Annotated in this window: 45 protein-coding genes and 4 tRNA genes (1 of these 49 running past the window's edge); 18 read left to right on the forward strand and 31 right to left on the reverse strand. The window is 40.2% G+C overall.

Going from position 1 to position 57671, the window contains the following annotated elements:
- From ABJF57_RS00005 to ABJF57_RS00080, 16 genes are all read right to left on the reverse strand, one after another.
- On the reverse strand, window positions 1-2810 hold a 2810-nt coding region (locus ABJF57_RS00005), incomplete at its 3' end, for a hypothetical protein (protein WP_462235698.1).
- 3 nt (window positions 2811-2813) lie between these two features.
- Window positions 2814-6023, reverse strand: coding sequence for a hypothetical protein (locus ABJF57_RS00010; protein WP_462235696.1), 3210 nt, complete (start codon window positions 6021-6023; stop codon window positions 2814-2816).
- Window positions 6024-6449: 426 nt separating this feature from the next.
- The gene (locus ABJF57_RS00015; RefSeq protein WP_462235695.1) at window positions 6450-6782 is read right to left on the reverse strand and encodes a DUF3467 domain-containing protein; all 333 of its coding nucleotides are present in this window, start codon (window positions 6780-6782) and stop codon (window positions 6450-6452) included.
- 1 nt (window position 6783) lies between these two features.
- Entirely contained in the window at window positions 6784-11094 is a 4311-nt protein-coding gene (gene rpoC / locus ABJF57_RS00020; RefSeq protein ID WP_462235693.1) for a DNA-directed RNA polymerase subunit beta', read from the reverse strand.
- A 55-nt stretch (window positions 11095-11149) separates the two neighbouring features.
- Window positions 11150-15019, reverse strand: a complete 3870-nt coding sequence (gene rpoB / locus ABJF57_RS00025) for a DNA-directed RNA polymerase subunit beta (protein ID WP_462235692.1) — start codon at window positions 15017-15019, stop codon at window positions 11150-11152.
- 132 nt (window positions 15020-15151) lie between these two features.
- Window positions 15152-15532, reverse strand: coding sequence for a 50S ribosomal protein L7/L12 (rplL, locus tag ABJF57_RS00030; RefSeq protein ID WP_348283884.1), 381 nt, complete (start codon window positions 15530-15532; stop codon window positions 15152-15154).
- A gap of 31 nt (window positions 15533-15563) precedes the next feature.
- Window positions 15564-16094, reverse strand: a complete 531-nt coding sequence (rplJ, locus tag ABJF57_RS00035) for a 50S ribosomal protein L10 (RefSeq protein WP_462235689.1) — start codon at window positions 16092-16094, stop codon at window positions 15564-15566.
- Window positions 16095-16099: 5 nt separating this feature from the next.
- Window positions 16100-16798 (reverse strand): 50S ribosomal protein L1, encoded by a 699-nt coding sequence (gene rplA / locus ABJF57_RS00040; RefSeq protein WP_462235687.1) that lies wholly within the window; start codon window positions 16796-16798, stop codon window positions 16100-16102.
- Window positions 16799-16807: 9 nt separating this feature from the next.
- Window positions 16808-17251, reverse strand: a complete 444-nt coding sequence (gene rplK / locus ABJF57_RS00045) for a 50S ribosomal protein L11 (protein WP_462235685.1) — start codon at window positions 17249-17251, stop codon at window positions 16808-16810.
- Window positions 17252-17260: 9 nt separating this feature from the next.
- Window positions 17261-17824, reverse strand: a complete 564-nt coding sequence (gene nusG, locus ABJF57_RS00050; protein ID WP_462235683.1) for a transcription termination/antitermination protein NusG — start codon at window positions 17822-17824, stop codon at window positions 17261-17263.
- A 14-nt stretch (window positions 17825-17838) separates the two neighbouring features.
- Window positions 17839-18030: a preprotein translocase subunit SecE gene (gene secE / locus ABJF57_RS00055; RefSeq protein ID WP_462235681.1), complete on the reverse strand. Its 192-nt coding sequence runs from the start codon at window positions 18028-18030 to the stop codon at window positions 17839-17841.
- An 18-nt stretch (window positions 18031-18048) separates the two neighbouring features.
- Window positions 18049-18121 (reverse strand) — tRNA-Trp (locus ABJF57_RS00060).
- A 95-nt stretch (window positions 18122-18216) separates the two neighbouring features.
- On the reverse strand, window positions 18217-19404 hold the full coding sequence (gene tuf, locus ABJF57_RS00065) for an elongation factor Tu (protein ID WP_462235680.1): 1188 nt from the start codon (window positions 19402-19404) through the stop codon (window positions 18217-18219).
- A gap of 105 nt (window positions 19405-19509) precedes the next feature.
- Window positions 19510-19581, reverse strand: a tRNA-Thr gene (locus ABJF57_RS00070).
- A gap of 87 nt (window positions 19582-19668) precedes the next feature.
- Window positions 19669-19741, reverse strand: a tRNA-Gly gene (locus ABJF57_RS00075).
- 121 nt (window positions 19742-19862) lie between these two features.
- Window positions 19863-19948: transfer RNA gene (locus ABJF57_RS00080), tRNA-Tyr, on the reverse strand.
- 258 nt (window positions 19949-20206) lie between these two features.
- Here ABJF57_RS00080 and ABJF57_RS00085 point away from each other — a divergent pair.
- From ABJF57_RS00085 to frr, 3 genes are read left to right on the forward strand one after another with little or no spacing between them, the layout of a single operon-like run.
- Window positions 20207-20701: an acyl-CoA carboxylase biotin carboxyl carrier protein subunit gene (locus tag ABJF57_RS00085; protein WP_462235678.1), complete on the forward strand. Its 495-nt coding sequence runs from the start codon at window positions 20207-20209 to the stop codon at window positions 20699-20701.
- A 55-nt stretch (window positions 20702-20756) separates the two neighbouring features.
- Window positions 20757-21461, forward strand: coding sequence for a UMP kinase (gene pyrH, locus ABJF57_RS00090; protein WP_462235676.1), 705 nt, complete (start codon window positions 20757-20759; stop codon window positions 21459-21461).
- Window positions 21462-21480: 19 nt separating this feature from the next.
- Complete coding sequence (gene frr, locus ABJF57_RS00095) at window positions 21481-22035, forward strand: ribosome recycling factor (protein WP_462235674.1); 555 nt, start codon at window positions 21481-21483, stop codon at window positions 22033-22035.
- A 34-nt stretch (window positions 22036-22069) separates the two neighbouring features.
- Here frr and ABJF57_RS00100 read toward each other — a convergent pair whose 3' ends face one another.
- From ABJF57_RS00100 to ABJF57_RS00130, 7 genes are all read right to left on the reverse strand, one after another.
- Window positions 22070-22585, reverse strand: a complete 516-nt coding sequence (locus ABJF57_RS00100) for a hypothetical protein (RefSeq protein WP_462235673.1) — start codon at window positions 22583-22585, stop codon at window positions 22070-22072.
- 48 nt (window positions 22586-22633) lie between these two features.
- Window positions 22634-23749 (reverse strand): helix-turn-helix domain-containing protein, encoded by a 1116-nt coding sequence (locus ABJF57_RS00105; protein ID WP_462235672.1) that lies wholly within the window; start codon window positions 23747-23749, stop codon window positions 22634-22636.
- 26 nt (window positions 23750-23775) lie between these two features.
- Entirely contained in the window at window positions 23776-24351 is a 576-nt protein-coding gene (gene nadD / locus ABJF57_RS00110) for a nicotinate (nicotinamide) nucleotide adenylyltransferase (RefSeq protein ID WP_462235670.1), read from the reverse strand.
- Between the two features lies 1 nt (window position 24352).
- Entirely contained in the window at window positions 24353-24919 is a 567-nt protein-coding gene (gene gmk / locus ABJF57_RS00115) for a guanylate kinase (RefSeq protein WP_462235668.1), read from the reverse strand.
- A gap of 324 nt (window positions 24920-25243) precedes the next feature.
- Window positions 25244-25834, reverse strand: coding sequence for a sigma-70 family RNA polymerase sigma factor (locus tag ABJF57_RS00120; RefSeq protein ID WP_462235710.1), 591 nt, complete (start codon window positions 25832-25834; stop codon window positions 25244-25246).
- Between the two features lie 268 nt (window positions 25835-26102).
- Window positions 26103-27410, reverse strand: a complete 1308-nt coding sequence (gene ahcY, locus ABJF57_RS00125) for an adenosylhomocysteinase (RefSeq protein ID WP_462235666.1) — start codon at window positions 27408-27410, stop codon at window positions 26103-26105.
- 77 nt (window positions 27411-27487) lie between these two features.
- The gene (locus ABJF57_RS00130; RefSeq protein ID WP_462235708.1) at window positions 27488-28204 is read right to left on the reverse strand and encodes a biotin--[acetyl-CoA-carboxylase] ligase; all 717 of its coding nucleotides are present in this window, start codon (window positions 28202-28204) and stop codon (window positions 27488-27490) included.
- A gap of 137 nt (window positions 28205-28341) precedes the next feature.
- Here ABJF57_RS00130 and rsfS point away from each other — a divergent pair, with 137 nt between their 5' ends.
- From rsfS to ABJF57_RS00150, 4 genes are read left to right on the forward strand one after another with little or no spacing between them, the layout of a single operon-like run.
- Window positions 28342-28668, forward strand: coding sequence for a ribosome silencing factor (rsfS, locus tag ABJF57_RS00135; RefSeq protein ID WP_462235707.1), 327 nt, complete (start codon window positions 28342-28344; stop codon window positions 28666-28668).
- A 53-nt stretch (window positions 28669-28721) separates the two neighbouring features.
- Window positions 28722-30785: an ATP-dependent zinc metalloprotease FtsH gene (gene ftsH / locus ABJF57_RS00140; RefSeq protein ID WP_462235664.1), complete on the forward strand. Its 2064-nt coding sequence runs from the start codon at window positions 28722-28724 to the stop codon at window positions 30783-30785.
- Window positions 30786-30788: 3 nt separating this feature from the next.
- Window positions 30789-31577 (forward strand): UDP-2,3-diacylglucosamine diphosphatase, encoded by a 789-nt coding sequence (locus ABJF57_RS00145; RefSeq protein WP_462235662.1) that lies wholly within the window; start codon window positions 30789-30791, stop codon window positions 31575-31577.
- Complete coding sequence (locus ABJF57_RS00150; protein ID WP_462235660.1) at window positions 31540-32349, forward strand: hypothetical protein; 810 nt, start codon at window positions 31540-31542, stop codon at window positions 32347-32349. The genes ABJF57_RS00145 and ABJF57_RS00150 overlap by 38 nt, the downstream gene beginning before the upstream one ends.
- Before the next feature lies 1 nt (window position 32350).
- Here ABJF57_RS00150 and ABJF57_RS00155 read toward each other — a convergent pair whose 3' ends face one another.
- From ABJF57_RS00155 to ABJF57_RS00165, 3 genes are all read right to left on the reverse strand, one after another.
- A complete protein-coding gene (locus ABJF57_RS00155) occupies window positions 32351-33655 on the reverse strand; it encodes a TolC family protein (protein ID WP_462235658.1) in 1305 nt (434 codons plus the stop codon).
- A gap of 98 nt (window positions 33656-33753) precedes the next feature.
- A complete protein-coding gene (locus ABJF57_RS00160; protein ID WP_436515278.1) occupies window positions 33754-34464 on the reverse strand; it encodes an ABC transporter ATP-binding protein in 711 nt (236 codons plus the stop codon).
- A gap of 59 nt (window positions 34465-34523) precedes the next feature.
- A complete protein-coding gene (locus ABJF57_RS00165) occupies window positions 34524-35771 on the reverse strand; it encodes an efflux RND transporter periplasmic adaptor subunit (protein ID WP_462235656.1) in 1248 nt (415 codons plus the stop codon).
- A gap of 394 nt (window positions 35772-36165) precedes the next feature.
- Here ABJF57_RS00165 and ABJF57_RS00170 point away from each other — a divergent pair, with 394 nt between their 5' ends.
- The 9 genes from ABJF57_RS00170 to ABJF57_RS00210 all read left to right on the forward strand — a co-directional run bounded on the left by ABJF57_RS00170 (window position 36166) and on the right by ABJF57_RS00210 (window position 47857).
- On the forward strand, window positions 36166-36846 hold the full coding sequence (locus ABJF57_RS00170; RefSeq protein ID WP_462235655.1) for a TetR/AcrR family transcriptional regulator: 681 nt from the start codon (window positions 36166-36168) through the stop codon (window positions 36844-36846).
- Window positions 36843-39005 (forward strand): peptidase domain-containing ABC transporter, encoded by a 2163-nt coding sequence (locus tag ABJF57_RS00175; protein ID WP_462235653.1) that lies wholly within the window; start codon window positions 36843-36845, stop codon window positions 39003-39005. Before ABJF57_RS00170 ends, ABJF57_RS00175 begins: the two co-directional genes overlap by 4 nt.
- Window positions 39005-40339, forward strand: coding sequence for an HlyD family secretion protein (locus ABJF57_RS00180; protein ID WP_462235651.1), 1335 nt, complete (start codon window positions 39005-39007; stop codon window positions 40337-40339). The genes ABJF57_RS00175 and ABJF57_RS00180 overlap by 1 nt, the downstream gene beginning before the upstream one ends.
- On the forward strand, window positions 40336-41805 hold the full coding sequence (locus ABJF57_RS00185; RefSeq protein ID WP_462235649.1) for a TolC family protein: 1470 nt from the start codon (window positions 40336-40338) through the stop codon (window positions 41803-41805). The genes ABJF57_RS00180 and ABJF57_RS00185 overlap by 4 nt, the downstream gene beginning before the upstream one ends.
- 116 nt (window positions 41806-41921) lie before the next feature.
- Window positions 41922-43301, forward strand: coding sequence for a sigma-54-dependent transcriptional regulator (locus ABJF57_RS00190; protein WP_462235647.1), 1380 nt, complete (start codon window positions 41922-41924; stop codon window positions 43299-43301).
- A 28-nt stretch (window positions 43302-43329) separates the two neighbouring features.
- Window positions 43330-44655, forward strand: coding sequence for a sensor histidine kinase (locus ABJF57_RS00195; protein ID WP_462235646.1), 1326 nt, complete (start codon window positions 43330-43332; stop codon window positions 44653-44655).
- 112 nt (window positions 44656-44767) lie between these two features.
- Window positions 44768-45841, forward strand: a complete 1074-nt coding sequence (locus tag ABJF57_RS00200; RefSeq protein ID WP_462235644.1) for a glycosyltransferase family protein — start codon at window positions 44768-44770, stop codon at window positions 45839-45841.
- Between the two features lies 1 nt (window position 45842).
- On the forward strand, window positions 45843-46802 hold the full coding sequence (locus tag ABJF57_RS00205) for a bestrophin family protein (RefSeq protein WP_462235643.1): 960 nt from the start codon (window positions 45843-45845) through the stop codon (window positions 46800-46802).
- An 11-nt stretch (window positions 46803-46813) separates the two neighbouring features.
- Window positions 46814-47857 (forward strand): hypothetical protein, encoded by a 1044-nt coding sequence (locus ABJF57_RS00210; RefSeq protein WP_462235641.1) that lies wholly within the window; start codon window positions 46814-46816, stop codon window positions 47855-47857.
- Here the strand turns inward: ABJF57_RS00210 and ABJF57_RS00215 are convergent.
- Both ABJF57_RS00215 and ABJF57_RS00220 read right to left on the reverse strand, forming a co-directional pair.
- Window positions 47854-49359 (reverse strand): sensor histidine kinase, encoded by a 1506-nt coding sequence (locus tag ABJF57_RS00215; RefSeq protein WP_462235639.1) that lies wholly within the window; start codon window positions 49357-49359, stop codon window positions 47854-47856. The genes ABJF57_RS00210 and ABJF57_RS00215 overlap by 4 nt on opposite strands.
- Entirely contained in the window at window positions 49356-50051 is a 696-nt protein-coding gene (locus ABJF57_RS00220; RefSeq protein WP_462235637.1) for a response regulator transcription factor, read from the reverse strand. The genes ABJF57_RS00215 and ABJF57_RS00220 overlap by 4 nt, the downstream gene beginning before the upstream one ends.
- 234 nt (window positions 50052-50285) lie before the next feature.
- On the opposite strand from ABJF57_RS00220, the gene ABJF57_RS00225 reads away from it, so the two are divergent.
- Window positions 50286-51821, forward strand: a complete 1536-nt coding sequence (locus ABJF57_RS00225) for an anti-sigma factor (protein ID WP_462235635.1) — start codon at window positions 50286-50288, stop codon at window positions 51819-51821.
- A gap of 52 nt (window positions 51822-51873) precedes the next feature.
- Here the strand turns inward: ABJF57_RS00225 and ABJF57_RS00230 are convergent, their stop codons facing one another.
- The 3 genes from ABJF57_RS00230 to ABJF57_RS00240 form a co-directional block, all read right to left on the reverse strand.
- Window positions 51874-52362, reverse strand: a complete 489-nt coding sequence (locus ABJF57_RS00230) for a phosphoribosyltransferase family protein (RefSeq protein WP_462235633.1) — start codon at window positions 52360-52362, stop codon at window positions 51874-51876.
- Window positions 52355-52846 carry an Lrp/AsnC family transcriptional regulator gene (locus ABJF57_RS00235; protein WP_420577315.1) on the reverse strand — a complete coding sequence of 164 codons (492 nt, stop codon included), beginning with the start codon at window positions 52844-52846 and terminating at the stop codon, window positions 52355-52357. Before ABJF57_RS00235 ends, ABJF57_RS00230 begins: the two co-directional genes overlap by 8 nt.
- A gap of 214 nt (window positions 52847-53060) precedes the next feature.
- A complete protein-coding gene (locus tag ABJF57_RS00240) occupies window positions 53061-56594 on the reverse strand; it encodes a PKD domain-containing protein (RefSeq protein WP_462235631.1) in 3534 nt (1177 codons plus the stop codon).
- Between the two features lie 204 nt (window positions 56595-56798).
- Here ABJF57_RS00240 and pseB point away from each other — a divergent pair, with 204 nt between their 5' ends.
- Window positions 56799-57671: the 5' portion of a UDP-N-acetylglucosamine 4,6-dehydratase (inverting) gene (gene pseB, locus ABJF57_RS00245; protein WP_462235629.1), read on the forward strand. Its footprint extends 153 nt past the window's final position; 873 of the gene's 1026 nt are visible here — the first part of the coding sequence; it begins with the start codon at window positions 56799-56801; its stop codon lies off the right edge, out of view.

Raw genomic sequence — 57671 nt, forward strand, 5'->3', positions numbered from 1 at the left:
CTCGATTGCCACCTCAAAATCGTTCCTACGTTTCCATTCAACGTGAATGGTTCGACACCTGAACCACACCGCTCACTATTTCCACTGATGGAGCCACTGATGGTGGTTGGGAAAATCTCAATCGTGGTTTGGGCATAGGAGCTTGCGCATGTACCGCTTTTAACCTCGGCTCTCACCTCATAAGTCCGTATCTCCGGTGATGCCGCCGCAAAGCTTACGTTCAGGCTGGTGATATCATCTGTTTCTTCTACCGTGCTCCAGCTAGTCCAGCTACCGGCTCCATCTTTGTACCTCGTTTGCCACCTATTGATTGTTCCGGTATGACCGGAGATGCTGAAGGATTCGGTGCCTGCATCGCAACGGCTGGCAGGTCCGGAAACAGTCCCGGCAATCGTTTGTGGGTGAACAGTCACTGTTTTTCCCGGATAAATAACATTGCATGTTTCATTTTGAACAACCGCTCGTACTTCATAGGTTCGGACGCCGCTGTTCCATTGACTGAGCGTAGGATTTATATTTGTGACATCATCCGTTTCGGTTATCGTCGACCAACTTGTCCAACTTCCCGTACCATTCTTATACCTTGATTGCCATCTTAAAATTGTTCCGAAATTTCCACTAATGCTAAATGATTCTGTTCCCGATCCACACTTTTCGTCAACACTGGTTATTAAGCCGCCTACTGTTCCCGGATTAATTTCAATGGTACTTTGAGGATACAAAGTAGTCCCACAGTTGCCACTTTTAACGACGGCTCTTACTTCATATGTCTTTACTTCTAAATGTGCTGCAACAAAACCAATGCTGAGACTGGTGATGTTGTCGGTTTCTTCTACGGTTGTCCATGATGACCAACTCCCTGATCCATTTTTATTCCTGGTTTGCCATCTTTGCACGGTTCCCGTATGACCGGATATGCTAAAGGTCTCCGACCCTGCCATGCAGCGCTCAACCGGCCCGGAAACATTTCCTGCAACCGTTAGTGGGTTTACCGTTATTGTTTTTTTAGGATAGCTGGTGCTGCATGTGCCACTTTTAACCACAGCTTGTACCTCATAGGTACGGACACCATTATTCCATTGACTGAGGGTTGGACTTACAGTGGTTACATTATCAGTTTCTGTGATGGTAGACCAAGCAGTCCAACTTCCACTTCCATCTTTGTACCTTGACTGCCACCGTTGGATTGTTCCTACTGATCCCTGAATTCCGAATGTTTCAGTTCCCGAACCACATCGTTCAATATTTCCTGTAATTGACCCACCGACGGTTGCTGGATAAATCTGGATCGTGCTTTGCGGGTACAAGGCACCACATGATCCACTTTGGACCGTCGCTCGTACTTCATAGGTGCGTACCTCTGAAGGGGCTGCAGAAAAACTAACGCTTAAGCTGGTGATATTATCTGTCTCAGTGATGGTAGACCAGCCAGACCACCCTCCATCACCGTTTTTATATCTGCTTTGCCATCTAGCTACGGTGCCGGTATGGCCTGCAAGTGAAAAGGATTCTGAACCTGCTCCGCAACGACCGGAGGGTCCTGACACAGTCCCCGCTACAGTTTGCGGATCAACTGTTACCGTTTTTTTAGGATAGCTGGTGCTGCATGTTCCACTTTTAATTACCGCCTGAATTTCATAGGTTCGAACTCCACCACTCCATTGGCTCAGTGATGGGCTAACGCTGGTTACATTATCAGTTTCTGTAATCGTAGACCAACTGGTCCAGCCTCCGTTTCCATTCTTATATCTGGATTGCCATCGCTGGATGGTTCCTGTGTGACCGCTTAAACTATACCCCAAGGTGCCACTTCCACATCTATTGGAACTTCCTGAAATACTGCCTCCTACTGTCTGAGGATCAATGGTAATTGTTCTTTGGGGATAAGAAGTGGTACATGATCCACTTTTAACAACCGCTCGCACCTCATAAGTCCTGACACCTGAATTCCATTGAGTGAAGTCTACCGCAAGGCTGGTAATGTTGTCATTTTCTGCAAATGTGGTCCATGATGTCCAACTACCGCTACCATTTTTATACCTCTTTTGCCATCTTTCAATGGTCCCTGTATGTCCACTTAAACTGAATGTCTCTGATCCAGTACCACAGCTCGTTGCAGGGCCAGACATGGTACCTCCTACGGTCACCGCATCTACTATTGTAGTTGCTGTTGGATAGGTGGTGGAGCAATATTGATCACTAATGACAGCTCTTACCTCATACGTTCTTGCCCCGGAACTCCATTGGCTCAAGGTAGGGTTGATTGAGGCAGACCCTGTTGAGCCCGAAACTGTGCTCCAGCCTGACCAACTACCCGTCCCATTCTTGTACCGGGTCTCCCAGCGATCAACTGTGGTGTAAGATCCGAGAAGACTATATGAAACTGCGCCTGAACCACACTGACTTGCGGATCCGGATACCTGCGTCACGGCAACATTGATGCCTCGTACCGTCATTGGATTCCCATTGATTATGGCGGTTCCACTTACATTTCCAGTCCCTGTACTAGACCAAAGTACCGAAACCTGATTTTTATCTTGTGAAACAATGGAACCTCCTGTGACTGTATAGCTTGTGGAAGCATGTGTGTAGCTAACCGTGGCAGAAATACTAACAGTATACGTTTCCGTAACATCTTTCACAGCGCATCTCTCACCAGTAAGTGATACTGAAATCGGCTCATTAGGCCCACCTCCACCTCGCTGTGCCATTAAGCTCGTAGAAAACACTAAAGCAGCCAGGCCAAAGACAAATTTCCGTTGACTTTTAGCTATTATTTCTAAAAGAAGTATATGTATATGAGTTGACATGTTTTATTCGGTTTCTTTGAGCTGGTAAGTGTATTTTTTGAGCACATCTCCGTTGTAAACGACTGTGCTTAATCGTCCAAAGCCATCATAATTGTAGGACGTTTTATTCCCATTGGAATCAATCATGTCGGAAAAAGTCCAACCTTTTGAATCATCTGCGTATTGGTATTCTACTACATCATAGGGTTCGTCTTCCAGGTCCAATCTTAGATCCTCCATCTTGCTTTGAATAATGGAATGACTGGTTTCCTCTCTGATATCTTGTAAGAAAGTATACAAAGTGATGGAAGGGCTAAACGTATCCAAAACCACCTTTGTAGCAGCCTCCGGCTCACCAATGGTGAAATTGATATTCGCCGGGATATTGCTCACAACCCCCACAAGTCGTCGTTCATCTCCATATGACCAAATAAAAACAGAAGAAGTACCGTCTCGATTGACTTGTGTGTAAACCGTTCCGTCGGCATCTCTTCTGAATCGTTTCTGCGACTCAAATGACATACTTTCTGTATTGTAATTACTCGCGCGAATGATCCTGTTGCCTTCGTAAAAAAACTGACCACCAGCGATCTGAACGTTCTGAGAATTTTCAAGCGTAGTTGTCGTTTCGGTTAACAACCCTCTGTTGGTGGCATCCCAACTGTAATCTTTTTGAATGACTCCTTCAGGATTTAAGCCAGTAATTCGTTCGTATTCCTTTTGGTGATGAAATGCTGAATATCCGAATTCGGTCTCCATGGACAGCAGAACTCCTTTTTCGTATGATCTGGAAGTGGTTTTTTTCAACCGGTACCATTCCTTTTCAAATTCCGAATATGAGTATTTGAAATCAGCATTGGTTGAGCTATTTCCAACGGTATTGACACACTCATAGCAAAATCGATCTCGCACTCTTTTCAACCGATGACTTGATACTTTTGAAGCAGTGTTTACATCTAACTCATATTCATATTCTGTGTCCTTCTGAAGGCCATCACTGGAATCATAAATCCGTTCTCTGATTATTTTGCCAGATTCAACTTCCCTACTTGTAAATACCCCGGGATATTCTAGCTGCTGCGGAGCCACATAAGTAGAAAACTCCATTACTTGTTTACCTAAAGTGGGCTCTTCAAAAACAGAAAAATCCACATTCGACTTAGATACACGTGAGTAACCAACGTGCGATCCTTCGTAAAACAGAGATGTTGGCTGTGCACTTACGTTAAAATAGGTATTCCCCTGACCAATCTCACATACTAATCCCCCACTTTGGAGTTCACCTTCAACGTAGGTGGTGATATTCTCTCCAAAATCCGTTCTGGAGAACAAACGACCTGTTGAATTACCTGTATCGTCTGAATAGCTATATGCTGTTTTCTTAACGAGGTTACTTCCACTTTCATAATAGGTAAGTGATTTTATTCTCAGTCCACCGGTCTGTTTTTCGGCGGCTTCCTGCACCATGAATTTTACGTTGATCCAAATGGGCACACTTTCCCGATTGTCCCCGTATAGTTCGTAATCGCCTGGTTCGATCCAGTCCAGGTTGCCGGCACCTGCTACCGGATCATAATCTGCCGTCTGTCCCACTACCCTTAGTCCGATTTCCGTATTAAAGTCCAAACCCAAATCCGTCTTGTTTGGATCGGTCGAGTTCGGGTCATACGGCAGGTACTCACTGCGGATCAATCCTGTTGATGCTGGTACATTGAACGTAATTGGAGAAGAACCCGTAGCCTGATTGGGAGCCAACTCTAGGTAATAATTCTTTTCTACCAGGCCCGTTTCATCATAATAAGTATTGAGCTCATAGGTCAGCCGGACATGCCCTCCTGTAGGGAAGTACCAATCACTCAAAGCTCCCTTTAGCGTTGCATTTAAAATAGGCGATCTGTTAGCAGTCCCTCCAGCTGCATAATTCATGTCACGGTATAGCGGTACAAGATCTACGTTGGGGGCATCATTGTTGAAACCCCAGTAATCCTGACTGTAATCCCCTACCGCAGGAATATGCCCTGGATAATAAGAAAATGAATGATAGGGAAGTTCACCACCATTTTCATCTAGCTGAACTACACCGTCGAGTTTTAGCTTGCCACCACCAGGGTAATAGCTATCATTCTTCAATTTAAACTTGCTGACAAATAGACCATTTCGGGTAATGGTTATTGTTTCTAGTCTCTTACTGTTGGGAAGATCCGTTCTAGTCGCATAGGTGAAGTCAATCACATAACCGTTGCTTGAACTAATTTTTGATAACAACTTGCCATTGATGGTTGTATTGGTGTTACAATAATTTTGTGTTGGATTGACACCTAAACCAAGGGGGATTTTCTTGGACTGTACCATCGCTTTATCTGTAGAAATGGTATGATCAATGTACTCATACCACACCCTATCATTTCCATCAATGATTTCATCCAGTACCCACGTACTTGTCGATTGCGAAAAGTCAAAACTTTCCTTCAAGCCGTTGCAAATGCTTTTACTGGTCGTTTTTTCAGCAGTCCCGTATTTGTAGATGATCCCCTTATTTGAGGTGATCGTCCAGGTGTTGCTGGTGATGGTAGGATCTGTTGTGAATTGCTGGCTTATTTGATCGTCATTGGCTGATAACTTGCGCAAATCCTTCAAGTGACTAAATAGGAACTTACCTCCCAACATAGGTCCTGAATAATGAAATAAGTCTGGTTCCAAATCTCTTAATCCATTGGCTATTTCATCCGCTATTGTGACAGGATATGGTTGAGGGCCAACTATGTTCACAGAAGTATTGCAAGCTAGTACTTTGCCCATATCCAAAATACCATTCGTATACAGATCATTATTGTGAAAGAAACCCTTTTGACCATTGGCAGATAAGTCATTTATTTCATCAGGTAAACCTCTAATCGTACGACTTACTGAACCTTGCCCAATCAATGACCAATTGGTTCCAATGGAGGTCGCTTCAGCATCTACTTTTATTCCTTGCGTATTGTACTTTAAACCAATGGGTACTTTGATGTTCTCCAACTCAATGGTGAATATCGGAACGGATACATCCATTGTTCCGGTGAACTCATTGATCTCATTGTCTATGTATTGATTGTATGCTGCGACATCAGGGCTTGGAGGCACGGCGTTGAAATCTGGAATCTCATCTTGCGCATGAAGCGAAAAAGTGAGCAGCAATAAGGTCAAAAAAACAAACGATTTTTTGTAGTAGGAACGCGGGTAATTTTTTACCATTGGTTAATTGGTGATTAAAATTCTAATAGTACGGTTACATAAGCTGGAGCTCCCGCTCCAAGAGCAACACAAATGAGATTTCGACAGGCGGTATCAAAAGTGGCACTTGCTATTGAACCGTTAATTTAAAACAGCTTTTGTGAAAAGCCTCAACCGATTATAAAAAATGTATCAAATGATAATTTTTTTCACAATGGTTTAATGCAAGTAGGATCTTTTGCAATACAGTGCGACGCTAGGTTTGAGAGATTGCTTCGTTGCGCCTGTCTACGGCAGGCAGGCTTGCAATGCCGGTGGAGAGAGCTACACAATGACGGGTGAAAATGTTGTTTGCAAAACAAAGAATATGTGGGGTTGGTAAAAAATAGCACAAAAAAAGGTGCAGCAAACGCTACACCTTTTCATCTATCTATCTATTCTTTATTGTCAAGCTTCGCCCATGGTTCCACCAAAATTTAGCGGAAACTTTGGCATCTCATCCGCCTGCTTCACTTCACCAAAAGAAGCTTCATACTTCTTGATGTTGTCCTGCAGCGCATGCAAGAGCCTCTTGGCATGCTCAGGCGTGAGTACTATTCGTGACTTCACTTTTGCTTTTGGCACTCCTGGCATGAGACGAATAAAGTCGATAACAAACTCACTGCTGGAGTGAGCAATCATAGCCAGATTGGCATAAACACCCTCGGCAATTTCTTCCGAGAGTTCTATGTTGATCTGATTATTTGGATTCTTATCGTCTTTTTTCTTCTCGTCGCTCATCTTAAGCTTCTTCTACTTCTTTCGACTCAAACTCTTCTTTAGAAGACACCAGCTTGTCATACTCTTCTTGAGAGTTTACAATGTAATTCTGATGCTTTCTAATCCCGGTTCCTGCAGGAATCAAGTGACCAACGATCACATTTTCCTTCAGTCCCATGAGTGTATCAGCTTTTCCTTTGATGGAAGCTTCACTCAACACTTTGGTTGTCTCCTGGAATGATGCCGCAGAAATGAAACTTTCAGTTCCAAGTGATGCTTGCGTGATCCCTTGCAACGTTGGCTTACCTGTTGCTGGCTCAGCATCACGAGTGCTCATTGCTTTCAAATCTCTACGCTTCAAGCTGGAAACTTCATCTCTCAAGCTTCTTGCGTCGATGATCTGACCTGCTTTGTAGTTCGACGAATCTCCTGGATCAACGACCACTTTCTTATCCAGAATGTTGTCATTTTCCTCCATGAAAACGAATCGATCAGCCAACTGATTCGTCAGGAAGCTTGTATCTCCCGGATTCTCAATCACTACTTTTTGCATCATCTGACGAACGATAGCTTCAATGTGCTTATCGTTGATTTTCACCCCTTGTAGTCTGTAAACTTCCTGAATTTCATTCACCAAGTATTCTTGTACAGCTGTAGGGCCCTTGATCTTCAAGATATCTGCTGGCGTAATTGCACCATCTGAAAGGGCATCTCCTGCTCTTACGTAATCATTGTCCTGAACCAAGATGTGCTTAGAAAGCGGCACCATGTAACGCTTCTTCACACCGTCTTTCGACTCGATGTAAATTTCCCTGTTACCACGCTTGATTCCACCATACTCTACCACACCATCAATTTCACTTACTACTGCAGGATTTGATGGGTTTCTTGCCTCAAAAAGCTCAGTTACTCTTGGAAGGCCTCCTGTAATATCTCTTGATTTACCTGTTTTCCTCGGAATCTTAGCAAGCACTTGACCTGACTTAATTTTAACTCCTTCATCTACAGCTAAGTGAGCTCCTACAGGAATGTTGTATGCTTTCTGCGTTTCTCCATCTTTTCCAACAACCTCAATCGCAGGGTTCTTCGTTTTATCCTTTGTATCGATAATCACTTTTTCTCTGTGACCAGTTTGCTCATCAGATTCTTCTTTGAAAGTAATGCCTTCAATGATTGAATCAAATGATGCCGTACCGTCAAACTCAGACATGATTACCGCATTGTATGGATCCCAGTAGCATAGCTCATCGCCCTTAGCCACTTTACCACCATCCTTCACTTTCAGGATTGCTCCATAAGGAACGTGGTTAGAGATCAATACTTTTTCTTTCTTCGCATCCAGGATTTTAATCTCTCCTGAACGTCCCATTACTACCTCGATCTTGTTGCCTTCATCATCTGTTGACTTCACTGTTCTCAGCTCATCAAATTCGATTACACCGTCAAACTTAGCCTTGATGTTTGCATCGACAGCAATGTTTGAAGCAGTACCCCCTACGTGGAATGTTCTCAACGTAAGCTGCGTACCCGGTTCACCAATGGATTGAGCTGCAATAACTCCGACAGACTCTCCAACGTGAGACATTCTACCAGAAGAAAGGTTTCTACCGTAACACTTCGCACATACTCCCTGACGGGTTTCGCACGTCAATACGGACCTGATTTCAACTTCTTCAATACTAGACTGATCAATGTAATCTGATATCTCTTCTGTAAACTCAGCACCAGCTTCGATTACTAGTTCCTCAGTGATTGGATCATAAATATCATGTACAGATACCCTTCCTAAAATTCTTTCAGAAAGCGCTTCTACCACTTCTTCATTGTCTTTCAATGCCGAAACAGAAAGTCCTCTCAAGGTTCCACAATCATCTTCGTTGATCACTACATCTTGTGCAACATCTACCAGACGTCTTGTCAAGTAACCCGCATCAGCCGTTTTCAAAGCTGTATCTGCAAGTCCCTTTCTCGCACCGTGCGTAGAGATGAAGTACTCAATTACATCCAGACCTTCTTTAAAGTTTGAAAGAATTGGGTTTTCAATAATCTCACCAACGGATCCTTGAAGGTTTTTCTGAGGCTTGGCCATCAGACCTCTCATTCCGCCAAGCTGACGAATCTGCTCTCTCGATCCCCTTGCACCAGAGTGCATCATCATGTAGATCGAGTTAAATCCTTGATCATCTTCTTCCATCTGCTTCATCAGCGAGTTGGTCAACATCGTATTCGTACGTGTCCAGATATCAATTACCTGGTTGTAACGCTCATTGTCAGTGATCAGACCCATCAGATAGTTTTGCCATACTGCATCAACCTCTTCTTTCGCCTGCTCTACTAATTTTTCTTTTTCTGCCGGGATGTTGATGTTGTCAAGTCCCATTGAAAGTCCGCCTTTGTAAGCCATCTGGAATCCAAGAGATTTAATATCATCAAGGAAATGAGCCGTTTTGGCCATGCCTACAATTTTGAAGACATTGGAAATGATTTTCTGCAGTTTCTTCTTCGTAAGAAGTTCATCTACAAATCCAACTTCTTCTGGTACAGATTCATTGAATAGCACTCTACCCGCTACTGTCTCAATGATCTTGGTTTCTAGCTCACCTTTCTCATTTCTTACCGTAGTTCTTACCTTGATGTATGCATGCTGAGAAACTTGCTTCTCATTCATGGCAATGATTACTTCTTCATGAGAATAGAAAATTCTTCCTTCTCCTGCTACTTTCTCTTTATCAGTACTTCTTCGACCTTTTGTGATGTAGTAAAGACCCAATACCATGTCCTGAGAAGGTACCGCAATTGGCGCTCCATTGGCAGGGTTAAGGATATTGTGAGAAGAAAGCATCAAAAGGGAAGCTTCCAAAATTGCTTCGTGTCCCAGAGGAACGTGTACCGCCATTTGGTCACCGTCAAAATCGGCGTTGAATGCTGTACATGCTAACGGGTGAAGTTGGATTGCTTTTCCTTCTATCAGTTTCGGCTGGAATGCCTGAATACCTAATCTGTGAAGTGTAGGCGCCCTGTTCAATAGTACTGGATGTCCTTTCAGTACATTTTCTAGGATGTCCCAAACTACTGGATCTTTTCTGTCTACAATTTTCTTTGCTGACTTTACTGTCTTAACGATTCCACGCTCAATAAGCTTTCTGATAATGAATGGCTTGAATAGCTCAGCTGCCATATTCTTTGGCAACCCGCACTCATGCATTTTCAACTCAGGACCTACGACGATTACAGATCGACCAGAGTAATCAACCCTTTTACCCAACAGGTTTTGACGGAATCGACCTTGCTTACCTTTAAGCATATCACTTAAAGACTTAAGCGCTCGGTTTCCATCAGATCTTACTGCGTTAACTTTTCTTGAGTTATCGAAAAGTGAATCGACTGCTTCCTGAAGCATCCTTTTCTCGTTTCGAAGGATTACTTCCGGAGCTTTAATGTCTATCAGTCTTTTCAGACGATTGTTTCTGATGATTACTCTTCTGTAAAGATCATTCAAATCAGATGTTGCAAATCGACCTCCATCCAATGGCACCAATGGTCGTAATTCAGGTGGAATTACGGGTACCATTTTTACGATCATCCATTCTGGTCTATTGTCGATACGCGTTTTGGCATCTCTAAATGCTTCAACTACTCTCAATCGCTTCAAAGCCTCTGCTTTTCTCTGCTGAGAAGTATCTGTAGCAGCCTGATGTCTTAACTCATAGGAAAGTTCATCCAGCTTCGTTCTTGCCAAAAGCATTTCCAATGCATCTGCACCCATCTGGGCGATGAATTTGTTTGGATCGTCATCGTCAAGCAATTGATTTTCACGCGGAAGTTTATCCAGAATATCCAGGTATTCTTCCTCGGTAAGAAAGTCTAGTCTTGCGATTCCATCTTCTTCTTTTACACCTGGCTGAATTACGATATATCGTTCGTAATAGATAATCTGATCCAACTTCTTCGTCGGTACACCAAGAAGGTATCCGATTTTGTTTGGCAGAGATTTGAAGTACCAGATATGCGCTACTGGCACCACCAACTCGATGTGTCCCATTCGCTCTCTTCTAACCTTTTTCTCAGTTACTTCAACACCACATCTGTCACAGATAATGCCCTTGTATCGAATTCTTTTGTATTTGCCACAATGACACTCCCAATCTTTTACCGGACCGAAAATTCGCTCACAGAAAAGACCGCCCATTTCTGGCTTGTAAGTCCTGTAGTTGATCGTTTCCGGCTGAGTTACTTCACCGTGCGAGCTTTCCAGAATCGATTCCGGAGATGCAAGACTGATCGTAACTTTAGAGAAGTCGTTGTGAATTTTTTTGTTTTTTCTGAACGCCATGTTGTATATCAATAAAGCCTCCCGATCGCTCGGGAGAATGATTGTCAATAATTAATTAGTCCAAGGTAATTTCAAGAGCCAATCCTCTCAATTCATGTATCAATACATTGAATGATTCCGGAATGTTCGGCTTATTCATGTTCTCGCCTTTAACGATCGCTTCATAAGCTTTTGCTCTACCAATTACATCATCGGATTTGATAGTAAGTATTTCCTGGAGCACATTGGCTGCACCAAACGCCTCCAAGGCCCATACTTCCATCTCTCCGAAACGCTGACCTCCAAACTGTGCCTTACCACCCAGCGGCTGCTGAGTAATGAGTGAGTATGGTCCGATACTTCTTGCGTGCATCTTATCATCTACCAAGTGACCTAGTTTCAGCATGTATATCACACCAACTGTCACTGGTTGATCAAATCGCTCACCAGAAAGTCCATCATATAGGTACGTTCTACCAAAGCTTGGCAAGCCTGCCTCTTTCAATTCGTTCTGAACTTCTTCTTCAGAAGCTCCATCAAAAATTGGAGTTGCATACTTTCTATCCAGCTTCAATCCTGCCCATCCTAATACGGTCTCATAAATCTGACCAATGTTCATCCTTGAAGGTACACCTAGTGGATTCAATACGATATCTACTGGTGTTCCATCCTCCATGAATGGCATATCTTCCTCACGTACAATCTTCGCTACTACCCCTTTGTTTCCGTGACGTCCCGCCATCTTATCTCCTACTTGAAGCTTACGCTTCTTCGCCACATAAACTTTTGCAAGCTGAACGATACCTGCTGGTAGTTCATCTCCTACTTCTAGTGTAAATCGCTCTCTCTTGAAGTGTCCTGAAATATCATTTCGGTAACCCATGTAGTTTTTGATCAACATGAATATTGCCTCGTTGATCGCATCATCAGTTACCCAATTTTCGATAATTAAATCAGAAATCAAGTTTGCCTCTTCCGGTACATTATAGTTACTCTCGTCTCTATATTTATTCTTAGGTGGGAATAGGTTTGCTTCGATGTTCTTTTTAGAGAACTTCACTCCTTTGCTCATCACCTCTTCACCAAACTTATGCTTGATTCCTTGACAGGTTTTACCTTCTATCAGCTGGGCAATTTTATCAAGCATTATTGCTCGAGCTTCTGATAATTGCTGTCCATATCTATTCTTAAGAAGCTCAACTTCTTTCTTAGCTCTAGCTCTTACATCTTTATCCTTTTTAGGCCTTGAGAAAAGTTTTGTATCGATTACAACACCTTTAAGTGAAGGAGACGCTTTTAAAGAAGCATCTTTTACATCACCTGCCTTATCTCCAAAGATTGCTCTCAATAACTTTTCTTCCGGTGTTGGATCAGATTCTCCTTTAGGAGTGATCTTACCGATAAGAATATCACCTTCTTTTATTTCAGCGCCTGTTCGGATGATTCCGTTTTCATCGAGGTTTTTAACCGCCTCTTCAGAAACGTTCGGAATCTCACTTGTAAGCTCCTCTTCTCCTCGCTTCGTATCTCTTACTTCAAGTTCAAATTCATCGATGTGGATTGATGTGAAAATATCTTCTCGAACGACTCGCTCAGAGATTACAATCGCATCCTCAAAGTTGTATCCCTGCCAAGGCATGAAGGCCACCTGCATGTTGATACCAAGTGCAAGCTCTCCTTTCTCAGTAGCAAATCCATCGCACAATGCTTGTCCTTGATTTACCTTTTCTCCTTTCTGAACAATTGGCTTCAAGTTGATACATGTATCCTGATTCGTCCTTCTGAACTTAACAAGATCATATGTTACCACTGAGTCATTGAAAGTGATCACTTGCTCCTCCGGATCCAGATCATACTTTACGGTAATCTTATTTGCATCTACATACTCGATTACACCATTTCTTTCTGCTCTTATCAGTGCTCTGGAATCAAGCGCTACTCTTTCTTCAAGACCTGTTCCTACGATAGGAGCTTGGGGTCTCATTAGAGGTACCGCTTGACGCTGCATGTTTGATCCCATCAAGGCCCTGTTCGCATCATCATGCTCAAGGAATGGAATCATCGATGCTGCTACCGATACAATCTGATTTGGAGCTACGTCCATGTAGGTAACTTCATCTTCGCTACATAGCGGGAAGTCACCTTCAAATCGTGCTTTGATTTTATCATTTAAGAATTTACCCTTATCAGACAATGGCGCATTAGCCTGTGCAATGTTGTGGGTATCTTCTTCTTCAGCAGTCAAGTATTTTACATTACCTGACATATCTACAGTGCCTTTTCCTACTTCTCTGTAAGGTGTCTCAATGAATCCCATCTGGTTCACTTTAGCGTGAACACATAGCGAGGAAATCAAACCAATGTTTGGTCCCTCTGGAGTTTCAATGGTACAAAGTCTGCCGTAGTGTGTATAGTGAACATCTCGTACCTCGAAACCTGCTCTTTCTCTCGAAAGACCGCCAGGCCCTAGTGCAGACATTCTTCTTTTATGCGTAACCTCAGCTAGTGGATTTGTTTGATCCATGAACTGAGAAAGCTGATTCGTTCCAAAGAATGAGTTAATTACAGATGACAATGTTCTTGCGTTGATTAGATCAACGGGTTTGAAATCTTCATTGTCTCGAACATTCATTCGCTCTCGGATGGTTCTGGCCATTCGAGCCAAACCAACACCGAATTGAGAGTAAAGTTGCTCTCCTACTGTTCTTACTCTTCTATTGCTTAAGTGGTCAATATCATCAACGACCGCTTTACTATTGATGAGTCCAATCAAATATTTAACAATGAGGATGATATCCTCGGTAGTCAATACTCTTCTGTCCCAATCAGTATCAATTCCTAATTTCTTATTAATTCTGTATCGCCCTACTTCACCAAGGTCATACCTTTTATCTGAGAAGAATAGACTTGTGATAATATCACGAGCTGTTTGTTCGTCAGGAGCCTCCGTATTTCTCAATTGACGATAAATTTGCTCTACAGCTTCTTTTTCAGAGTTTGAATTATCTTTCTGAAGTGTGTTATAAACGATTGAATATTCAGCAATATTCACGTCTTTTCTGTGAACGATGATGGATTTTGATCCAGAATCTATGATCGTTTGAATGTCGTCTTCCGTGATAATACTATCACGCTCAAGTACTACTTCATTTCTATCGATAGAAACTACCTCACCGGTATCTTCATCCACAAAATCCTCAGTCCAGGTTCTAAGCACCCTTGCGGCTAGTCTTCTATCGATTACTTTCTTAAGATCCTTCGCTGTTGCTTCAACTTCTTCAGACAACCCAAACAGATCAAGAATCTCTTTATCAGATCCATATCCTATTGATCTCAAAAGTGTGGTAATAGGAAACTTCTTCTTACGATCAATGTAAGCATACATTACGTTGTTTACGTCTGTAGCGAATTCGATCCAAGATCCTTTGAAAGGGATAATTCTAGCACTGTAAAGGAGCGTTCCATTCGTATGCTTGCTTTGCGCGAAGAATACTCCTGGAGATCTGTGTAGCTGCGAAACAATTACACGTTCTGCCCCATTAATAACGAAAGAGCCTTTTTCGGTCATGTATGGGATGTTACCCAAAAACACTTCCTGCTCTATCGTCTCAAAGTCTTCATTTTCTTCATCGTTACATAAGAGACGAAGTTTAGCCTTCAAGGGAACTGAATATGTCAATCCTCTCTCAATGCATTCTTGAATGCTATACTTTGGAGGGTCTACAGTGTAGTCCACAAATTCCAATACGAAATTCTCTCGAGAATCCGTGATCGGGAAGTTTTCCATGAACACCTTATAAAGGCCTTCGCCTTCTTTCCTCTCAGCAGGTGTATCTAACTGGAAAAAGTCAACAAATGACTTTAATTGTACATCCAGAAAATCCGGATAATCAATAACTGATTTGATTGAAGAGAAATTTATTCTCGTGTTATTGTTGTTAGCCAAAGCTTACGGAGTTTTAGTTTATAAAAATGAAAAGGACTTTTTAGCATTACATACAAACAGGAAAAGACCTGATCCCTTATTCCGAAAATTTCGGGAGGGAGCCAGGCCTAAACCTTTGGTATTATGTGCTAATTACTTTAATTCGACTTCAGCGCCAGCTTCTTCAAGCTGCTTTTTCAATGCTTCCGCTTCGTCCTTAGCGATTCCTTCTTTTACTGCTTTAGGAGCACCATCAACAAGCTCTTTTGCTTCTTTAAGGCCTAGTCCAGTAAGTTCTTTCACCAACTTAACGATGGCAAGTTTAGCGCCACCTGGAGACTTAAGGATCACGTCGAAAGAAGATTTTTCTTCTTCAGCTCCACCTTCAGCTCCACCGCCTCCAGCAACCATTACTGGTCCTGCAGCTGCAGCTGGCTCAATTCCGTACTCATCTTTAAGGATGTTAGCTAATTCGTTTACCTCTTTTACTGAAAGGTTTACTAGTTGCTCTGCAAATTCTTTTAAATCCGCCATTTTATTAAGTGTTAATTCTGTTTAAAATTTTTTAATTCTCTCGTTCTGAAAGTGTTTTAACAATACCAGCAAGTTTCTGTTCTCCACTTTGAAGTAGAGAAAGAACATTCTTAGCAGGCGATTGCAATAGTGTGATAACTTCTCCTATAAGCTCTTGCTTAGATTTCAAGCTAGCAAGTGCGCCTAGTTGATCTTCACCTATGAATAAATCTGAGTCTATTGAAGCAGCCTTGAATTTCGGTCTGTCATTAGCGTCTCCTTTCTTGAAGTCTTTAATGATTTTCGCAGGTGCGTTGGCAACTTCGTTTACGAACATTATACCAGACGTACCTTTCAACACATCGTCCAAAGACGAATAGTCTCCATCTACATTCTCAAGGGCCTTCTTTATAAGCGTGTTTTTCACAAGCTTATATTCTACTCCTTTATTGAAGCACATTTCTCTGAACTTGTTGATCTCAGCCACTGTGAGACCTGAAGTATCAGCTATATAGAAATGATCTGTTTCCTTAAGCTTTGCTGTAAGGTCACTTATTAATTGTGCTTTGTCTTTTCGTGTCATAACTCTTATAAGCTTGTTATGCTACTTTTATCAATCGCTATTCCACTACTCATAGTACTTGAGAGTGTAATCGACCTGAAGTATGTCCCCTTTGCGGAGGCAGGCTTCAATTTTGAAACTGTCTGGATCATTTCGAGCGCATTATCCTTGATCTTATCAGAGTCAAATGACACTTTACCCACACTCGTGTGGATGATTCCAAACTTGTCAACTTTAAAGTCGATTTTTCCAGCTTTTACTTCCTTTACTGCCTGTCCAATATCCATTGTCACTGTTCCTGACTTTGGATTAGGCATCAAACCTCTAGGTCCGAGTACTCGTCCGAGTTTACCTACTTGCGCCATTACTGTCGGCATGGTGATGATCACATCTATGTCTGTCCAACCTCCTTCGATTTTCTTCACATAATCATCTAAACCAACATGATCGGCACCCGCATCTTTTGCATCTTGTTCCTTATCAGGTGTACATAGCACCAAAACTCTCACATCTTTACCTACTCCATGAGGTAGAGATACTACTCCACGAACCATTTGGTCAGCTTTCTTTGGATCGACACCCAATCGGATGTCAAGGTCTACAGAAGAATCGAACTTCGCGAAGGTTATTTCCTTCACCAATTTTGAAGCTTCCTCCAAAGAATACTCTTTTCCAACCTCTAATAGCTCCTGAGCTTTCTTTTGATTTTTTGTAAGCTTTCCCATTACCAAATATTAATTTGCCCAAGGGGCTTTACCTGAAATTTTCACACCCATGCTTCGTGCTGTGCCGGCCACTACTCTCATAGCAGACTCGATATTGAATGCATTCAAATCTGGCATTTTGGTCTCAGCAATTACTTTGACCTGATCCCATGATACTGAACCCACTTTCACACGATTAGGCTCGGAAGATCCTTTTTTCAACTTAGCTGCTTCCATTATAAGTGAAGCTGCTGGAGGCGTTTTGATAACAAACTCGAAAGACTTGTCTGCAAAAATTGTAACAAGAACCGGAAGAAGCTGTCCTGGCTTATCCTGTGTTCTGGCGTTAAATTGCTTACAGAAATCCATGATATTCAGTCCTTTAGCACCAAGTGCTGGACCTACAGGAGGTGAGGGATTAGCCGCTCCTCCTCGAATCTGTAACTTTAAATAGCCTGCTATTTCTTTAGCCATTTTACCTTATTAATCTTCTTTTTCTACCTGTATATAATTCAATTCGACAGGTGTATTTCTGCCAAAAATCTTAACCGTAACATTAAGCTTCTTACGATCCTCAAATACCTCCTCTACTGTACCCGTGAAGCCACTAAAGGGACCGTCCATCACTTTCACACTCTCACCCACAATGTATGGGGTATCGAGCTTCTCTTCGTACTCCTCAACCTCATCAACTTTACCGAGAATTCTATTGACCTCAGCTTGTCTTAAAGGAATTGGATCTTTTGTAGTGCTACTCCCCGTTGATCCTAGAAAGCCGATCACATTGGGAATTAGCTCTTTATTCGTAACCAGATGTTGAACCTCGCCATTGGAGAAGTCGGCTTGGATCAATACATATCCTGGAAAGAAATTTCTTTCTCTTACTCTCTTTTTGCCATTGCGCATCTCATATACTTTTTCCGAAGGAATAAGTACCTGAGGAATATAATCAGCCAATTCTTGTCTTACCACTTCATTCTCAATGGCTTCCTTGACTTTCTTTTCCTTGCCGCTAACGGCTCTAACTACGTACCACTTATGCTCCATCCTACCCGTACGTATTATAGTTCCTGATAAATAAATTCCATTAAATTTTCGAAGGCATAATCTATGGCTCCAATCATGAGCGCAAAAATTAACGATGCTACGAGCACCAAGACGGCGCTATTTTGCAAGTCACCATACTTCGGCCATGACACTTTGTGTGTCAATTCATCGTATGAATCCTTGAAAAATGAAATAACTTTAGACATAATTTTCCTTCTTTTTAGCACGGGAGGAGGGACTCGAACCCCCAACCAATGGTTTTGGAGACCACTACTCTACCAATTGAGCTACACCCGTAAAAAACAAGCAGTCCCAAAAGGACTGCAAATTTAGAGTAATCAGTTTGTATAAACAAATCCCGACCTACTTACGTACGTCGGGATAACTATTTATTAATCAAGAATTTCAGTTACCTGACCAGAACCTACAGTTCGTCCACCTTCTCTGATCGCAAATCGCAATCCTTTCTCTAGTGCTACTGGGTTAATCAAGTTCACTTCTATAGTGACATTGTCACCTGGCATTACCATTTCTATTGTATCAGGAAGCATAATCTCTCCTGTTACATCCGTCGTTCTTAAGTAGAACTGTGGTCTGTATTTGTTGAAGAATGGAGTGTGACGTCCACCTTCTTCTTTTGATAGAACGTAAACCTCTGCTTTGAACTTAGCGTGAGGAGTTACAGATCCTGGCTTACAGATAATCATACCTCTTTTGATCTGATCTTTTTCAATACCTCTCAAAAGAAGACCAACGTTATCACCAGCCTCACCTCTATCAAGAATCTTACGGAACATCTCTACTCCAGTGATCGTAGATTTTAAATCCTCAGCACCCATACCGATGATGTCTACAGGATCTCCAGAGTTGATTACACCTCTTTCGATTCTACCAGTAGCAACAGTACCTCGACCAGTAATTGAGAATACATCCTCAACTGGCATCAAGAAATCTTTATCTACAGCTCTTTCAGGAAGTGGAATGTATTCATCCACAGCATCCATAAGCTCTTCAATTTTTCCTACCCAATTAGCATCACCGTTAAGTCCGCCCAGTGCAGAACCTTGAATTACTGGTATATCGTCTCCTGGAAAATCATAGGTAGAGAGAAGTTCTCTGATTTCCATTTCTACTAGCTCAAGAAGCTCAGGATCATCTACCAAATCGACTTTGTTCATGAATACCACTAGTGCTGGTACTCCTACTTGTCTTGAAAGAAGGATATGCTCTCGTGTTTGTGGCATTGGGCCGTCAGTAGCTGCTACTACTATGATAGCTCCATCCATCTGAGCTGCTCCAGTTACCATGTTCTTTACATAATCCGCGTGACCAGGGCAATCCACGTGAGCATAGTGACGTTTTTCAGTCTGATACTCAATGTGTGAAGTATTAATGGTAATACCTCTTTCTTTCTCTTCTGGTGCGTTATCTATCGCAGAAAAGTCTTTAATGTCTGCCAATCCTTTTCCAGCTAGTACAGCTGAAATGGCAGCAGTTAAAGTTGTTTTACCATGGTCAACGTGTCCGATTGTACCAATGTTAACATGTGGTTTCGAACGATCAAAGGTTTCTTTAGCCATGCTTGATAATCCTCGTTTGTTTAATTTATGTTATTACTCTATTTTCTAAAATTCTATTCTTATAACTCTCCTCTTCTATCTCTCTCCTCTTCCCCTTGAACCAAGAGCCAATGAGGGGATTTGAACCCCTGACCTCTTCCTTACCAAGGAAACGCTCTACCCCTGAGCTACATCGGCTTGCTTTAGTTGATTAGTTTCAAGTTAACTAGTTGTATAGTTAAGCTAAGAACTGAAAACTTGCTACGAATCGCTCAAAGTTAATTGAGCGGGTGACGAGGCTCGAACCCGCGACCTACAGCTTGGAAGGCTGTCGCTCTACCAACTGAGCTACACCCGCTTATTTATAGTCTCGCTAGAGACTTGTTAAATTTCAATACTTAATCTCTGAACTTTTTCAGAGATTGATATCAGGTGACTCGGACAAATCATAGCAACCGGTAACTACACCTGTTTGAATATGGTGGGGAGAGCAGGATTCGAACCTGCGAAGGAATACACCAACAGATTTACAGTCTGTCCTCGTTGGCCGCTTGAGTATCTCCCCTTGTTTTAAGTACTTTCAAGAACGTCTTTTCCTAGATGCTTTCCAGAAAAAGGATTGCAAAAGTATATCGTTTTTTCAACTAATCAAATTTTCACTTTTATATAAAAAAACTATTTCATCCTCAGTGCATTTTTTTTTGAGATAACACGGAATTTCAGCTAAATATCAAGATTCCTACTACTTAAAAAATGAACCTTAATTTTTAATGCACATTAGTATCCATATTTTTGAGCCACTGAATTCAAACCCAGTCTAAAAATGATAGAAGTAAAGGTAGGCGATAGCAGTAAAGTTGGTGTCTCAAGCAAAAAAGATAAGCTTTTCATTAATGATCAGCTCTTTGATGGAGAGGTCGTGAAAATCAATGAAAATACTTTAAAGGTTTTTAAAGAAAATATGATCTACCGAGTGGAGATTGTAGACCTGCTTGGGAAGGAAATGAAGTTGAAAGTAAATGATCACCTATTGGATATTAAGGTGACAGATCACATTGATCGAATCCTGAATAAGTTGGGCATGAACGTAGCTGCTAGTACTTCAGTAAAAGATGTAAAGGCGCCTATGCCAGGTTCTATTCTGAATATTTTGATTACTGAAGGAGTTGAAGTAAAACAGGGAGATCAATTACTTGTATTGGAGGCGATGAAAATGGAAAATGTAATTAAGTCTCCAGGTGAAGGGAAAGTGGACAAGATCCACGTTGCAGAGAAAGAGAATGTTGAAAAAAATCAAGTCTTGATTTCATTCGAATAATTCCGAAGCAAACAAGTATATATTTGCACGATTTCATCATACATAAAACCACAAAATGACCTATAAACGAATACTACTAAAATTGAGCGGCGAAGCATTAATGGGTGAGAAACAGCACGGCATTGATTCAAATCGTCTAACTCAGTATGCTGAAGAAATAAAGAAAGTAGTAAATGAGGGAATAGAAGTAGCTGTTGTCATAGGTGGTGGCAACATATTTAGAGGTGTGGAAGCAGAGGCATCAGGAATAGATAGGGTACAAGGAGACTATATGGGAATGCTGGCGACTGTTATTAACGCTATGGCTCTTCAAAGCATGTTTGAAAAACATGGGATGTATACTCGGTTGATGTCTGGGTTGAAGATGGAACAAGTTTGTGAACCATTCATACGAAGGAGAGCGATAAGGCATCTTGAAAAAGGGCGAGTTGTCATATTTGGCGCTGGTATTGGAAACCCGTATTTCACCACAGATTCAACTGCAAGCTTAAGAGCTATTGAAATAGAGGCGGATGTTGTATTGAAAGGCACACGTGTAGATGGTGTCTACTCTGAGGATCCGGAGAAAAATCCAAATGCTGAGCGATATTCCAAAATATCCTTTCAAGAGGCATATGAAAAGAATTTGAACATTATGGATATGACTGCTTTTACACTTTGTCAGGAAAATAATTTACCTATAATCGTGTTTGATATGAATACGAAAGGTAATCTTGAAAAAATAGTGGCAGGAGAAGAAGTGGGGACACTCATTAATTGATTATTGTAATTTTCTAACTATGGAAGAAATAGAGATTTATCTGGATACCGCTAAAGAGATGATGGAAAGTGCGGTCCAGCATACACTTGATGAATTTGCCAAAATCAGAGCAGGTAAAGCAATGCCTGGCATGCTAGATGGTATTGAAGTCGAATACTATGGAACAATGACGCCCCTCAATCAAGTAGCCGGCGTAACAACACCAGACGCACGCACGCTCAGCGTAAAGCCTTGGGAAAAGACGATGCTCCAGGAAATCGAAAGAGCTATTATTAATAGCAACCTCGGATTTAATCCTCAAAATGATGGAGAGCAAATTCGAATCAACATCCCTCCTTTGACAGAAGAAAGACGTCTTCAGCTTATGAAACAGGTGAAAGCAGAGGCTGAAAAGGGAAAAATAAGTATTCGCAATGCTAGAAAAGACACGAATGATTCGCTTAAGAAATTAGAAGGTATCTCTGAGGACTTGGTAAAAAATGCAGAAGAAGATGTGCAGAAGCTTACCGATACGTATGCTGCCAAGATTGACACGCTAGTTGAAAGCAAGGAGAAAGATATTATGACAGTTTAGTTCTAAGGTGGCCCAAAGAGGGCCACCTTAGATTTTATTTTTTTCTAGATGTTACGTCATTGAATACCTGCTTCCACTCTTTATCCTTAATATACTTACTCGCCCATCCATTCCAAACTATCTTATCTGGATTGCTGAAATCAATCGTTCCTCTAAAGAACTTATCTTGAAATACGTTGACTGGTGAAATTGCCTGGATTATCTTATTCTCTTTATCCAGAAACCATTTATGCTGTCCATGTAAAGGGAAATCATGTGCTAAAGATGTAACCTGAAAGCATTCTTGCTTCTCATCATAGTTAAAAAAGTAGACATAAGCTCTTTCTTTTTGATTTCTACTATCCACTGTCAATGATTCACATTTGATGAACCTGTCCTTTAGATAATATCCACATGTCCTTTTCCCATTCTCAGTCCACGTTCTTTCTGTCCCTGGATATAAGGTTTCTTTTACCTCCCACTCACCGATTAGAAAATCAAGATCCTTGATGCTTTGAGATAGTGCTGATGTGCCGATTACGCACAAAATAATAGTCATAAGTTGTTTCATGAGTTTTTTTTCTTGAATCTCATGAATAGACACATTACAGAGGTCTCACTAAATGCCTTCTGGTCTCGCTGCGTAATTTTTAGCCGCTTTTGTCTGGTTTATAAACTCTTTCGGTGACATGCCTACCTCCTGTTTGAAAAACCTATTGAAAGTTGCTTTTGAATTGAATCCTGAATCATAGGCAATACTGACGATCTTTAAGTGCCTAAGACTAGGATCCAATAGTTTTGTTTTTGCCTCCTCCACTCTGAATTCATTTATGAATTGATAGAAGTTCTTCCCCAGCTCTTGATTAATTATCTCTGATATCTCTGATTGAGACAGGTTCACAGAATCACTAAGTCCTTTCAAACTAAGCTCTGGATTGAGGAATGCTTTATTTTCATTCACTGATTTAATCAGTAAATCCGCGCTACTACTTCTTGATGTGAAGCGTAGATCAATTGGGCGATTCAGTGTTTGGGTTTGTCGGTAGCCACCAATGGTCAGCCAATACATCGTAACGGAATATAAAATCAAAACCGGCTGCAAATAGTATTCTCCATCATGGTGATACCTTTTATTATATATACCATCTACAATGATGTGATAGAGTAGTACAACGATAAATAAGCTCCCAAGAATTTTAATGAAATTCTTCAGCCAGTGCAAATGCACATTTTCAATGGAAGACAGTTGGCTTAATATGGATTGATTGTATCCATTCAAAATATTAATTGAAAGCCAAGCATATATGAAGACAGATATGAACGAACCATATTCTAGCCATTCGGCAAGAACATGAACCGGATACATTGGCTGAATGGCAGGAATCGCATGATATAAACTGTGAAAGTAGTTTAGGACAATGGGTAAAAAATGATAGAGGTGTTTTTTGGGAAAATTATATGCAGGATTGGTAAGAAACCGAATATAAAAAAACAATGCTGGGCCAATCCAATAAGCAAGCGAAAACGGAAGCCAACTTAACCACAGGAAATCCTGAAAGTACTTACCACTTATGAAATATGGAGTAAATGTAAAACTGAGAGAGACTAACAGCAGGCTAAGAAAGTAGTTGGCAGATCTGTTTTCTTTTTTAAAAAGTATCAGAATGGAATAAACCAAACCATTTACAACAGATGTGATGACTAGCATCTGCACCAGATTCATTTCAAAATTCATTCATTGGCCTTTGAGGTTACTTAATCCTAATCTTTGAAGAACCCTTTGGTTTGAATCATCTCCACCACAGCATCTGGCACAAGGTATTTAATTGACTTTCCCTCCTTGATGAGTTTCCGAATGAGTGTCGCAGAAATATCTACTTCAGGCGCTTCAATCATTCTTACGTTTTCAAATTTTGATAGTTGGCTTTCTTTCGAGTGGGGCCGAGGGTAAACAATCAATCCAAAGTGCTCTAGAATTTTCTCATGATTTTTCCATTTTGGAAAAGACTCCAGATTGTCTTCGCCGATAATCAAATGAAATTTCTTTTCCGGATGTTTTTCCTGAAGAAAGGTAAGTGTGTCTATTGTATAGCTCGGACGCGGCATGTTGAATTCAACATCGCTTGACCTGAATTGGTAGTCATCACCGATGGCTGCATTTACCATATCTAGCCTATCGAATTCATGCAGAAGGTTTTTGTTTTTCTTGAAAGGATTTTGAGGGCTAACGATAAACCATATCTCGTCTACATCAGTGGTCTCTTTAACCAGACTTGCTATAATCATATGCCCGGCATGAATAGGATTGAATGATCCAAAAAATAATCCGATTTCCATATTAGTTTGCAATAAATGACTTTACTATATGTTCAGCTTCATTGATGGCGTCATCTAAATTTTCATTGAGGACAGCCCGATCAAAATAAATTTCTTCCTTCATTTCTTCCGCGGCTTTGTTCACTCGCATATTTAGCACTTCATCACTTTCTGTGTTTCTCATTTCAAGTCTTTCGCGCAAAACATCCTCCCCACTTACTTTTACGAAAATAGAAATGGCCTGATCTCCCAATATCTTTTTCAAGCGTTTGCCCCCCTTCACATCCACGTCAAAAATCACATGGTTTCCTTCACTCCAAATTCTGGCTACTTCACTTTTTAAGGTCCCATAAAAAGTACCTTCATAAACCTCTTCCCATTCCAAAAGATCACCTGATTCTTTTTTGAATACAAAGTCTTCAACAGGTAAAAAATAATAATCACGCCCATCTATTTCTGTTGGCCGTTTAGCTCTTGTGGTTGCTGAAATGGAAAATCTAAGGCTGGGAATCCTATCTAGAAGGCTATGTACAATTGTGGTTTTACCAGCTCCCGATGGTGCTGAAAATATGATCGCTTTTCCTTCCATCAGGCGAAGTTAAAATGATCATCTCACAATCTTACCTCTAATATCATTTGCGAGAGCGCTGGGAACGGATTTATTATTCAACTTTGTTTTAAGAAGTTGACGAATTTGCTTTTCCACGTTATAATGCGCAAAACAGACCATGCAGTTTTCTATGTGCGAGTTAAAGAACTCCACTTGACTGGGAGTAGCCTCATTATCCAGTATGAGGTTTAGTATCCTCAAGCATTTATCAAAATCACTGCAACCACAATCGGGACAATCTGACATTCTAGAATGTATTTTTCGTATTAGTATGCAATGCTGAGAAGTAAAAAAAAGTTCAAATTAATTGTACCCCATCGATAGCGCGTATGATCCAAGTTTTTCTCTTAGCAAGTTTCTTGCTCTGTGAAGTCGTGAGCGAACAGTACCAATAGGGATATCCAGAATTTTAGCCATTTCCTCATAAGTGAATCCTTCCAGATCACATAAGATCACTACAGTTCTAAAGTCTACGGCCAATGAATTAAGCGCATTGCTAATTTCATCACCAATCATATCCTTTGTTGTCTCTAAACGCAGATCTACTGTGGCGTTGCCGATGGTATCTTCAGAATTATAGAATTGTTCTACTTCCTGGTAATCAACTTTTGCTGGTTGTTTGCTTTTCTTCCGATAATCGTTGATGAAACTGTTTTTCAGAATTCTATACAACCACGCTTTCGCATTTGTGCCTTCTTGAAATGAATTAATAAAGCGATAGGCTTTCATGTACGTATCCTGAACCAAATCTTTGGCATCATCTTCATCAAAAGTCAGGCGATAAGCAAAATTGTACATGGAGTCCACATGAGGCATGAATTCCCCATCAAATACCTGTACTTTCTTTGCTTCAGAATATGATCTTTTAACTGGAGTATCTATTTGATTGGTCATGGCTTTCTCATTTATGTGTATGTACATCAATATACGCTACTGATTTAGATTTGTTCTAAATAAGGAAATTATTTTTTAAAGAACCTTATTTGCTAACCTCTTTTCATGGAGTTTGTTCAGTGCCTGACAATCCTCCATCAATCAGTGTCAAGACGGTATATCTAAAACCCTGCCAGCAAACAAAGTCTGCCAATGAGACAGGAAATGCATAAACAAAAAAGGATTCTCCCTATGGAAGAACCCTTTTATCTTGTTAAGAATCAAATGCTTAATATCTATAGTATTCTGGCTTGAATGGTCCAGCAACTTCCACTCCGATGTAATCGGCCTGATCTTTAGATAAGGTATCTAACTCTACACCAATTTTGGAAAGGTGAAGTGCCGCCACTTTTTCATCTAGGTGCTTAGGGAGCATGTAAACTGCGTTATCGTAGTTCTTGTAATTCTTCCAAAGCTCTAGCTGAGCCAATGTTTGGTTCGTAAATGAATTTGACATCACAAACGAAGGATGACCTGTAGCACAGCCAAGGTTCACCAATCTTCCTTCCGCAAGAACGATGATATCGTTTCCATTGACATTGTATAAGTCTACCTGTGGTTTGATCTCAACGTGTGAATCACCGTGGTTCTTCTTTAACCACGCCATATCTATTTCATTATCAAAGTGACCAATATTGCAAACTATTGCCTTATCCTTCATTTTCTCAAAGTGTTCACCTTTGATAATGTCTTTATTTCCCGTAGCAGTCACCACGATATCTGCTCTAGAAACTGAATCAGACATTCTCTTGACTTCAAATCCATCCATGGCGGCCTGTAATGCACAGATTGGATCGATTTCGGATACAATCACTCGAACGCCTGCCCCTCTCAAGGAAGCAGCAGAACCTTTCCCTACATCACCGTAACCGGCAACTACAGCCACTTTACCAGCTAGCATTACATCAGTAGCTCTTCTAATCGAATCAACTAAAGACTCTTTACAACCATACTTGTTATCAAACTTAGATTTCGTTACAGAATCGTTGACATTGATCGCAGGCATTGGGAGAGTACCATTCTTCATTCTTTCGTAAAGCCTGTGAACTCCTGTAGTAGTTTCTTCCGAAAGACCTCTTATATCTTCAACCAACTCTGGATACTTATCCAACACCAAGTTGGTAAGGTCACCTCCATCATCAAGAATCATATTAAGAGGCTTACCATCTTCAAAAGCAAACAATGTTTGCTCAATACACCAATCGAACTCTTCGTCATTCATCCCCTTCCACGCATATACAGGCACTCCTGATTTGGCAATCGCAGCAGCAGCATGATCCTGTGTAGAGAAAATATTGCATGAAGACCAGGTCACGTCAGCCCCTAACTCAACCAAGGTTTCTATTAAAACTGCGGTTTGTATAGTCATATGAAGGCAGCCTGCGATTCGAGCTCCTGCTAATGGCTTATCTTTCCCGTACTCTTTTCTCAGAGCCATCAAGCCTGGCATTTCCGCTTCAGCGAGCTCAATTTCCTTGCGCCCCCAATCAGCAAGGGCAATGTCTTTTACTTTGAATTTTTCTGTAGTTACACTCATTTGTATGTTCCTTGTATTGCTTTTCAATTTTCGAGGTGCAAAGATATAACCAAAGTCAAAAATTTAAGTTCACCTTCCTATCTAATAAATTCCACTTCTTTAATTGAAAATGACCTAAGTGATCCATTCTCATTGATAGACAATCTTCCTTGGTTATCTATTCCAATTATTTCTCCTTGAAATTCTATACCATTTGCTTTAAAAACATGTAGTTCTCCTCTCCACATTAGCTGTCTGTGGTATTCATGAAGTATGTTTCTTTTATCACCGTGCTTCAGCTTTAAATACCATTTTTCAAGCTTGCAAAGCAATTCTTCTATGATACCATCTCGTTCAAACTCTTTGTTAGTTTCGAGAGTAAATGAAGTTGCATGATTTATTCTATAGCCTCGTTGATTTACATTGATGCCAATTCCTACAACAGCAGATTCCAAGGAATTGCCTTTCAAATTATTTTCAATTAAAACTCCTGAAATTTTTTTATCATTTAGATAAACATCATTTGGCCATTTCAAATGAAGCTCTCCTGGCAAATAAGATTTGAGTGTATCAAGAATGGATAACCCAACCACAAGGTTTAAATAAAACTGATCTACAGGCAGCAAGAACTTAGGTCGAAGCAAAACCGACATCAAAATATTTTTCTCAGGTTCTGATATCCAGATATTCCCTCTTTGTCCTTTCCCTTTTTGCTGATCATCGGTATATACCAATGTACCTTCCGGTTCATGGTATTTTCGTGTCATTTGGATCAACTCATCATTGGTTGAATGACATTGTGGCAGGAAAACCACTTTTTTACCTAAGAATAAGGGTTTGGCAAAGATTTTATGCAATAGAATTAATGTAAATTTGCAGTAAAATTAATTGTAAACTATTAGTGAATCAGCAGGTAAGTAAAGACATCAACTCGAAAGTGGTATGTGAGTGGATGGTAGAAGGGATGTTGGACAAAAAAGCTATTGATGTTGTTGTCATGGATCTGCGAGAAGTGAAACACGCGATAGCCGATTATTTTGTTATTTGCAGTGGAAACTCAGATACTCAAATTGATGCAATCTCTGAATCCGTAGAGGAGCAAATTCATAAAAATTCTAAGCAAAACCCATGGAAACGAGAAGGTAGACAAAACAAAGAATGGATTTTATTAGACTATGTAGACGTAGTAGCTCACGTATTTAATAAAGAGAAGAGAACATTTTATGGATTAGAGGAACTTTGGGGAGATGCGAAAATTACGCGAATCGAAGAGAACTAATAACCAGTCACCTCGTTACCTAAACAAAAAAAATTCACAGGAGGAACAAAAGAATGCCCGATAAAAAAAGAAAAGATGCACCAAAACCCCGCCCTGGAATCCAAGGCTGGCTAATTGGAGGACTACTAGCGCTCGTTATTGGGCTCACAGTATTTTCAAATGACAGTGGAGCCGTAACAACGACATACCGCTCATTTGAAAAAATGGTGAGATCAAATGACGTTCAAAAAATCGTTCTCATAAAAAATCAAGACTTCATAGAAATAACACTTAAGCCTGAGGCTCTTAGCAACACCAAGTACAAGATTGAGCTTGAGCAAAATAAGAGCATCCTCAACAGTGGCGGAGGCCCTCACTATAAAGTTGAGATTGTGAGCATCGACAAGTTTGTAAAGGATTTTGAAGAGCTAATGGCTGACATCCCTGATGATCAACGATTTGATTACAAAATTGAAGAAAGAGGTGATTACACCAGCATTTTCTTTAATTGGGGATTTCTTGTTCTACTGATTTTTGGATTTTGGTTCTTGATGAGGAGAATGACCGGAGGCGGTGGCCCTGGAGGACAAATATTTAACATTGGAAAATCAAGGGCATCCCTATTTGATGCAGAGAATAAGGTAAAAATCACTTTTTCTGATGCCGCAGGTCTTGAAGAAGCCAAAGAGGAGATTCGTGAAATTGTTGAGTTCTTGAGAAATCCAGGAAAGTTCACTAAACTCGGTGGTAAAATCCCTAAAGGCGCCCTACTTGTAGGCCCTCCGGGAACAGGTAAAACTTTACTAGCTAAAGCGGTAGCAGGAGAAGCAGGTGTGCCGTTTTTCACGCTATCCGGATCAGACTTTGTGGAGATGTTTGTAGGCGTGGGGGCTGCAAGGGTAAGAGACCTATTTAAGCAGGCAAAGGAAAAAGCGCCTTGTATCGTCTTTATTGATGAAATTGATGCAATTGGACGATCTAGAGGTCGTGGGCAAATGCCAGGTTCAAATGACGAACGTGAGAACACCCTAAACTCACTTCTTGTGGAAATGGATGGGTTCTCTACGGATGCAGGAGTAATCATTCTAGCGGCTACAAATAGACCCGATGTTTTAGATTCTGCGCTACTAAGACCTGGACGATTTGACCGTCAGATAAGTATTGATAAGCCAGACATAGTAGGTAGAGAAGCCATTTTTAAGGTTCATATCAAACCTATTCAGCTGTCTAAAGACGTAGATACTAGAAAACTTGCTGCACAGACACCTGGATTTGCAGGTGCGGAGATAGCCAATGTATGCAATGAAGCAGCACTTATAGCCGCACGAAAAGACAAGTCCAAAGTAGATATGGATGACTTTCATGATGCGATTGATCGAGTGATTGGCGGTCTTGAAAAGAAAAACAAAATTATTTCTCCAGAAGAGAAAAAGATAGTTGCTTATCATGAAGCTGGTCATGCTGTTGCAGGTTGGTTTCTAGAGCATGCAGATCCATTGGTTAAGGTGAGTATCGTACCAAGAGGTGTCGCAGCCTTGGGATATGCTCAGTACCTACCCAAGGAACAATTTTTGTATCAGACTGAACAGCTGATGGATGAAATGTGTATGGCTTTAGGCGGACGAGTTGCTGAAGATATCATCTTTGGGAAAATCTCTACCGGTGCTTTGAGTGATCTTGAACGTATAACAAAGCTTGCATACAGCATTGTCACTGTTTACGGAATGAATGATAAAATTGGCAATGTCTCATTTTATGATTCTAAGCAATCTGATTACAATTTCACTAAGCCTTACTCTGACGCAACAGCAGAGCTGATTGATAAGGAGGTTAAGGCATTAATAGATGTTGCGTATCGGAGAACGAAGAAACTTTTGCTTTCAAAAAAGAGTGAGCTTGAGATACTTGCTCAGGAATTATTGAAGAGAGAAATCATTTTTCAATCTGATCTCGAAGGCCTAATAGGTAAACGACCATTTAAAAGTCAAACGACCTATGATGCCTTTACGAATGGAACTTCCGACGAAGAAGAGGCAGAAAAGAACGAGGTGAAAAATGCAGACCTAAGCAAGGTGAAAAACGATGTGAAGGAGGCCGTTGAAAAAGAAGAATCGACTGCCACTGAAAAAAGTGAATAAAAGATGAAGGTAGAACCTCAGCTTATTAGCACTTTTAAGGAGCTACCTTCAAATAAAAAACTCTATTTCGCAAGTGATTTCCACTTAGGAATTCCTGATGAAGAATCATCACTGCAACGCGAAAAGAAAATTGTTAGATGGCTGGAGCATATATCACAGGATGCTTCAGCTATTTTTTTGGTTGGGGACATCTTCGATTTCTGGTTCGAGTACAGAAATACAGTTCCGAAAGGATTCATTCGATTTCAAGGAAAGCTGGCTGAATTAAGCGATAAAGGGATCTCTATTCATTTTTTCACAGGCAACCACGACTTATGGATGCGGGACTACTTTCCAACTCAGCTTGGTATTGCAGTCCACAATCATCCCATAGTATTAGAGGTAAATAACACAAAGCTTTTTGTAGGTCATGGAGATGGGTTGGGCCCTGGAGATCTATTCTATAAGCTTGTGAAACGTATTTTCGTCAACAGGTTATGTAAGTGGCTTTTTCAAAGAATTCATCCAAATTTAGGTGTATCACTGGCTCAGTATTGGAGTAAGAAAAGTCGACTGGCCAATGGTGAGCAGGATGAAGAATTTCAAGGTGGGGATGAGCGACTATGGCAGTTTTGCAAATCCATTAATGAAAAAGATCGTTTTGATTGCTTCATATTTGGGCATAGACATCTTCCCATTGAAATGCAGGTATCAGAGAACTCGACATACTTTAACTTAGGGGAGTGGGTAACTCAATACAACTACCTGGAATTTGATGGGAAAAAAGCTATGCTTAAGGTTTTTGAAGATTAGTCTTCTAATTGCATTGTCATTCACTTTAGAAGGGCAGCAGTTGGAAGAAACCAATTCAATTTCATTGAAACAGCCCCCTAGTTCCTATTCAATAGATTTTCAGGGAAACTTATACGTAGGATTTGATGATGGCAGGCTTTCTAAATATGATGCCCACGGTCGGTTTCTTGAAAACTTTTCACTTTCAAATAATTCATCCATTACTCTCATAGATGTTCAAAATAACCTCAGAGCATTTTTATTCTATTTTGACATTCAACAGGTCACAATTCTAGATCGATTTTCATCCGTTCCGAAAAATTACCCCCTATCAGATTTTAGTTTAGAAATTAGCATGATGGCTTGCCCCTCACCTGACGGTGATTTCTGGATTATAGAAAACAATCCGCAAAGACTCAAAAAGATCAATCCGCTAAGAAAAGCCACTGTTCTGGAAGCTCAAATTTCAATAGGAAATACAATTCGGCGAATGCAAGCCTATCAGAACATACTTGTGATTGGCGATGAAAGTGGCCTTCACTTATTTGACTCGTTTGGAGGAATAGTTCAAACCATCCCCATTGAAAATCTCATCGACTTTCATATTGCAGGAGGCCAACTTTATGCTTTCACAGCAAATCAGATCTTGGAAATAAACCCTTTTAAAGGTGTTGTAAATGCAACAATAGACCAACCTAAAGAATCAAAGATGCTATTGAAGTCTAGAAATGGATTCGTTTCTGTATTGAATAAGAAATTGACTTTTTATGAGTCTGCTAGTTCTGAACGGTAGATTATTTACCTCGGTATAGATCAAGGATTCGCTTCCTCAATATAATGGTATACTTCGCATTGATCAACTGAGCCTCTGCACGGTTTTTATTGTTCAAACTTTCTAAATAGGAATAGAAGTCCGTATTACCGGTCTCAAATCTTTTCTTAATAAACTCAAAAGTTTGATTCAATGCCTCATAATTTTCCTGAGCGGTTTTATAAGACGTCTGCGCTGAAACTAAATCTAGATAATCTCTTTGTGCGGCATTCGTTACATCTAACATTGCCTGTTCATTTTGAAGCTGCGAATTAAGCATTGCAACCTTGGAATTATCAATGCTGTTTTGAATCTGATACCTATTGAAAATAGGAATGCTCAGCGTAACTCCAGCGCTATTACTTGGTGTATTTTTGAATTGCTCAGCATACTCAACATCAACTGTTGAAGCGTAGCTTCTCGAATGGGACGCACTCGCTGTAATCGACGGATATCTACCACTTTTCGCCTGCTTAAATTGAGACTGTGCTGCATCACGATTTTCATTCGAACTCTTCAACATAAATGAGTATTGCAATATCTCGTCCAGCACCTGATTATATTCGTCATACTCAATAAGTATCTCTAAGTCCTCAATATTTAAAGGAGCAATTTGAACACCCTGGTAGCTTTCAATCTGGATGGACTGCAATAGGTTCAATAAATCAGATTGGTATTGATTTTTAAGATTCACATTGTTCAATCTTTCATTGGCAACCTGAGACTGAAAATTGTATACCGCATCTAGGTTGCCAACTCCTACTGAAACCCGCTTCTTCTCACGATCCAACTGCTCTTCCAAAAACTCTAGTCTTTGATCTGAAATACGGACATTTTCAACGTCTACTAGAACATTCAGGTAGTTTCTAATGACGGTAGCTTTAATGGTTATTTTACTATTCTCCAATTGGAATTTGGATGCCTCAAATTCATGCCTTCTTCGACTCAATAAATGATGATTGGCGAAAGCATTAAACAAAACCATACCAGAAGAAATTGATGGTCTCGAGGATCGACTTGTATTAGATACTACGTCTCCCGCTGAGTTAATATTATTTCCATCAAAGTAACTATACCCTCCACTTGCGTTGAGGTTTGGAAGGAAGTTGTAAAAAGCTTGTCGCTTATTAGACTGGGCCCCTATTAAATTATTTTGATTTTGTTTAATAGTCAAGTTTCTACTGCTTGCCATTTCTATACACTCCTCCAGTGAAAGTACTCTTACAGAGTCTTGAGCGGAGGCTGAAATTCCAAGTAATAAGATGATCCCGAAAATAAATTTTCGCATGGTTTTAAGGTCTTGATAGTTTTCGAGTAAGGATACAGTTGTCCTGATCTACCTAAAAAAGGTAGACCAGGTAACTGTTCGTGTAAGTATGAAGTGAATTACACTAAAGCTTCTTTTGCGTTGATGTTTTCAGATACAATCTGACCATCAAATAAATGCACGACTCTATGAGAATATTCTGCATCTACTGGTGAGTGAGTTACCATAATTACTGTAGTCCCAGCTTCATTAAGCTCAGTAAGTAGGTTCATCACTTCTTGTCCGTTTGCCGAATCCAAGTTACCAGTTGGCTCATCCGCCAGAATTAATTTTGGCTTAGCCACTACCGCTCTTGAGATAGCAACACGCTGCTGCTGACCTCCAGAAAGCTGCTGAGGAAAGTGGTTTCTTCTGTGCATAATTTTCATATGCTCCATCACTTCCTCTACTCTTTTCTTACGCTCTGCCGCAGAGTACTTCAAGTAAATCAATGGCAACTCAATGTTTTCAAACACTGTTAGCTCATCGATCAGGTTAAAGCTCTGAAATACGAAACCAATATTCGCTTTTCTGAGATCCGCCCTTTGACGCTCCTTGTATTGAGAGATTTCCAAATCTGTGAAATGAAATTCCCCTTCAGAAGGGTTGTCCAATAGTCCTATTATATTGAGTAATGTGGATTTACCACAACCAGATGGCCCCATGATGGCAACAAATTCGCCTTCTTTGATGGTCAGATTTACACCAGCAAGTGCTGTTGTTTCAATCTCATCCGTGTAGTAAAATTTCTTTAAATCTTTCGTTTGAATAAGTGCTTTAGCGTTTTCCATGATTTATTGAGTTTAGTCTTTGGATTCTATTTAAAAAATACTTTCAGTTATCTAATTGGTTACTTAATTACAAGGATGTCTTTGTCTTCATATCCTCTATATGAAGAGACAACAACTTTCTCTCCAGGTTGCAATCCCTCGACAACTTCATAGTAGCGTTGATTTTGACGCCCTAATCTAATGTCTCTTCTGACTGCTTCAGTTTCATCTTCATTCACTACGAAAATCCAGTTTCCGCCAGTGGTTTGATAAAAGCTTCCCCTCGGAATTTGAACAGCAGTGATATTTTCACTTAGCTGCAATCTGATTTGAAGCGTCTGCCCTCTTCGTATCCCATTCGGAATTGTATCAAAGGCCATATCTACTTCAAACAAGCCACTGTTCACTTCTGGATACACTTTTGTAATCGCCAAACCGAAATCATTTCCGGCAAAAGTGAAGGTACCATTCAATCCTGCATATATCCTAGATATATAATGTTCGTCAATAGTTGCACGAACCTTAAAACCATTTAAGTCATCTATCTGTCCAATGTTCTGTCCAGTAGCGATTGACTCACCTACTTCTACATTAACTGTAGAGAGTCTTCCATCAATTGGAGCCTTTATATAAAGATTTTCCAGATTCTTTTTAATCATGCCCAGGTTGTTTCTGGTTCTTATCAATGTCTCCTCCGTCTGTCTTATTTGAATGACTGCATTTAAAGAATCAAACCTGTTTGACTCAATTTGAATTTTACGATTATCCTTCAAGCGATTATACTCTCGTTTTAGGTTCAAAAACTCTTGCTCAGAAATAATTTTATCTTCAAAAAGTTTTTCACCACGCTCATATGCATCTTTAGCTGCATCAATTTGGTAATCAAGCTCAATTAAATTTCTCCGAAGATCGAATTGATTCCTCTGCAAGCTCAGCTTGGTGTTTTCAAGATTATTCACAAGAATTGAAGCCTGTGTTTCTTCCCTTACAAAGCTTTGTATAAGATCATTGTTTGCAAGTGTCAAGATTGTATCTCCCTTTTTAAGTAAAATTCCACCATCATAGAACTTGTCTGCTACCACTCCGCCTTCAATCGCATCCAATCGAATGGTTAAAATTGGAAGAACATTCCCATCCACAGGGATGAATTCCTGAAAATCTCCTTCATGCACGGTGGCAATGTTGATTTTGTTCCTTTCTACATTGAGCCTGGTTCCACCACCAGACAGGAAAAAGTTATACCCTATGAAGAAAATCAGTAGTGCAGACCCTGCGTATATCGCGATCTTCTTTACGGTCCACTTTTTCTTTTTAATCTTTCTGTCCATTGACAATTTGGTCGTTTAGGTTTTCGGTCGCCAGTATGCCAATAAGAATGCCATTAATTATAAACACCTATAAAACAAGCACTTACGCAATAAACTCATGCAACACACAGAAATAGCATGTACAGAATAGTACAGAAAAGTGTTCACAAACGATCACCGATTGTCGGGATGGAGCGAAAAAAAGCATGGGGAAAGAGAGTTTCTAAATCCTAGACGGAAGGCAAAAAAAAAGGTCCAGGAGGACTAACACCTGAACCCAAAGGTCAAAAACTCAAAATAAAAAGGACTAATGACTTCAATGTTAGCAAAAAATCAAATGAAAAAAAAATCAAAACAGTAATGATTTTTATTCGTTATGATAGTTTTACTATTATATTTGATAGTTAAATAAACAATGATGATAGCAAAACTTCAGATTCAATTGAACTCGGCTCTTTATTTAAGAGATCCCCAATCAAGTGACTTAGGTCAGAAAATTGTTCAAGAAAGCATCGTTCTTATTGATAAAATAGGATTTGAGTCCTTCACATTTAAGAAGTTGTCTATTCACATTGGCTCCACCGAAGCGTCTATCTATCGATATTTTGAAAACAAACACCGCTTACTCATCTACCTGATTTCATGGTATTGGAACTACATAGAATATCGCATTTCTTTTGAGACACACAATATTTCGGATCCCGAGGAGCGATTAAAGATTGCCGTTCTGATGATTAGCACCAAAGTCGAGGATGACCCCTCTTTCCCGGGCATTAGCGAATCAATTCTTCAACAAATAGTGATCAATGAATCTGACAAAACATATTTGACCAAGAATGTTGATGAAATAAACAAGGAAGGTGTTTTTAGAGGATATAAGTCCTTATGTGAGACCATTGCTTCCTACATGATTGAAATTAACCCTGATTTTAAATTCCCGCGATCACTTACTAGCACTAGTCTGGAAGCTGCTCATCAACAATTATTTTTCGCAGAACATCTTCCAAGACTTTCAGATGTCAAAAAGGAGAAGGACATCTATGAGCAGAATTACCAATACTTATTAACCATCATTTTCAATTCTTTGAAAAAATGAATAATCAGCAAATAATCAGGTGTCTTCAGGAGTGTGCGATAAAACTCAAGATGGATTTGAATATTTCAAATCTCAAAAACGTGGATATGATTCCTCGTCAGTATGAAGCTAGCGAAATAGCGGAGTTTCAAAGAGATCTCATTGAAGCCGCAAATGATGCAGGCGTTGTGCTGATTGAGAAATATCTTAATAAGGGCACACTTAAAGATTTAATCACCGATAATAAAACACCATTAATTGTATTTGTAGAGCAAGAAGGTTTCTATCCTGCTTTTTTAAGGCAGCACAAGAAGAAAATGCTCTTGGAATTCATCACGAATGCCGGCGATTTAAAAGTTCTTGAAATTGACAATCTGGAGGATATCCATTTTTCAACCAATACCCATGGTGAAATCTTTACCCTTTCATGTTTTGCTTATCAAAGCTTTATGTCGGGTACGGAGGATAAGAAAATCTCGCCTGTCAGGCGATTGTTTCAGCTTTTATCCGCAGATAAGAAGGACATCTTCTTTGTATATGTATATGCCGCATTAATTGGTTTTGTGAGTTTGACACTCCCTCTTGGAATTCAGGCCGCAGTTGAGCTCATTTCAGGGGGAGTCGTCTTCAGTTCAGTATACCTACTCATAGGTCTCATTATCATTGGAACTTTGGGGACTGGAGTTCTTCAGGTGCTTCAAATCACCATCGTAGAGTATTTACAACGCAGGGTGTTCACCAAATCCGCCTTCGAGTTTGCTTTTAGAGTACCGAGAATAAAAATGGAATCGGTGCTGAATATGCACATGCCAGAATTGATGAATCGGTTTTTTGATGTCCTCACCCTCCAAAAAGGATTACCTAAAATCTTGATTGACCTATCTACTGGAATTATTCAAATTTTATTTGGACTACTATTATTGGCATTTTATCACCCCTTTTTTATTGTATTTGGATTGGGCTTACTCGGCTTATTATTCCTCATATTTTTCTTCACTGGGCCGAAAGGGCTCAAAAGCTCTATCAAGGAATCAAAGTATAAATACAAAGTAGTTTATTGGCTAGAAGAGATGGCCAGAACTCTGTATTCCTTCAAGTTGGCTGGAAACACTGTTTTGCCCCTTAGAAAAACAGATTATTTAGTCAATAATTACTTAGAAAACAGAAGTGCACACTTCAAAATTCTAATTTCTCAATATGCTTTTATTCTTTTATTCAAAGCAATAATCACAGGCGGGCTTTTGATATTGGGGACTATACTAGTTATTCAAAGAGAAATCACCCTGGGCCAATTTGTAGCTTCAGAGGTAATCATCATACTTGTATTAGCCTCCGTAGAGAAAATCATCATGTACATGGATGTCGTGTACGACATGCTCACTGCAGTAGATAAAATCTCTCAGGTTACTGACTTGCCATTAGAAAACACCGGAGGTATTGACATTCCAGAAGGTCAACTTAAAGATGGTTATGAAGTAAAAATGGATGATGTATCCTACACCTATCCTGGTGGAAGAAATGCGTCTCTCAAGAACATTACATTAAATGTAGACAAAGGGAAATCTCTCTGCATAAGTGGTGGAAGTGGCTCTGGAAAAACCACTCTCACAAACATCATAGCTGGCATTCATCAGAACTATACAGGCATAATGACCTACAATGGATATTCTTTAAGGGATTTGGATGCGACTTACATTAGAGACAGAATAGGTAAAAACGTATCACAGGAGGACATCTTTGAAGGAACAATTCTAGAAAATATATTGGTAGGAAAGCCCACATCAGATATAAAAAATGCACTGGATGCAATCGAGGATGTCGGACTTAAAGATGATATAAACAGGTTGCCTAACGGCCTGAATACAGAGATGCTAAGCGGTGGAAAAGGATTCTCATCCTCCTTTGTCAACAAACTTGTATTGGCAAGGTGTCTCGCAAAGCGACCCGCCATGCTAATCCTGAATGACTTTTTTAACAATTTTTCCAAGCGTGAAAGGTTAAAGTTGATCGAACTTGTAACCGATGAAAAAAGAAAATGGACATTGATAGTTGTTTCAAATGATCCGCTGGTAATGGCCGCATGTGACACTGTCCTATTTCTAGACAAAGGTGAGCAAAAAGCTTTGGGGCCATTTGAAGAATTGATCAAAAAAGAAGAAATCTTAAAAGATATTTATTAATGGACCATTTAGACAAACTGGCGGAAACACAACTGTATTCCCTTAGGACATTAAAGTCTCCTGTTATAGGACGGACTGTAGCCAAAGTACTGATGGTGATTTTCGGGATATTTCTCATGTTTCTATTTCTCCCGTGGCAGCAAAACATCAGAGGTAAAGGAAGGCTTACCGCCTTGAATCCTAGTAACAGACCTCAAATGGTTGAATCTGCAATTGCTGGACGAATCACAAACTGGAACATCATTGAGGGAGACTATGTCAATAAAGGGGATACTCTTTTGACTATTTCTGAGATCAAAGACAAATTCTTCGATCCAAATCTTGTTGCTCGAATACGTGAGCAACTTGACGCTAAGAATAAAGCGGCAGCAGCCAAAGACAACAAGATAACTGCGCTAAACAATCAGGTAAGTGCCTTAGAAAGTGCGGTTGTGGCAAAAATGGCACAGGCCAGAAACAAGCTTCAACAATCCAGACTCAAACTGGAAGCTGACTCGCTGGCCTTTATCGCGGAAAAAGTCAACTTCGATAATGCAAAAAGTGTCTTTGACAGAAACAAAAATCGGTTTGATGCAGGCAACATCACTTTGACCAAGTTTCAGGAGATTGAAAATAAATTTCAAATGAGTGGAGCTAAAGTATTGAAGGTTGAGAATGAATGGCTACAGCGAAAAGCTGATTTAGCCAATTCAAGACTAGAACTGGCGTCCATTGAAGCTGAATATATGGATAAAATCAGTAAAGCTCAGTCCAATCTGAATGAGACAATTGCGAGCAGAAATGAGACACAAGCTCAAATTTCGAAGATGGAGAACGAGCTTACCAATGTCCTTGTTCGTCAGTCTCAGTATCAAATCATTGCTCCTCAGTCTGGCTATGTTGTGAAAGCCATTAGTGCCGGTCTAGGTGAGACAATCAAGGAAGGAGAAGCAGTGGTAACTATCCTTCCTCAATCAAACGATATGGCATTTGAGATGTACATAGAAGCCATGGATATGCCATTGATAAGCAAGGGTCGAAAAGTGCGCGTGGAATTTGATGGCTGGCCCGCCTTGCAATTTTCCGGTTGGCCAAATGCTTCTGTAGGAACATTTGGTGGAGTAGTGGCGGTCATAGATCGTGTTGAAAGTAAAAACGGCATGTTTAGGATTATTGTGAAGCCAGATCCTAATGATGAAACCTGGCCTGATTTACTTCGAATTGGTTCTGCTGCTAAAGGTTGGGTAATGCTCAACGATGTATCTATCTGGTATGAAATATGGAGAAACATGAATGGCTTCCCTCCTACCATGTATGAAGACATTGAAACCGAAGCAAAAGACGAGAAAAAATGAAAAACTTGATATTCATCTTTCTTGTTGTTCCTAGGCTTTTGCTTGGACAAGGTGATCCGTTGAGCGGTATCATTCAAAGTGATACCACTTACCTATCGCTGGAAGATGTCTTGAAAATGGCACTTTCTTATCATCCCATTGTCAAGCAAGCAGACCTTCTCAATGAAAATGCCGTGGCTACCCTGCGAGAGGCTAGAGGGCAGTTAGATCCGAAAATTGAATTGAATTACAGTCTAAAAGATTTCAAAGAAATTGAATACTATAACCTCTTAAATACCACATTCAAGATTCCAACCTGGATCGGGATTGATCCCAAGATAGAGTTTACACAAAACACCGGACAGTTTCTAAATCCCGAGAATTTCATCTCTAATACCACTGATAACCAACAAGTGGCTGTAGGAGTATCTGTGCCTCTTGGGAAAGGACTATTCTTTGATGAGCGAAGAAACCTGATACGGAAAGCAGATGCTTTTTCACAAATAGCCGAAGCGGAACAAATCAAAGAGGTAAACAAAATCCTCTTCACGATTATCAAAGATTATTGGAACTGGTACCTATTCCATCAAAAGCGTCAATTGATGCTGCAAGCAATCGACTTAGCTCAAAACTTATTTGATCGCACATTGATAGACTTTGAGTTTGGTGAAGCCGCTGTAGTGGATACCCTTCAAGCCAAAATCAATCTTCAAAAACGTACAGTAGATTTCAGAAAAAACCAGTTAGAATATGAGCTTTCTAAGCTAAACCTATCAAAACACCTGTGGTCGGAAAATCTCATTCCGCTTGAATTGCAGCAAAATGTCCTCCCGGATTCATCCACCCTTTTCAGCACCCCTAGAGATACTCAACTAAAAAGTGCCATAGAATTTGCACTCACTAGTCACCCCGAAATTGGAAAACTGGCGGGGAAAAGAAATCAATTGGACGCTGACCTCAGATGGGCAAAAGAAAGCATCAAACCACAGATAGACTTATCCTATTCTTTTATAGATGCTCCTCTGGATCCGAATTTCAATGGTGGTTCCGTTGACTTTGGTGAAAATTACAAAATGGGGATTGACTTTGCCTTCCCTATCCTCTTAAGGAAGGAACGAGGCAAACTTCAACAAACTCGCCTGAAACTAAGGAGCAATGATTATGATTTAGCGCAAAGTCAAATTGCCATTAAAAATGAAGTCTTGGGAGCCTATGCTCAAAGCACTGCCTTCCAGGATTTACTCACTCAATATCAAGGAGTATCACAGAATTACAAAAGGCTACTCGAAGCTGAGATTATCAATCTTCAAAATGGGGAGACGGATATATTTAAGCTAAATATCCAGCAAGACAAGTACATAGAAGCTCAAAATGAATACTATGATGCCTTCGCAAAATGGGAAAAGAGTAAAGCTGAGTACTATCACATAACCGGTGTTCCTATACTTGGGCTAGGTGATCTGTTCAATATTGTAAAAAATCCGTAGCAAACTGTTCACTTTCGAACATTTATTTCATTACATTTAGCTTTTAAACTACACTGTGGACATTTTAAAGTCTTGGCACAGTTGTAGCCATTAATAATCACATTAAAATCAAATCCGTGGACGAAGAAATAAATAAAATACTGATAATAGATGATGATGAAGATGTGCTTTTAGCAGCCAAAATGCTATTGAAAAAGCACATCAAGGAAGTCGTTATTGAGAAAGACCCCAGAAAAATCCCATTTCTTCTCAACAATGACAGCTTTGATGTCATACTTCTGGACATGAATTACAGTCAGGATACCACGAGTGGTAAGGAAGGATTTTATTGGTTGGAGCAAATTTTGGAAAAGGATCCACAGGCCGTAGTAATTTTAATCACCGCATTTGGTGATGTAGAAATGGCTGTTCAAGCTCTCAAAGCTGGAGCAACTGATTTTGTGCTCAAGCCATGGCAAAATGAAAAGCTTCTGGCAACTCTTTCCAGTGCCTCCAGACTAAAGAAAAGCTATAAAGAGGTTTCACAGCTAAAGCAAACCAGCAAAACGTTACAAGCAGACAGCAGCAAAGCGTTCAAAGACATCATTGGTGAAAGTGATGCAATAAAGAAAGTTTTTAAGCTCATTGATAAAGTTGCGGCGACCGATGCTAATGTTTTGATTTTAGGTGAGAACGGAACAGGTAAAGAATTAATAGCCAGAGCCATACATCAAAAGTCTCTCAGAAAAGACATGCCGTTCATTGGGGTGGATATGGGAGCAATTACTGAGTCACTTTTCGAAAGTGAATTGTTTGGACATAAGAAAGGGTCGTTTACAGATGCTAAAGAAGACCGGGCCGGACGCTTTGAGGTTGCCTCTGGTGGAACGCTTTTCTTAGATGAAATAGGGAATCTCAGTCAACCGCTTCAGTCCAAACTATTGACGGCCATTCAAAACAGGAAAGTAACGCGAATAGGCAGCAATCAGGAGGTACCTGTGGATATACGGCTGATCAGTGCTACGAATATGCCTGTTTACGAAATGGTTAACGAAAACACTTTCCGACAGGATTTACTCTACAGAATCAATACAGTTGAGATTCAACTTCCTCCTCTTCGTGAACGAATGGAAGACATGGAGGAATTGGCAAATCATTTTGTGAAAATGTACGCCGGCAAGTATCGAAAAAACATCCAGGGGGTTGCACCCTCCACCGTAGGAAAACTGCAGAAGTACCCTTGGCCAGGAAACATTCGTGAATTGCAGCACGCCATTGAACGTGCGATTATCATGAGTGAGAATGAGCAATTGATGCCAGAAGATTTTTTCTTCCTTGCACAGAAGCCAGAAAGCAACCTTTCGCTAGAACCAGACTCTTATAACCTGGATGATATGGAGAAAGTGGCTATCCAGAAGGTAGTAAATAAGTATGAAGGCAATATTTCTAAGGCTGCAAAGGAGTTGGGACTAACTAGAGCATCATTATATAGAAGATTAGAAAAACATGGTTTATAAGTCATTTAGATTTCAGTTGATTGGCAGGATGATATTGCTCCTGCTCACCATGTTTTTATTTACATCTCTGTATTACTCAGACTCTTACTTCTTTACAAAATTTTTGGTTTTCAGTCTTACCATATTTCAAGCCTGGTATTTATATCAGTTTCTTGAGAAATCAAATCGGGAGATTGTCCACTTTCTTGAAAGCATACATTATGACGATTTCACTAATACGTATCCCGAGAAAAAGTCTGGATCAAGTAGAGATCTTCTTTACCATGAATTCAATGAGATTTTGCGAAAGTTTCGTGAAATCAGAGCAGACAAAGAGGCTCAACACCAATACCTCCGCACAATTGTGCAGCATATCGGTATTGGCATTGTCACCTTTGATGTAGCTGGTGAGGTCCAAATCATGAACAATGCCGCAAAGAAACTTCTGGGCATCAAAATGATTAAAAACATCAAACAGATTGGGAGAGAATACCCAAACCTCCAGACCTCTTTTACCGAGCTGAAGACAGGTGGTCGTGATTTAATTAAAATAACAAAGAATGATGACGAGGTTCAGTTAGCTGTATACGCCATTGAGTTGTCGCTCCTTGGTAAGGCATTTAAACTTGTATCAATTCAAAACATTCAATCAGAACTGGAAGAAAAAGAGATGGAGGCATGGCAAAATCTGATTCGTGTACTTACGCATGAGATCATGAATTCTGTTACGCCGATTTCATCATTGGCCGCCACGGTGGAAACAGAGCTCGATGAATTTCTTAAAAACGGTAAGAACATCAATGAAATACCAGACGATACCATTGAGGATTTTTACCTCTCTGTGAAAACCATTCATAACCGGAGCGAAAGTCTGATCAAGTTTGTTTCGGACTTTAGAAACATGACCAGAATCAAACTTCCCACACTCGCGCCAATCGAGGTAGAAGATATGATCAAGCATGTACTCATGCTGTTAAGGCCAGACACTGATCGATCCAACATTACGGTCAATTGCTCTGTAAAACCAGACCTCACCGTTAATATTGATCGTGAGCAAATAGAGCAAGTGATCATCAATGTGGTGAAAAATGCTATTCAGGCATTGGCTGCTGCCGAAAAGGAAAATAAATCACTCACCATTACTGCTATGCCAACCGATGGTGGCGGTGCATTCATCTCCGTAGCGGATAATGGAACAGGCATTGAAGAAGAAGCACTTAAAAAGATTTTCATTCCATTCTTTACTACCAAGAAAAATGGCTCTGGCATTGGACTCAGTCTATCTAAACAGATCATGAGAAAACATGGTGGTAACATAACGGCAAAGTCCCAAATTGGCGAAGGCACTGAGTTTCTACTTAAGTTTGCCTCATAGTAACCAGTTTAAAGCAATTAAGTATTTGGGGTTCAAAAAACGAAGGTTTGATAGCTAGGCAAATGAGAGCTTAGACTTCATTACATCTAAATCCCTACTACTTCACCAATAAATGAAATACATTTTCATCGTTCAGGGGGAAGGCAGAGGACACATGACTCAAGCCATTTCATTGTTCCAAATTTTAAGGGAACAAGGACATGAAATATCGCACGTCATAGTCGGGAAGAGTCATAGACGAGAGCACCCTAAATTTTTTCTAGAACAGATTACATGCCCAATTTCGCAATTGGAGAGTCCCAATTTCGTGACTGATAAAGACGCTAGATCAGTCAATATCTACAAAACGCTCACAACCAACCTGCGGAAATACCGGACATTTCTAAACAGCGTCAATCAGATTGACACCATTGTTAAAAAGGAAAAACCAGATGCCATCATCAATTTTTATGATTTTTTAGGAGGTCTTTATTTTCTTCTAAAGAAACCAAAAATCAAACATTTTGCTCTTGCTCATCAATTTTTACTTAATCACTCTACTTTCGAATTCCCAAAGGGAAGATTTTATGACAAGTCTTCTTTACTGACAGGTAATAGACTTGCAGCGTATGGAGCTAACAAAATCCTGGGGCTTTCATTTCAAGAAATGCCTGACGAACCGAGTAAGAAACTTTTTGTGGTACCTCCACTTTTAAGAGATAAAGCAAAATCTGTTCAAACATCAGAAGGCAATCATTTCCTTGTCTATATGGTCAATCATGGTTATTCTGAGGAAGTGAAAGCATTTCACAACCTCCATCCGGACATTCCCATTCATTGTTTTTGGGATAAAAAAGACGCGCCTGAAGAGCTGGAAATTGACAAAACACTGACATTTCATCAGCTCGATGATGAGAAATTCATCCAATTGATGGGGAGCTGCAAGGGCTATCTCACTACTGCAGGATTTGAATCAGTATGCGAAGCTATGTACATGGACAAACCCATCCTTATGGTGCCGGTCAAAGGTCACTATGAACAAGCCTGTAATGCTTTGGATGCTAAAAAAGCTGGGGCTGGGGTTTCCAGTGAAGTTTTCAACCTGGAAGTTTTATTGAACTACCTGCCACAACATAAGGATGTGGGTGATAAATTTAGAGACTGGTGCGAAACTTCAAATTCCAGGTTTCTCGAAATGTTAACATAAAATGATATTAAAGTACTCTGACAATCCATTCAAGCAGGTCTTCGGGATCGCATTCTACAATAGAAAAAACATTATTCTCTTTACACTCATCTCGATAGTGGCTGTATTTCAATATGAATTTGGCGAAATATTTGATTTTGAACCAATTACACTTCCAGTAGTGCCAGTAACCATTCTCGGCGGGGCATTGGCCATTTTTCTTGGATTCAGAAATAACAGCGCATACGATCGCTGGTGGGAGGCTCGCAAAGTTTGGGGAGGAATAGTGAATGCCAGCAGAACTTTTGGTGTGATGATATGTACATTTTCATCCAGCTATTTCTCCGAAGAAAAAGTGAAGGATAAGCATGTATTGGCTTGGAGGAAGGAGCTTATCACCAGACATATTGGTTGGCTTTACGCATTAATCATGCATCTCCGAAAGGAAAACAATTGGGATGATTTGGAAAAATATCTCACAAAGAAGGAAGTTGAGCAAATTCGGAAGGTTCACAACAAGCCAACACAGTTGCTCCACAAACAAACTGAACGTCTCCGAGATGCTTTCGAGGAAAACATGATTGAGCATTTTCGACACATGGAACTGACCAATGTAATCAAGGAATTTTACAGCTTGCAAGGGATGGCGGAGCGGATAAAGGGCACCATTTTTCCTTATTACTATAACTATTTCACGGGGGTCTTCCTCTGGTTGTTTGTGACATGCCTCCCCTTCACACTTGTGTCAGAAATGGGCTGGAGTGCCATTCCAATGTCAATTGCTATTTCTTTTGTATTTACCATTCTGGAAAAGTCGGGAGCTGTCACGGAGGATCCTTTTGAAGGGCGAGCTGCTGACACTCCCATTACTACGATCACCCGAAACATAGAAATCGATTTGCTGGAAATGATTAAAAGTGACACGATACCTGCTCCAATAGAGCCCAAAACAGGAAGGTTTGGTGTAAAGTATCTTGATTAGATTGAACGAGAATGGCAATCATAAGTAAGAAGAAAGAAATATTTCCAATAAGCAATGCGCTTCGAGCCTACATCAAGAAGTATGATCGGGAAATAAGTTTACCCATTTATTATACTGATCTTCTACGCTTTGATAATTCCATTCCACTTTACGATAAATCAGGGAATGATACCTTGTGGGAAACAGTGTTCTTTCCTCAGGGTGACATGGAGCACATCAATGCCTCTTTGAAAAAAGTTTATGCGATAATGAAAGCTGATGGTGATCTATCAGTGATGGATCACTTGATCATTGATCGCGTTGACCTTTGTGCCTATGGCAATACGCAACCCTTCCGTGTTCGGGTAGTTAACCAAATCAATGACAACTTCGACTATTTCTATATCAAGAATGCAGATGCTTCTCGTATCTATGGATTGGAGCTTGAACACTTACTCTCCCCGAATAAGATCAGCTACGTCGTAAATGAAAAAACACTCATTGAGGAACATATTGTAGGAGTTCCAGCGGAATTATTTATTAAGCAATATTTAGGCAATCCCAACATAAATGAGATTCGACTAGCAAAAGAATTTGTTAAGTTCAACGAACGCTGTTTTGTAAGACTCCTTGGAGATATGCACAGCAGCAACTTTGTTGTAGATATCACGCCGGATTTTGAAGATGTTGAATATCGATTAAGGGCCATCGATTTTGATCAACAATCTTATGAGGGCAGACGCGCGATATATCTACCACAATATTATACACAAAACAACCCCATCATCCAGATAGGCCTTAAGCATATGACCCCCGAAACCGTGAAGCAATATCAGCGGGAAGAACGATCCAACATTGCTAATCGGCTTAAAGTGGAGGGAAAGCGAGTGGATGATTTGCTTTCTGCGATGAAAAAAGATCAACTTTCCAAACCAGAAAACATCAAAAGATTACGAAAGGAACTTGCTGATTTTTACGAGGATGAAGAGTTTCTTACCTGTGAATGCATGGGAGATTTGGTAGAAGTGAGTTTACTCATGCTTACCAGGAAACCAAACTTATATAAGGATTACTAAACTCCAGCGACCTGTTTATACTTAGGAAGATGAAATACGAAGGTACTGCCTTCATTGGGTGTACTTATTACCTGTATGGTTGTATTGTGCAATTCCATAATTTTCTTCACAATTGCCAAGCCAAGCCCCACTCCTTCTCTGTTCGAATTTTTCTTTGATTGTCGGTATCGATCAAAAATAACCGACTGATCGCTCTTATTTATTCCTGGTCCGGTATCAGATATTCCAACTTTGACCTGATCTCTATTTGCGGAAACGTGTAAAGACACACGCCCTCCTTTCGGTGTGAATTTTAAGGCATTATCCAGCAGGTTTTGAAGCGCACGTTCTACAAGGCTAATATCTGCGAATACAAGTGGCACCTGTTCCTCAGCTATCAATTCTATATTCACGTCCTTTTCCTCTCCCAATACTTGATACTTCGATACTAAATCCATCGCCAGGTCGGCCATAGCAAATGGTTCTTTGAGCGGCTCCACCTGTTTGGCCTCAAGTTTGGAATATTCGAAAAGTTGCGAGACAAGACGGGTTAATTTCTCTGAACTCGCCTTAATAATATCCAGGTATTTATCTTTCTCATCTTCGCTCAAATCCTGTTTTTTAATCTGCAATGTCTCTATATAGCCATTGATAATGGCTAGTGGGGTTCTCAAATCATGCGACACATTCGCGATGAGTTCTCTGCGAAGCACATCAACAGATTTAATCTCATCCATGTTTTTTTCAATGGTATCAGCCATTTCATTGAAGTTAACAGCCAGTATGGAGAGGTCGGTTTTCTCAGCTTCATCAATTCGAATGTTTAAGTCTCCTTCCCTAAACCTTTTCACCGTATGGATAATGGAACGAAGATTCTTAGTCAGAAACCAAAAGCTTACCAAACCAAGAAAGAGAACAAATGCCATCGTGATGATCGATGCCCCTATTCCAAGTTTCATAAAATAGCTGGAAAATAAAGTGGATGAAACCTTGTCTATTTCTTGACCTGCAAGTACAATGTAGATATAACCTTCGCGTCCATTGTGATTGAACCTGGCAGTGGAAAATATCTTCTTACCTCCTGTTTGTCTTGGGTCATCACCCAAAATGTACTTCTGCCCCTGTGACTCAATGAACTCCTCTATCGGAGCTAAATCTACAAATCGTGCCGGGTCGTTGGGGTTGTCATGGCTAAGCACCACAGAATACAAAATCTCTCCTCTGGTATTCAACAAATAAACTTCAATTCCACGGTTAACGGCCATCATATCGTGCATCAAGTCACCGAAAAGCGGCTTATTTACACTCCCGTCTTCTAAGAAAGGTGAGTTGCCTTGAAATTTTTCTTCAATTAAATGATTGGCCAATTCTGCATTCAGTTTCTGAGACCGCTCTTCGAAATGTTTATTCGTAAAATATAGTGTAGTAAAGATGTAGCTGACACCCATAAGTATCACCAACAAAAAGAAAACAGTAGCCATCTTTTTGATGAGACGGTTGGTTAATAATCTTGCCTTGCTCATAGCTCTTCATTGAATTTGTACCCCACACCCCACGTAGTAAGTATGTATTTAGGATGAGTCATGTCCGACTCTATTTTAGCTCTTAGACGATTGATATGCGAATTGACTGTGTGTTCGTATCCTTCAAAATCATAGCCCCAAATCAATTTCAATAAGTCACTTCGTGAGTAGCTTTTGCCCGGATGAGAAGCCATTAGTATAAGCAACTCAAACTCTTTTGGAGAAAGCTCTATGCGATTGTCACCTACCTCCACCTTTCTCTTTTCTATATCTATCGATAATCCCTCAAAAGCTAGCTTCGCAGTTCCGTTAGAGATGCTTTCCTTGATGAGTTTCGTTCTACGAAATATGGCTTTTACACGCGCGATAAACTCTCGTACACTGAAAGGTTTGGTGATATAGTCATCTGCGCCCACTTCCAATCCCAATACCCGATCAATTTCTTCAGACTTAGCAGTAAGCATGATGATTGGTGTATTCTGGTGCATACGTACTTTCTGACACACTTCTATCCCATCCATGACAGGTAATGCAATATCCAGAATAATTAAATCCGGATTTTCTTGCTTTGCCATATCCAAACCTGTACCCCCATCCATTGCCTTAATCACATCGCATGAAAGGTCTTTGAGGTGGATCTCAAGGAGGTCTATGATCTCAGGATCGTCTTCTATTATCAAAACTTTTGCCATCGTATTCGAAAAAAACGAAAACTTATCACAGAAGTATCACAAACAGGTAGTAAAACATGATAATGGTAGGCAAGGCGTCATATGAAAATGGTGAAAGTAAATGATGAAGAATTTTTAAACTACTGATTTACAAATATTTACATCATCAATTAGCTTCTTTTCAAAATGTTAATCTCTCGTGATCGTTTCGCAATATCTGTTGCATTGATTTGTATCAAACAAAAAAGAACTCTAATGAAAAAATTATTTGTAATGCTAGCGGCTGCAGGTTTGATATTGACGAGCTGCGGCGATGATGATGGCACAACCATCGAAAGCTCAGCAGGTATGATTACTGGCGGGCCTTTCGAATTTGCTGTTGATGGATTGCCGGATATGGTATCTGGAATTACTGTAAACGATGCAGAAGCCGTAGGATCCAGAAGCACTTGGGTAATTACCGGAGCAGATGGAACCATTCTCGGTATGCCAGAAACAATGGAAGCACTTGAAGGTGTAAATTTTGATGGTGCTGGTGTAGGCGAATGCTTTATCTGGTATGCAAGGTATGAAGGTGATGTAGAGGGCTTAGCTGAAAACGGGGACATCAATGATGTTACTGGAAACTTTGCCCTGTCTAACTCTATTCAAGTATCAAGAAATGCCTTGAATGCAGGAGTAATCACCGGAGGTCCATTCAATTTCACGGTATCAGATGGAATTGCTGATATGGTAAGTGGTATTGCGATAGATAATTCAACGGCTGTCGGTGTAAACAGCACTTGGGTAATAACAGACGATCAGAACAATATTCTTGGTCTGCCTGGAACTTTGGAAATGGTTGAAGGGAATAACTTTGACGGTGCAGGAGAAGGCGTTTGCCTTATTTGGTACATGAGGTACGGTACAGACATGAATCTAGAGGCTGGAATGAATGTTTCTGATCTTGTCACCGGAACTTATGCACTTTCGAATTCACTTACAGTGAATCGATCTTTGATGGCCGACATGAGCGTCAACCTAACAGGTTTGGAAGATCTTGGAGATGACTTTGTGTATGAAGGTTGGATTATTGTAGAAGGCTCGCCAGTTTCAACGGGCACATTTACTGTTGATGCAAATGGTACACCTTCTGCTACTTCTTTCGAGGTGAATGGAGCTGATTTGGCTTCAGCTACAAAATTCGTCCTTTCAATAGAGCCTGCGCAAGACAGTGATCCTGCTCCTGCAGACACTAAAATACTTGCTGGAGATTTTGATGGAAACACTGCAAGCCTTGCTACTTCAACTGTAGGAACAAACTTCGAAGGTGCTACGGGCAAGTACATTGTAGCTACTCCAACAGGAACAGGAGATCCCTCTGAAGAATTCAGTGGTATTTGGTTCCTTGACAATAGCTCAGGTACAGCTGTCGCTGGTCTGGATTTACCAGAATTATCTGCTGGATGGAAGTATGAGGGTTGGGTTGTCATCGATGGCACACCTGTGACTACCGGAACATTTACAGACCCTGCTGCGGCAGATGAAGCAGCGCCGTTCAGCGGTGCAAATGGCGGTCCTAGCTTTCCAGGAGAAGATTTTTTAAACAATGCTCCTGCAGGATTGACATTCCCAACGGATTTGAGAGGAAAGACTGCTGTGATCTCCATTGAGCCGTATCCGGACAATAGCACAGCTCCTTTCACCTTAAAGCCTCTGGCAGGGATGATTCCAGCCTCACTTTCTGGAAATCCTTACAGCATTGATAACAACGTATCGGGATCATTCCCAACAGGTAGTGTAAGTAGATGAGGTGATTTTTTGATTGCTAAGCGAAACCCCGGCAAATTCTTGTCGGGGTTTTTTATGATAAATAAACTCCGTCACCGATGCGGACTTCTACATGTTCTTTGATAGTAGTGGACAACTCATACCCTTTATAATTGGCATAAATAGGAAACCTGCCATGTGTTCTAAGTACTAAAACGGCAGTTTCTACTTTTTTCACTTTTAAGGTGAGCAATTTCGTAAGACTGTAGGCCAAAGTTCTTCCACTGTTCAGTACGTCATCACATAAAATGACGTTTTTGTTCTTCAAATCTGAAGCATCTCCATCAATGAGAATGTCCTTATTAAGCGGATTTTTCTTATCGAGCGAAATGGTATGACAAATAGATTCTTTACCTGAAATTTCTCCTAAGGTGTCATTTAATTGATCTGCCAGCTTTCTTCCACCAGCATCAACTCCAACGAGCACCACCTCATCATTCATGTTGTTTTCATAAATCTGATACGCGATTCTACGGATGATCTGATCAACCTTAGATTGAGATAAAATTTGATTATCACTCATTTTCAGGTACAGGCATTACTTTGCTGTCCTTGAAAGTAGAGAGTATTATCATGGATTGCAAGCCATCAACCACCTCAATCTCCGATACCTTTTCAAGCATCAACTTTTGGTACGACTGAATATCACTGGAAATGATTTTTAAAATAAAATCACCTGATCCTGTAATATGGTGACACTCGATAACTTCAGGAATTGCATTGATCTCGTTAATGAAGGCATCAATATTTTTCTTGTTATGGCCTTTGAGTGACACTTGAACAAATGTGTGTACTCCTAAACCCACTTTATCTGTGTCAAGCTTCGCATGATAGCTTTTTATAATACCTGATGTTTCCAGCTTCTTTACACGTTCCAGTGTCGGTGCTGGTGACAACCCAATGTCCTTAGACAATTGTGCGTTGGTGATTTTTGCATTTGACTGTAAAATGTCAAGAATCTTACGATCAATCTTGTCCAGCTTAATACGCGATGATTGTATTTTCATATGCATGTAGGGTTAGTAGTCAATATGAATCTGGATAAGTCAGTATTCATATGACAAATTTTCTATTCTTGAGTTTTGGTAGTTTTCATCAAACTAGTGAATGACGAAATTTTATTTGTTCCAAATTTAATAGGATTAATAAAAATTCTGGTAACCGTTCAAATAAACTACGAACCTTTAACAATTATTTGACACAAGACCCTAAAGAATCAGGTTAAAGTTTGATGATTTTCCTTTTATGAGTAACGCCAAGTGTCTCGACGATGACGTAGTAAATTCCAGGATTGAATGTGCTCATATCCACGAAGAAATTATTGAGCCCTTCTGACACATTTCGCATTTGACTGAGCTCCATTTTGCCTGCAGAATTGAACAGTGCTATGCTAACCGTGCTATTTTCATTGACGATCAATTTGAGTCTAAATTGATCAGTAACCGGGTTAGGAAATGGATCCTCCAGCTGTATAATCGGCTCAATGGTGATACACTTTTCATTATTTATTGGCTGAATATCAGCATAGTTGGTATACTGAGAGAATAATCTGACACAGAAATAGGAAGGTTCTGACACTTCCAGCGGAATACCTACATTAAGACTTACAAGACTAGACCCTCCAACATCAATAAATTCTAAAATCTGCTCACTAATTGTAAATGTGTTTTCTAATGTGATTTCCGCCTCCGTTATTTCAACTGGAAGGTTGCTTAAATTTTGGACCTCAAGAAATATCCTCCCGGTATTATTCTCTCTCACAAGTTCAAAGTTTCCAATTGCTAAATCTACTTCTGGGATAGCTATTAAGATTTCTTGCGTCGTGGTATCGTTGCATCCAAGGCTATTTTGCGTCACCAAGCTCAAATTGTATGTCCCTGCTGTGGTGAATGTGATGCTTTCGGTTTGCGAATCCGTACTCCTAAGCTCTCCATCAAGTAGCCATTGGTACGATATTCCACCAACAGAGGTATTTGTGAACGTCAGTCTATCTTCAGGAATACCATATGTCCTCGAACTTGTGAACGACGACTCTGGTGCATTATTTATTTGTAGCACCTGCGAAGAACTGATGATACATCCAGCTTGTGTTTCCAGTTCCAAAGCCAACTCGTAGGTGTTGTCTGCCAAATTTGACAGCAGCAGTTGTGAACCATTTCCCACATTTGAACCATCTAACATCCATCTTCGGCTAACCACTGGGTCCACAGAGTTCATCGATTGGTCTGTTGCGCTAATAATTTGATTGTCACACGCTCCTACTACTGAGAAGACAACTTCCGGAAGTGCAATGATTTCTACAGATTTGGTAATGGTCTCGGAGCAAAAATTTTGTCCCGTTACTTCAAGGGTCACATCATAGGTTCCTGCATCAGAGAAAACATGATTAATATCTTGAGTACCATAGTTAACTCCATCGACTGTCCACAACCATGAGACGATCGAATTCCCTGTCGAAGTTGTATTATCTGTAAATGTTGATCCTTCTCCTTGGCATCCGAGACTGATATTAAAATCTGGAACTGGAGAAGCAAGCACCTCTATGTCTTCGCTGTATGACGACTCACAACCATTGGAACTTTGCACATCCAGACGAATGTTTTTTACGCCAGCCGTTGCAAATACTATTTGGGGGCTTTGCGCCGTAGATACCTCCAGATCGTCAACAAACCACGTCCATGAGACCAAATCTGCATTATCTACTGTGGTAAGGTCAAAAAATTGTGTCCCATCTGAAGACGTGCAAGGAACATCAAAATCAAACGTAATCTGCGGACTATCAGAGATGGCTACTTCTATCACCTCGGTATCCTCACACCCTTCAGCGTCAATTGCAGTCAAGATCACATTGAAATTACCCGCTCCAGAAAAAATATGCGTTGGATTGGTTGCCGAAGACATGAATCCATCCCCAAAATCCCAACTGTAGGATGTAGCATCGGTACTTGTATTCGTAAACTGCATTGCTTCGCTTTGACAAACAGAAGCTGCAAAGAAGTTTGCTGTGGGGCCTGGGGTGATCATCAGGGTTTGCTCGATCACTTCCGCACACCCGGGAATGCTGGAAGTGAGTCGCACGGTCTTTTGTCCAGCCGTTAGGAAAGCATAAACTGCATCTTTGGTATCGGCAGTAGCTACAACGTTACCGGACGGCTCATCGATGAATTCCCAGAGGTATTGTAGTGGTCCAGAGTAGCCTGCATCTACAGTGGTATTGGTAAACGTAAAATCTGCATTTATGCACGTCCTTGGTGAGGTGAATGTATAGGCTGGTGCGGGGGGTGGATCATAAATGGTGATCTCTTGCTCGAAGAAATTATCGCAGGTTCCATCTGAAACGTCTAATCGGACGGAATAAGTGCCGGCAGTCGAATAATTGAAGGGGTCCGGATTCTCCATAGCACTATCCTCGATTCCATCTCCATCAAAATCCCATGAATAGGTTGTAAGGCCTGCATTAGTTGTCATAAAGCTCAAAGCATTTGATAAACAACTATTTTCGTTTACACTAAATGGAGCTGATGGAGCAATGTTTGAAGAAATAGTAATGGGTTTGGAAAGTCGAGATATGTTGCCATCGGAATCTGTACTTTCCAAGGCTATATTAAAAGTCCCTGAATTATTGAAAGTAGTAACTGGATTTTCTTCAGTGCTTGTTCCTGAGCAAAAATCTTCAAACTCAACAAGCGAAATGTTACGTGTATTCAAACTTGAAAGTACCATATATGGAGATGAACCTTCATAAAAAATTGATAAGGCTTGGGAGCTAGGAAAACTGAAAGAAAAATTACCTAGATCTGAAATCGATGTGAGTCCAATGTCTGACAAATCACCGCCAAAATCCAATCTAAATAAATTTCCAGCATCATTTACCATGTATGAATAATAAGTATTATTACTCCAGTAAAAATCTCCAACCAATGGAATACTTATCCCTGAAATATTTTCGAAACTATCTAATGTCCTGGGGTCATTTCCAAAATCAAGTTTGTAAACTCCTGATAAAAAGCCTGCTGTAAGCCCGTACCAGTCACTACAGTCCCTTATAAATGAGATAGATGTCAATCCATGAGCTCCAGCAATTGAAATAGCGGACTCAGCTGACAGAGTAGAAAAATCTGTATTATATTCTAAAACGACGATATCTTTATTATTGGAGCCTACACCTACGACATAAAGAATCATCTCTCCTCCAAATTCCAATAAATCGATACCTCTCATACCAGAAAGATCCGAGGTGTAACCTAGAATTGAACTTGTATTTGTGATGTCACCAGTAAATCCACCCCCAAACTCAATTCTTGATATATTTCCTGTATTGTCGCCAATAATAAGCTCATTATTAACTTTAGCTAATCCTCTGGGATTGGACAAAGCTCCATCAATGTCACCAAAGCTAGTTACCTCTCTTATCCCAAGAATCCCTTCAGGATAAACCATTCTTACTAATGCGTTATTTTGAGCTAGAAGAAAAATTATTGTGACTCCTGAATCATCTTCAAAAGCTACTAGGTCACGTAGAGCTGATCCCTCGGTTACATTGTAAATGTTCGATACATTTGAAACAAAAGACAGCTCACCATCACAAAAATTCCAATTATACTGGTTAGCAAGAGTACTTGTATTGATAATTTCAATATTCTCATTAATACAACCATCAGATCCAATAGAAAAATTTGATGTGGGGCATTGAGCATTTGATTTGAGACTCCCAAACAGGCAAATCAATATTGTAAGTGGCCTAAGTACATTCATTCATTTCTTTGCTCGTACTAACTCAAAAGTATGGTGGATAATATTGATTATTCTACTTAATTCGATGAATGAATAACAATTTGAAATAAAAACACCAGATATCTTAGCTTTACGACCCAATTGATCGCTAAGATCAATTTTTAAATAAATAGCTGAATAGCTTCATTATTATTTATAATGCACGAACAAGTCTTTAAAAAGAACATGAATTGGTCACTTAATGGTAAATCAGTTTTAATAACTGGAGGTACTGGATCGCTGGGCCATAAACTAGTTGAAAACATTTTTTTGAAATACCCACAGATTAATCGTTTAGTAATTTATTCTCGTGACGAACAGAAGCAGTTTCAAATGAGTCAAATCTTTCCTCATACTAAGTATCGCGCCATCAGATATTTTATTGGAGACATTCGAGACTATAATCGACTGAAAACGGCTCTGGAAGGAATAGACACAGTTATCCATGCTGCTGCAATGAAACATGTAGACATTGCAGAATACAATCCCATGGAATGTATAAAAACCAATATAATCGGTGCTGAGAATCTGATAAGAGCCTGTTTGGAAACTGATGTTGAAAATGTGGTTGCATTATCTACAGATAAGGCTGCAGCACCAATCAACCTTTATGGAGCAAGCAAACTTGCTTCAGATAAACTTTTCATAGCCGCAAATAATATTAAGGGAAATAGGGACATCAAATTCTCTGTTGTCAGATATGGGAACGTCATGGGATCAAACGGTTCTGTTATTCCTTTCTTTTTAAAAAAGAAAGCAGAAGGTTATTTGCCTATCACAGATGCTAGAATGACAAGATTCAACATATCGCTGAAAGACGGTTGTGAAATGGTTCTTCACGCATTGGAGCACGCATGGGGCGGGGAACTCTTTATTCCCAAAATTCCCTCTTATTCTATCATGGAAATGGCTAAGGCCATTGCCCCGGACATAGAGCATAGAATAATTGGCATCAGGCCTGGTGAAAAATTACATGAGGAGATGATCACGGCATCTGATTCATTTAATACGTACGACTTGGGCCAGTATTATACCATTTTACCTCAAATTCCCAATTGG

The sequence above is a fragment of the Ekhidna sp. genome, from assembly GCF_039940915.1.
Lineage (GTDB): Bacteria > Bacteroidota > Bacteroidia > Cytophagales > Cyclobacteriaceae > Ekhidna.

What these genes read in the sequence shown, in the direction of transcription:
- ABJF57_RS00010 (WP_462235696.1), bottom strand. Translation starts at nt 6,023, where the DNA reads ATGGTAAAAAATTACCCGCGTTCCTACTACAAAAAATCGTTTGTTTTT.
- ABJF57_RS00015 (WP_462235695.1), bottom strand. Translation starts at nt 6,782, where the DNA reads ATGAGCGACGAGAAGAAAAAAGACGATAAGAATCCAAATAATCAGATC.
- rpoC (WP_462235693.1), bottom strand. Translation starts at nt 11,094, where the DNA reads ATGGCGTTCAGAAAAAACAAAAAAATTCACAACGACTTCTCTAAAGTT.
- rplL (WP_348283884.1), bottom strand. Translation starts at nt 15,532, where the DNA reads ATGGCGGATTTAAAAGAATTTGCAGAGCAACTAGTAAACCTTTCAGTA.
- rplJ (WP_462235689.1), bottom strand. Translation starts at nt 16,094, where the DNA reads ATGACACGAAAAGACAAAGCACAATTAATAAGTGACCTTACAGCAAAG.
- rplA (WP_462235687.1), bottom strand. Translation starts at nt 16,798, where the DNA reads ATGGGAAAGCTTACAAAAAATCAAAAGAAAGCTCAGGAGCTATTAGAG.
- rplK (WP_462235685.1), bottom strand. Translation starts at nt 17,251, where the DNA reads ATGGCTAAAGAAATAGCAGGCTATTTAAAGTTACAGATTCGAGGAGGA.
- nusG (WP_462235683.1), bottom strand. Translation starts at nt 17,824, where the DNA reads ATGGAGCATAAGTGGTACGTAGTTAGAGCCGTTAGCGGCAAGGAAAAG.
- secE (WP_462235681.1), bottom strand. Translation starts at nt 18,030, where the DNA reads ATGTCTAAAGTTATTTCATTTTTCAAGGATTCATACGATGAATTGACA.
- tuf (WP_462235680.1), bottom strand. Translation starts at nt 19,404, where the DNA reads ATGGCTAAAGAAACCTTTGATCGTTCGAAACCACATGTTAACATTGGT.
- ABJF57_RS00085 (WP_462235678.1), top strand. Translation starts at nt 20,207, where the DNA reads ATGATAGAAGTAAAGGTAGGCGATAGCAGTAAAGTTGGTGTCTCAAGC.
- pyrH (WP_462235676.1), top strand. Translation starts at nt 20,757, where the DNA reads ATGACCTATAAACGAATACTACTAAAATTGAGCGGCGAAGCATTAATG.
- frr (WP_462235674.1), top strand. Translation starts at nt 21,481, where the DNA reads ATGGAAGAAATAGAGATTTATCTGGATACCGCTAAAGAGATGATGGAA.
- ABJF57_RS00100 (WP_462235673.1), bottom strand. Translation starts at nt 22,585, where the DNA reads ATGAAACAACTTATGACTATTATTTTGTGCGTAATCGGCACATCAGCA.
- ABJF57_RS00105 (WP_462235672.1), bottom strand. Translation starts at nt 23,749, where the DNA reads ATGAATTTTGAAATGAATCTGGTGCAGATGCTAGTCATCACATCTGTT.
- nadD (WP_462235670.1), bottom strand. Translation starts at nt 24,351, where the DNA reads ATGGAAATCGGATTATTTTTTGGATCATTCAATCCTATTCATGCCGGG.
- gmk (WP_462235668.1), bottom strand. Translation starts at nt 24,919, where the DNA reads ATGGAAGGAAAAGCGATCATATTTTCAGCACCATCGGGAGCTGGTAAA.
- ABJF57_RS00120 (WP_462235710.1), bottom strand. Translation starts at nt 25,834, where the DNA reads ATGACCAATCAAATAGATACTCCAGTTAAAAGATCATATTCTGAAGCA.
- ahcY (WP_462235666.1), bottom strand. Translation starts at nt 27,410, where the DNA reads ATGAGTGTAACTACAGAAAAATTCAAAGTAAAAGACATTGCCCTTGCT.
- rsfS (WP_462235707.1), top strand. Translation starts at nt 28,342, where the DNA reads ATGGTAGAAGGGATGTTGGACAAAAAAGCTATTGATGTTGTTGTCATG.
- ftsH (WP_462235664.1), top strand. Translation starts at nt 28,722, where the DNA reads ATGCCCGATAAAAAAAGAAAAGATGCACCAAAACCCCGCCCTGGAATC.
- ABJF57_RS00145 (WP_462235662.1), top strand. Translation starts at nt 30,789, where the DNA reads ATGAAGGTAGAACCTCAGCTTATTAGCACTTTTAAGGAGCTACCTTCA.
- ABJF57_RS00150 (WP_462235660.1), top strand. Translation starts at nt 31,540, where the DNA reads ATGGGAAAAAAGCTATGCTTAAGGTTTTTGAAGATTAGTCTTCTAATT.
- ABJF57_RS00155 (WP_462235658.1), bottom strand. Translation starts at nt 33,655, where the DNA reads ATGCGAAAATTTATTTTCGGGATCATCTTATTACTTGGAATTTCAGCC.
- ABJF57_RS00160 (WP_436515278.1), bottom strand. Translation starts at nt 34,464, where the DNA reads ATGGAAAACGCTAAAGCACTTATTCAAACGAAAGATTTAAAGAAATTT.
- ABJF57_RS00165 (WP_462235656.1), bottom strand. Translation starts at nt 35,771, where the DNA reads ATGGACAGAAAGATTAAAAAGAAAAAGTGGACCGTAAAGAAGATCGCG.
- ABJF57_RS00170 (WP_462235655.1), top strand. Translation starts at nt 36,166, where the DNA reads ATGATGATAGCAAAACTTCAGATTCAATTGAACTCGGCTCTTTATTTA.
- ABJF57_RS00175 (WP_462235653.1), top strand. Translation starts at nt 36,843, where the DNA reads ATGAATAATCAGCAAATAATCAGGTGTCTTCAGGAGTGTGCGATAAAA.
- ABJF57_RS00180 (WP_462235651.1), top strand. Translation starts at nt 39,005, where the DNA reads ATGGACCATTTAGACAAACTGGCGGAAACACAACTGTATTCCCTTAGG.
- ABJF57_RS00185 (WP_462235649.1), top strand. Translation starts at nt 40,336, where the DNA reads ATGAAAAACTTGATATTCATCTTTCTTGTTGTTCCTAGGCTTTTGCTT.
- ABJF57_RS00195 (WP_462235646.1), top strand. Translation starts at nt 43,330, where the DNA reads ATGATATTGCTCCTGCTCACCATGTTTTTATTTACATCTCTGTATTAC.
- ABJF57_RS00200 (WP_462235644.1), top strand. Translation starts at nt 44,768, where the DNA reads ATGAAATACATTTTCATCGTTCAGGGGGAAGGCAGAGGACACATGACT.
- ABJF57_RS00205 (WP_462235643.1), top strand. Translation starts at nt 45,843, where the DNA reads ATGATATTAAAGTACTCTGACAATCCATTCAAGCAGGTCTTCGGGATC.
- ABJF57_RS00210 (WP_462235641.1), top strand. Translation starts at nt 46,814, where the DNA reads ATGGCAATCATAAGTAAGAAGAAAGAAATATTTCCAATAAGCAATGCG.
- ABJF57_RS00215 (WP_462235639.1), bottom strand. Translation starts at nt 49,359, where the DNA reads ATGAGCAAGGCAAGATTATTAACCAACCGTCTCATCAAAAAGATGGCT.
- ABJF57_RS00220 (WP_462235637.1), bottom strand. Translation starts at nt 50,051, where the DNA reads ATGGCAAAAGTTTTGATAATAGAAGACGATCCTGAGATCATAGACCTC.
- ABJF57_RS00225 (WP_462235635.1), top strand. Translation starts at nt 50,286, where the DNA reads ATGAAAAAATTATTTGTAATGCTAGCGGCTGCAGGTTTGATATTGACG.
- ABJF57_RS00230 (WP_462235633.1), bottom strand. Translation starts at nt 52,362, where the DNA reads ATGAGTGATAATCAAATTTTATCTCAATCTAAGGTTGATCAGATCATC.
- ABJF57_RS00235 (WP_420577315.1), bottom strand. Translation starts at nt 52,846, where the DNA reads ATGAAAATACAATCATCGCGTATTAAGCTGGACAAGATTGATCGTAAG.
- ABJF57_RS00240 (WP_462235631.1), bottom strand. Translation starts at nt 56,594, where the DNA reads ATGAATGTACTTAGGCCACTTACAATATTGATTTGCCTGTTTGGGAGT.